Annotated in this window: 52 protein-coding genes (2 of these 52 running past the window's edge); 22 read left to right on the forward strand and 30 right to left on the reverse strand. The window is 48.6% G+C overall.

Features of this window, described 5'->3' with window-relative positions:
- A protein-coding gene (locus QJR74_RS05975; protein WP_304373640.1) for a glycoside hydrolase family 43 protein crosses the window boundary here: on the forward strand, positions 1-808 show its 3' portion. The gene continues 140 nt to the left of window position 1, outside the view; the window shows 808 of its 948 coding nt (coding positions 141-948); the start codon falls outside the window, past its left edge; it ends in the stop codon at positions 806-808.
- Positions 809-1,561: 753 nt separating this feature from the next.
- Here the strand turns inward: QJR74_RS05975 and QJR74_RS05980 are convergent.
- From QJR74_RS05980 to QJR74_RS06005, 6 genes are all read right to left on the reverse strand, one after another.
- On the reverse strand, positions 1,562-3,169 hold the full coding sequence (locus QJR74_RS05980) for a purine-cytosine permease family protein (protein WP_304373641.1): 1,608 nt from the start codon (positions 3,167-3,169) through the stop codon (positions 1,562-1,564).
- Between the two features lie 67 nt (positions 3,170-3,236).
- Entirely contained in the window at positions 3,237-3,971 is a 735-nt protein-coding gene (locus QJR74_RS05985; protein WP_304373642.1) for a GntR family transcriptional regulator, read from the reverse strand.
- Entirely contained in the window at positions 3,964-7,599 is a 3,636-nt protein-coding gene (gene uca / locus QJR74_RS05990; protein WP_304373643.1) for an urea carboxylase, read from the reverse strand. The genes QJR74_RS05985 and uca overlap by 8 nt, the downstream gene beginning before the upstream one ends.
- Before the next feature lies 1 nt (position 7,600).
- A complete protein-coding gene (atzF, locus tag QJR74_RS05995) occupies positions 7,601-9,397 on the reverse strand; it encodes an allophanate hydrolase (RefSeq protein WP_304373644.1) in 1,797 nt (598 codons plus the stop codon).
- 226 nt (positions 9,398-9,623) lie between these two features.
- The gene (locus QJR74_RS06000) at positions 9,624-11,603 is read right to left on the reverse strand and encodes a TonB-dependent copper receptor (RefSeq protein WP_369685585.1); all 1,980 of its coding nucleotides are present in this window, start codon (positions 11,601-11,603) and stop codon (positions 9,624-9,626) included.
- 100 nt (positions 11,604-11,703) lie between these two features.
- Entirely contained in the window at positions 11,704-12,108 is a 405-nt protein-coding gene (locus tag QJR74_RS06005) for a DUF2946 domain-containing protein (protein WP_304373645.1), read from the reverse strand.
- A gap of 178 nt (positions 12,109-12,286) precedes the next feature.
- Here QJR74_RS06005 and QJR74_RS06010 point away from each other — a divergent pair, with 178 nt between their 5' ends.
- Positions 12,287-13,177 carry a lysine exporter LysO family protein gene (locus tag QJR74_RS06010; RefSeq protein ID WP_304373646.1) on the forward strand — a complete coding sequence of 297 codons (891 nt, stop codon included), beginning with the start codon at positions 12,287-12,289 and terminating at the stop codon, positions 13,175-13,177.
- Complete coding sequence (locus QJR74_RS06015) at positions 13,174-13,896, forward strand: alpha/beta hydrolase (RefSeq protein ID WP_304373647.1); 723 nt, start codon at positions 13,174-13,176, stop codon at positions 13,894-13,896. The genes QJR74_RS06010 and QJR74_RS06015 overlap by 4 nt, the downstream gene beginning before the upstream one ends.
- Here the strand turns inward: QJR74_RS06015 and QJR74_RS06020 are convergent.
- Positions 13,871-14,056 (reverse strand): hypothetical protein, encoded by a 186-nt coding sequence (locus QJR74_RS06020; RefSeq protein WP_304373648.1) that lies wholly within the window; start codon positions 14,054-14,056, stop codon positions 13,871-13,873. The genes QJR74_RS06015 and QJR74_RS06020 overlap by 26 nt on opposite strands.
- Before the next feature lie 293 nt (positions 14,057-14,349).
- Between QJR74_RS06020 and QJR74_RS06025 the strand changes: the two genes are divergently transcribed.
- The 3 genes from QJR74_RS06025 to QJR74_RS06035 are packed head-to-tail and all read left to right on the forward strand — an operon-like array spanning position 14,350 to position 17,590.
- A complete protein-coding gene (locus QJR74_RS06025; RefSeq protein WP_304373649.1) occupies positions 14,350-15,321 on the forward strand; it encodes an HlyD family secretion protein in 972 nt (323 codons plus the stop codon).
- On the forward strand, positions 15,303-16,457 hold the full coding sequence (locus QJR74_RS06030; RefSeq protein WP_241626205.1) for an ABC transporter permease: 1,155 nt from the start codon (positions 15,303-15,305) through the stop codon (positions 16,455-16,457). The genes QJR74_RS06025 and QJR74_RS06030 overlap by 19 nt, the downstream gene beginning before the upstream one ends.
- On the forward strand, positions 16,454-17,590 hold the full coding sequence (locus QJR74_RS06035) for an ABC transporter permease (RefSeq protein ID WP_304373650.1): 1,137 nt from the start codon (positions 16,454-16,456) through the stop codon (positions 17,588-17,590). The genes QJR74_RS06030 and QJR74_RS06035 overlap by 4 nt, the downstream gene beginning before the upstream one ends.
- Before the next feature lie 5 nt (positions 17,591-17,595).
- On the opposite strand, the gene QJR74_RS06040 is transcribed toward QJR74_RS06035, so the two are convergent.
- The 3 genes from QJR74_RS06040 to QJR74_RS06050 form a co-directional block, all read right to left on the reverse strand.
- Positions 17,596-18,741, reverse strand: coding sequence for an iron-containing alcohol dehydrogenase (locus QJR74_RS06040; RefSeq protein ID WP_304373651.1), 1,146 nt, complete (start codon positions 18,739-18,741; stop codon positions 17,596-17,598).
- Between the two features lie 128 nt (positions 18,742-18,869).
- Complete coding sequence (locus tag QJR74_RS06045; RefSeq protein ID WP_304373652.1) at positions 18,870-20,834, reverse strand: FUSC family protein; 1,965 nt, start codon at positions 20,832-20,834, stop codon at positions 18,870-18,872.
- A gap of 260 nt (positions 20,835-21,094) precedes the next feature.
- The gene (locus tag QJR74_RS06050; protein WP_304373653.1) at positions 21,095-21,595 is read right to left on the reverse strand and encodes a DinB family protein; all 501 of its coding nucleotides are present in this window, start codon (positions 21,593-21,595) and stop codon (positions 21,095-21,097) included.
- A gap of 143 nt (positions 21,596-21,738) precedes the next feature.
- Between QJR74_RS06050 and QJR74_RS06055 the strand changes: the two genes are divergently transcribed.
- Positions 21,739-22,152: a VOC family protein gene (locus QJR74_RS06055; RefSeq protein ID WP_304373654.1), complete on the forward strand. Its 414-nt coding sequence runs from the start codon at positions 21,739-21,741 to the stop codon at positions 22,150-22,152.
- Here QJR74_RS06055 and QJR74_RS06060 read toward each other — a convergent pair.
- Positions 22,149-22,901, reverse strand: a complete 753-nt coding sequence (locus tag QJR74_RS06060) for an aspartate/glutamate racemase family protein (protein WP_304373655.1) — start codon at positions 22,899-22,901, stop codon at positions 22,149-22,151. The genes QJR74_RS06055 and QJR74_RS06060 overlap by 4 nt on opposite strands.
- A 232-nt stretch (positions 22,902-23,133) precedes the next feature.
- On the opposite strand from QJR74_RS06060, the gene QJR74_RS06065 reads away from it, so the two are divergent.
- The 3 genes from QJR74_RS06065 (at position 23,134) to QJR74_RS06075 (ending at position 26,585) form a co-directional block, all read left to right on the forward strand.
- Positions 23,134-24,621 (forward strand): NCS1 family nucleobase:cation symporter-1, encoded by a 1,488-nt coding sequence (locus QJR74_RS06065; protein ID WP_369685586.1) that lies wholly within the window; start codon positions 23,134-23,136, stop codon positions 24,619-24,621.
- A gap of 65 nt (positions 24,622-24,686) precedes the next feature.
- On the forward strand, positions 24,687-25,304 hold the full coding sequence (locus QJR74_RS06070) for a 2OG-Fe(II) oxygenase (RefSeq protein ID WP_304373656.1): 618 nt from the start codon (positions 24,687-24,689) through the stop codon (positions 25,302-25,304).
- Between the two features lie 120 nt (positions 25,305-25,424).
- Positions 25,425-26,585 carry an MFS transporter gene (locus tag QJR74_RS06075; RefSeq protein ID WP_304373657.1) on the forward strand — a complete coding sequence of 387 codons (1,161 nt, stop codon included), beginning with the start codon at positions 25,425-25,427 and terminating at the stop codon, positions 26,583-26,585.
- 46 nt (positions 26,586-26,631) lie between these two features.
- Here the strand turns inward: QJR74_RS06075 and QJR74_RS06080 are convergent, their stop codons facing one another.
- From QJR74_RS06080 to mdoC, 5 genes are all read right to left on the reverse strand, one after another.
- Positions 26,632-28,053, reverse strand: a complete 1,422-nt coding sequence (locus tag QJR74_RS06080; RefSeq protein WP_304373658.1) for a cytochrome c — start codon at positions 28,051-28,053, stop codon at positions 26,632-26,634.
- Positions 28,054-28,055: 2 nt separating this feature from the next.
- Complete coding sequence (locus tag QJR74_RS06085; RefSeq protein ID WP_304373659.1) at positions 28,056-29,711, reverse strand: GMC family oxidoreductase; 1,656 nt, start codon at positions 29,709-29,711, stop codon at positions 28,056-28,058.
- A 40-nt stretch (positions 29,712-29,751) separates the two neighbouring features.
- Positions 29,752-30,315 carry a sugar dehydrogenase complex small subunit gene (locus QJR74_RS06090; RefSeq protein WP_304373660.1) on the reverse strand — a complete coding sequence of 188 codons (564 nt, stop codon included), beginning with the start codon at positions 30,313-30,315 and terminating at the stop codon, positions 29,752-29,754.
- Positions 30,316-30,442: 127 nt separating this feature from the next.
- Positions 30,443-31,927 carry a SulP family inorganic anion transporter gene (locus tag QJR74_RS06095; protein ID WP_304373661.1) on the reverse strand — a complete coding sequence of 495 codons (1,485 nt, stop codon included), beginning with the start codon at positions 31,925-31,927 and terminating at the stop codon, positions 30,443-30,445.
- A 21-nt stretch (positions 31,928-31,948) separates the two neighbouring features.
- Positions 31,949-33,076 (reverse strand): glucans biosynthesis protein MdoC, encoded by a 1,128-nt coding sequence (mdoC, locus tag QJR74_RS06100; protein WP_304373662.1) that lies wholly within the window; start codon positions 33,074-33,076, stop codon positions 31,949-31,951.
- Between the two features lie 225 nt (positions 33,077-33,301).
- Here mdoC and QJR74_RS06105 point away from each other — a divergent pair, with 225 nt between their 5' ends.
- Genes QJR74_RS06105 through QJR74_RS06115 form a run of 3 tightly spaced genes read left to right on the forward strand, consistent with a single transcriptional unit; the run spans position 33,302 to position 37,685 of the window.
- Positions 33,302-34,861, forward strand: a complete 1,560-nt coding sequence (locus QJR74_RS06105; RefSeq protein WP_441007649.1) for a glucan biosynthesis protein G — start codon at positions 33,302-33,304, stop codon at positions 34,859-34,861.
- Positions 34,854-37,409, forward strand: a complete 2,556-nt coding sequence (mdoH, locus tag QJR74_RS06110; RefSeq protein WP_304373664.1) for a glucans biosynthesis glucosyltransferase MdoH — start codon at positions 34,854-34,856, stop codon at positions 37,407-37,409. The genes QJR74_RS06105 and mdoH overlap by 8 nt, the downstream gene beginning before the upstream one ends.
- Before the next feature lie 45 nt (positions 37,410-37,454).
- Positions 37,455-37,685: a YceK/YidQ family lipoprotein gene (locus QJR74_RS06115; protein ID WP_304373665.1), complete on the forward strand. Its 231-nt coding sequence runs from the start codon at positions 37,455-37,457 to the stop codon at positions 37,683-37,685.
- Here QJR74_RS06115 and QJR74_RS06120 read toward each other — a convergent pair whose 3' ends face one another.
- Positions 37,686-38,081 (reverse strand): MysB family protein, encoded by a 396-nt coding sequence (locus QJR74_RS06120; RefSeq protein WP_304373977.1) that lies wholly within the window; start codon positions 38,079-38,081, stop codon positions 37,686-37,688.
- A 187-nt stretch (positions 38,082-38,268) separates the two neighbouring features.
- Between QJR74_RS06120 and trhO the strand changes: the two genes are divergently transcribed.
- The gene (gene trhO / locus QJR74_RS06125) at positions 38,269-39,327 is read left to right on the forward strand and encodes an oxygen-dependent tRNA uridine(34) hydroxylase TrhO (protein WP_304373666.1); all 1,059 of its coding nucleotides are present in this window, start codon (positions 38,269-38,271) and stop codon (positions 39,325-39,327) included.
- Positions 39,328-39,370: 43 nt separating this feature from the next.
- On the opposite strand, the gene acpA is transcribed toward trhO, so the two are convergent.
- The 5 genes from acpA to QJR74_RS06150 form a co-directional block, all read right to left on the reverse strand.
- Positions 39,371-41,059, reverse strand: a complete 1,689-nt coding sequence (gene acpA / locus QJR74_RS06130) for an acid phosphatase (protein ID WP_304373667.1) — start codon at positions 41,057-41,059, stop codon at positions 39,371-39,373.
- Between the two features lie 82 nt (positions 41,060-41,141).
- Complete coding sequence (gene solA / locus QJR74_RS06135) at positions 41,142-42,263, reverse strand: N-methyl-L-tryptophan oxidase (RefSeq protein ID WP_304373668.1); 1,122 nt, start codon at positions 42,261-42,263, stop codon at positions 41,142-41,144.
- A gap of 84 nt (positions 42,264-42,347) precedes the next feature.
- Positions 42,348-42,599 carry a biofilm formation regulator BssS gene (gene bssS, locus QJR74_RS06140; RefSeq protein WP_048911964.1) on the reverse strand — a complete coding sequence of 84 codons (252 nt, stop codon included), beginning with the start codon at positions 42,597-42,599 and terminating at the stop codon, positions 42,348-42,350.
- Between the two features lie 105 nt (positions 42,600-42,704).
- Positions 42,705-43,754 (reverse strand): dihydroorotase, encoded by a 1,050-nt coding sequence (pyrC, locus tag QJR74_RS06145; RefSeq protein ID WP_304373669.1) that lies wholly within the window; start codon positions 43,752-43,754, stop codon positions 42,705-42,707.
- Positions 43,755-43,983: 229 nt separating this feature from the next.
- Positions 43,984-45,033 carry an NAD(P)-dependent alcohol dehydrogenase gene (locus QJR74_RS06150; protein ID WP_304373670.1) on the reverse strand — a complete coding sequence of 350 codons (1,050 nt, stop codon included), beginning with the start codon at positions 45,031-45,033 and terminating at the stop codon, positions 43,984-43,986.
- A gap of 109 nt (positions 45,034-45,142) precedes the next feature.
- Here QJR74_RS06150 and QJR74_RS06155 point away from each other — a divergent pair, with 109 nt between their 5' ends.
- Positions 45,143-45,544, forward strand: a complete 402-nt coding sequence (locus tag QJR74_RS06155) for a winged helix-turn-helix transcriptional regulator (protein ID WP_304373671.1) — start codon at positions 45,143-45,145, stop codon at positions 45,542-45,544.
- A gap of 106 nt (positions 45,545-45,650) precedes the next feature.
- Complete coding sequence (locus QJR74_RS06160; RefSeq protein WP_304373672.1) at positions 45,651-46,322, forward strand: SDR family oxidoreductase; 672 nt, start codon at positions 45,651-45,653, stop codon at positions 46,320-46,322.
- A gap of 66 nt (positions 46,323-46,388) precedes the next feature.
- On the opposite strand, the gene QJR74_RS06165 is transcribed toward QJR74_RS06160, so the two are convergent.
- The 5 genes from QJR74_RS06165 to grxB form a co-directional block, all read right to left on the reverse strand.
- Positions 46,389-47,645 (reverse strand): c-type cytochrome, encoded by a 1,257-nt coding sequence (locus tag QJR74_RS06165; protein WP_304373673.1) that lies wholly within the window; start codon positions 47,643-47,645, stop codon positions 46,389-46,391.
- Positions 47,646-47,649: 4 nt separating this feature from the next.
- A complete protein-coding gene (locus QJR74_RS06170) occupies positions 47,650-49,419 on the reverse strand; it encodes a GMC family oxidoreductase (RefSeq protein ID WP_304373674.1) in 1,770 nt (589 codons plus the stop codon).
- A gap of 17 nt (positions 49,420-49,436) precedes the next feature.
- Entirely contained in the window at positions 49,437-50,168 is a 732-nt protein-coding gene (locus QJR74_RS06175; protein ID WP_304373675.1) for a gluconate 2-dehydrogenase subunit 3 family protein, read from the reverse strand.
- Positions 50,169-50,447: 279 nt separating this feature from the next.
- On the reverse strand, positions 50,448-51,008 hold the full coding sequence (locus QJR74_RS06180) for a lipoprotein (protein ID WP_304373676.1): 561 nt from the start codon (positions 51,006-51,008) through the stop codon (positions 50,448-50,450).
- A gap of 10 nt (positions 51,009-51,018) precedes the next feature.
- Positions 51,019-51,666 (reverse strand): glutaredoxin 2, encoded by a 648-nt coding sequence (grxB, locus tag QJR74_RS06185; protein WP_304373677.1) that lies wholly within the window; start codon positions 51,664-51,666, stop codon positions 51,019-51,021.
- Positions 51,667-51,820: 154 nt separating this feature from the next.
- On the opposite strand from grxB, the gene rimJ reads away from it, so the two are divergent.
- The gene (rimJ, locus tag QJR74_RS06190; protein WP_304373678.1) at positions 51,821-52,393 is read left to right on the forward strand and encodes a ribosomal protein S5-alanine N-acetyltransferase; all 573 of its coding nucleotides are present in this window, start codon (positions 51,821-51,823) and stop codon (positions 52,391-52,393) included.
- Positions 52,394-52,508: 115 nt separating this feature from the next.
- Positions 52,509-54,047: a murein biosynthesis integral membrane protein MurJ gene (gene murJ / locus QJR74_RS06195; RefSeq protein WP_304373679.1), complete on the forward strand. Its 1,539-nt coding sequence runs from the start codon at positions 52,509-52,511 to the stop codon at positions 54,045-54,047.
- A gap of 3 nt (positions 54,048-54,050) precedes the next feature.
- On the opposite strand, the gene QJR74_RS06200 is transcribed toward murJ, so the two are convergent.
- The 3 genes from QJR74_RS06200 to flgA form a co-directional block, all read right to left on the reverse strand.
- Entirely contained in the window at positions 54,051-54,476 is a 426-nt protein-coding gene (locus QJR74_RS06200) for a flagella synthesis protein FlgN (RefSeq protein WP_304373680.1), read from the reverse strand.
- Positions 54,469-54,771 (reverse strand): flagellar biosynthesis anti-sigma factor FlgM, encoded by a 303-nt coding sequence (gene flgM, locus QJR74_RS06205; RefSeq protein ID WP_304373681.1) that lies wholly within the window; start codon positions 54,769-54,771, stop codon positions 54,469-54,471. The genes QJR74_RS06200 and flgM overlap by 8 nt, the downstream gene beginning before the upstream one ends.
- 89 nt (positions 54,772-54,860) lie before the next feature.
- The gene (gene flgA, locus QJR74_RS06210; RefSeq protein WP_304373682.1) at positions 54,861-55,505 is read right to left on the reverse strand and encodes a flagellar basal body P-ring formation chaperone FlgA; all 645 of its coding nucleotides are present in this window, start codon (positions 55,503-55,505) and stop codon (positions 54,861-54,863) included.
- Positions 55,506-55,653: 148 nt separating this feature from the next.
- On the opposite strand from flgA, the gene flgB reads away from it, so the two are divergent.
- The 4 genes in view from flgB to flgE are tightly spaced (at most 15 nt apart) and all read left to right on the forward strand, a layout consistent with a single transcriptional unit that may run on beyond the window.
- On the forward strand, positions 55,654-56,064 hold the full coding sequence (gene flgB / locus QJR74_RS06215; protein WP_304373683.1) for a flagellar basal body rod protein FlgB: 411 nt from the start codon (positions 55,654-55,656) through the stop codon (positions 56,062-56,064).
- Positions 56,065-56,077: 13 nt separating this feature from the next.
- Positions 56,078-56,476, forward strand: a complete 399-nt coding sequence (gene flgC / locus QJR74_RS06220; RefSeq protein WP_304373684.1) for a flagellar basal body rod protein FlgC — start codon at positions 56,078-56,080, stop codon at positions 56,474-56,476.
- Positions 56,477-56,489: 13 nt separating this feature from the next.
- Positions 56,490-57,152 carry a flagellar hook assembly protein FlgD gene (flgD, locus tag QJR74_RS06225; RefSeq protein ID WP_304373685.1) on the forward strand — a complete coding sequence of 221 codons (663 nt, stop codon included), beginning with the start codon at positions 56,490-56,492 and terminating at the stop codon, positions 57,150-57,152.
- A gap of 15 nt (positions 57,153-57,167) precedes the next feature.
- Positions 57,168-57,671, forward strand: the beginning of a protein-coding gene (gene flgE / locus QJR74_RS06230; protein WP_304373686.1) for a flagellar hook protein FlgE. It continues 699 nt past the right edge of the window; only the first 504 of its 1,203 coding nucleotides appear in the window; the start codon lies at positions 57,168-57,170; its stop codon lies off the right edge, out of view.

Consider the following 57,671-nt stretch of genomic DNA (forward strand, 5'->3'; position numbering starts at 1 on the left):
TCTGGCTGAGGCACCGGCAACGGTAATTTGGCACAAGCCGGACAGTGGGCCGATGAGCGCCCTGATTTGGGCTCCTGAGCTACATCGGATCGATAATCAATGGGTGATTTACTATGCCGCAGCTCCCTCATCAGAGATTGTAGACGGACTGTTTCAACATCGGATGTACGCGCTAATCTGTGAGGGCCAGGACCCCCTTCGTGACGCTTGGCAAGAGAAGGGCAGGATCATCACGCCAATCGATAGTTTCTCCTTAGATGCGACCTATTTCCAACATCAGGGTAAGCACTATTATCTTTGGGCGCAGAAAGATCCTGCCATTAAAGGCAATTCAAACTTATACCTGTCTGAACTCGCTAACCCTTGGACATTGAAAACACCGCCAATCATGTTGAGTAAGCCTGAATTTGCTTGGGAAACACGAGGTTTTTCAGTCAATGAAGGACCAGCCTTTATCGCCCATGGCGATCGCGTAATGATTGCTTTTTCAGCCAGCGCGACGGATGAGAATTACTGTATTGGACTCCTTTATGCCGATAAGTCGAGTAACCTCTTAGATCCGTCCAGTTGGCATAAACTCACGCAGCCACTCTTCACCACTCACCGCGGTAATCAACAATTTGGGCCGGGTCATAATAGTTTTACGCGTAACGAACAGGGTGAGGATATTCTGGTCTACCATGCTCGCAGCTATTCAACGATTGAAGGGGATCCCCTCTATGATCCCAATCGACATACACGCATTAAGGTATTTCATTGGGACGACGAGGGGATGCCTTGCTTCGGTGAGCCTACCGCAGAAAGTTAATGATTAAAATTCGTAGCACAGATCAGGGCATCCTAAAGTAGAGTGCCCTTGTCCTGTGTAACCTTAAGCTATCACCCATCCGCTTGCGCTAGGTATACCTAGGGATTGAGGACTGCAAAGGCAGTGCGCAATGGTAAGTAAAATCAATTATATTGAATAGTGATAATTTTAGCATTTTGACTAATATTCTGCGTTGAGACTTTAATAAAAGTATTAGTAGAAGATTCTACTTTGTTCAAACGGATATCCTTTGTTTTCATACATTGTATCGTTACGGCTTGCAGAACTTGTATTTTGCAAGGTACCTCGATAATTCTCCCTTGGAAGCTGACATACCCATCCGAGGCATAACATAATACAGTGTTGGCCAATAAAAAGAGAATGATTGAACTCGTGCGTATAACCAGAGAATTTTTCAAAAGAATTTACTTCCAATAGTCGAATAAGTTCAGAATATCTCAAGGTTTCGTAATTTCCACTGACATCTATCAATAAAATATAATTAAAAAAAATTAATACTTAAAATACGTTGTCACGTTAATTATTTATGTTTCTTGTTACGCTGAGATGAAAATTGAATAGTAAGCATTGCTTAAACCTAATCTTATTCTACGAATTGAACTCCTTAGCGGAAGGTCTGTTTACGATAGCAACATAGTATTCTTTCTCTGTGTAAGTAGATGTCGCTTGTAATGGCCCGTTTTAGTGATAACGCTCTGCGAGGCGCTCTTCCTTGAGCGTCCTTGTGACTCGTTAATGGAGTGTTTTACATAACGAGCAGATCACCCCGTTATGGTGGGCCGAGAACAGCACATCGGGACGCTCGTAGGCTTGTTGGCATGCCACACAATGGTACAGTGTACTCACCGGCGAACCTGCCAGATCGTAACGCGACTCAGCGATACCATCGTCAGTGTGTTTAAGATAATACTTTCCGCCGGTGAGCAGGCCGATGATGGGTGTGAGCACTGCCGCCACGACTAAGGCAATTAAAGGTGAATAGGGCATGAGGAAAGGACCCAGCAAACCAAAGAACGCCGCAATAGATAACCCCGCGGCGGCCAAAAAGGCCACCATCCCGACGGGATTCACACTATAAAGCATCCCTTTTCGATACTCTGGCTGCTTAGGAGAGAGCTTTAACAGATACTTGTTGACGGCGATATCAACGGCGACAACCGTTACCCAAGCGATAGCAAAGTTAGCGTAAAACCCTAAGATATTACCGAGCACTGAGAACATATCGCCTTCCATCAGGGCGAGCGCGATAGCGAGATTGATTAATACAAAGACAATTCTTCCCGGATAGTGGCGGCGTACTCGCGTATAGGCACTTGTCCAAGATAACGAACCGGAGTAGGCATTGGTAACATTAATCTTGATTTGTGAAATAACCACTAAGATCACCGCAAGCGTTAAGGCTAACCAGCCGGGTAGCATTTGGTGAAAAGCGGCATTAAATTGTTGGACCGGTTCAGTACTATTGATGCCTGGTGCGAGTGTCAGTAAATAAAACCCCAGAAACGCGCCAATGGCTTGTTTCAGTGCGCCCAAAATAACCCACCCCGGTCCTGCTGACAGCACTGCAATCCACCATGAACGACTATTTTCGCGCGTTTTCGCTGGCATAAAGCGTAGATAATCAATCTGCTCACCAATCTGCATAATCAATGACAAACAGATCCCCGCTCCCAACATGACTGAAGCGAGATCGGCACCCGTTGTCCCGTTTTTACCTTGGAAGTTGAAAAATTGATCGGTGAGGGTCGGCTGCTGCCAGACTAAATAGAGCACAGGTCCGATCATTAATACTAACCAGATGGGCGTGGTCCAAATTTGTAATTGGCTCAATGCTTTCATCCCATAGATAACGAGTGGGATTACCATCAAGGTGGAGACCAAATAGCCTAACCATAGGGGAATATGCAGGCCCAGTTGTAAGCCTTGCGCCATAATCGAGCCTTCTAGCGCAAAAAAGATAAAGGTAAAACTGGCAAAGATAATACTGGTCACTACCGAGCCATAATAGCCAAAGCCAGCCCCACGAGTGATTAAGTCGAGATCGATATTATAGCGCGCCGCGTAATAGGCGAGGGGAATACCAGTTAAGAAAATAATGATCGCTGCGAAGAGAATCGCGAGTAAGGCATTGGTGGTTCCATAAGTCATGCCAATACTGGCACCGATCGAGAAATCGGCCAGATAGGCGATCCCCCCTAAAGCCGTAATAGCGACCGTCGCAGTGCCCCAACGTCGAAAGCTATAAGGAGCATAGCGTAATGTATAATCTTCTAATGTTTCGTTAACCGAGGGCGCTTTTTTCACCGGAGGTTTCCCCTCAACTAAACTGTATTCACTCATTATTGACCTCTTTAGTTTGCATAGGGCGCCAAGCGCCGTGGAGGAATGGCAGTAAAGAACTTTTGTACTAACCTGAAGTGGCTCGCAGTCCCTCCTTGTTATCTTCACAAGCCTGTAAGGTGAGCCGCGCTTGATGCAGACGATGCAAGGTAATTTCGCGAACGGCGGCTTTACTCTCTGAAATATGCAGGGTGAGCAGACGCAGAGCGGTTTCGCAGCGTTGCGCGAAGATAGCTTGCAAAATAGCCTGATGTTGTTGGTAGGTGGCGAGAATACGGTCATCACGGGTAAAGTCGAGACGACGAATAATGCTTAACTTTTCAGTTAATTCAGTATGTAACAGTAAAAACTGACGATTATTGGTCGCGGCGACCAAAGCGCGATGAAAAGCCTCGTCTTCCAAGGCGACCGCTTTACCTTGGGTTAATGGCGCGCTTTCAGACCAAAAATGATGCACGGCTGCGAGTGCGGTGCGACTCTCTGCACAAGACATGGCACACAATCGACGTACCGCTTCACATTCCAAAACGATTCGTAAATCATAAAGCTCTTCAAAATAGTCAAAATCGAAGGCTTTCACCTGCCAGCCACTGCGAAACAGGACTTCTACGTAACCTTCACGCTCTAAATTGAAAAGGGCCTGCCGTACCGGAGTACGGCTCACCTGTAACTGTTGGGCAAGCTCGTTCTCGCTAAAGCGCTCACCGGGTAATAGCTGAAAATCAAAAATAGATTGTTTAACCGCGTGATAGACCTTTGCCGCAAGGGCTTCACGCCCGGCCGTCGGAGGGGAATTAGGCATGGGTAATATCCCCTTCGGTTAATCGTAATAATAGTTGTCCAGGGGTCACTTGCTGGCCGGGTTGCGCACTAATATGAGTAATGGTTCCCGAAAGCGTTGCCGTGATGGATAGCTCCATTTTCATTGCTTCAACGATAATTAAAGGCTGGCCAATCTCGACAACATCACCGTTTTTCACCAATACTTTCCAAACATTACCGCTTAATTCGGCGCAAATAGGCGTATCGGTTGAGGGTGTCTCTTCTTCAAGCGCTGCCGTTTGAACGATAGGACTCTGTTGCTCCTGTGCCGCCCAGAGACTCACCTCTTCGGAAAAAGCCTGAGATTGACGAGAGCGAAAATCCGCAATGGATTGAGCATTCTCACTGAGAAACTGTTGGTATTCTGCAAAATCAAACACGCTTTCTTCGATACGAATGGTACTGCGGCCTTCACGAAAAGCTTCCCGTTCAACGGTCAATTCCGCTTCGGTCACAGGATAAAAGCGAACTTGATCGAAGAAATGCAGCAGCCAAGGTTGGTTGTCGCTAAATTGGCTATTTTTTAAAAATTTATTCCAGATGGGTAATGTTCTACCAACGAGTTGATAGCCGCCCGGTGAGTCCATTCCGTAGATACACATATACATCCCGCCAATGCCAACAGTCCCCTCGGCGGTAAAGGTTCGAGCAGGATTATACTTGGAGCTCAGTAAACGGTGACGTGGATCGAGGGGGACGGCACAGGGGGCACCGAGATAGACATCGCCTAATCCAAGAACAAGATAGCTGGCAGAAAATAGCGTCTCGCGGACCGTCTCGCGATCGGCGAGACCATTAATCCGTTGGATAAAATCGACGTTATTAGGTAGCCAAGGGGCTTGGGTACAGACGGTTTCTTGGTATCGCTCGACTGCGGCAAGGGTGGCGCTATCCTCAAAGGCCATGGGTAACCAAATGATCCGTGAGGGAACTTTTAATTGCGTTACGTCGCCAAGTCCTTCTTCAATCTCGAGCAATCGAGTCATCAACGCTTGTTGAGTCAGGCGTAAGCTGTCGTAACGAATTTGTAATGAACGGACACCGGGAGAAAGCTCTTCAATCCCCTCAATGGCGGCATCGTCCAGGGCTTCCATCAATAGATGGACGCGCAAGCGTAACGCGAGGTCGAGAATATTATCGCCATACTCAATTAAGATGTAGTGATCACCCGCCTGCCGGTAATAGGCATCTGGCGTCACTGATGTCGCGGGACGTACAGCGAGTAGGGTTGCTGAACCAAGTGCCGTTTCAGTGAGTTCAGGGGCAGGTAGCCGAGGGACAGAAGGCGGAACCCATTGCGAGATAGCCTGCTGTTGAGCCGTTTCACGGGCTACGGCCTCTTGGTGACTTATCGGATAAAAACGGATGCTATCCCCGGGCTTTAGTTGGCCCACTTTCCACAATTCCGCCCGGGCAATGGTCACTGGACAGACAAAGCCTCCTAAGCTTGGTCCGTCGTGGGTCAGGATAACCGGAAAATCGCCAGTAAAGTTAATCGCCCCCACGGCATATTCGCAATCATGGACATTCGAGGGGTGTAAACCGGCTTCGCCGCCATCGGGGCGACTCCAGCTTGGGGCGGGTCCCATTAATCGTACACCAAGGCGGTTAGAGTTATAATGTACCTGCCACTCGCTGGCAAAAAAGCGTTCAATACTTTCCTCGGTAAAAAAGTCGGGGGCGCCGTGTGGGCCGTATAAAACGCCAATTTCCCACGTCGCACTGTACTGAGGGATCATCGCTGGATTGAGCGCAATAGGTTCACTGATCGGGGCAGGCGTAGTGTAAGCAGCAAGGGTAGGCTGAGAGATTGCCAGCATATCGGCCACACGCAACGTTCGACCGGCATGACCACCAAATTGACCCAGTACGAAGGTCGACCGGCTACCCAAATACTCGGGCACATCAAAACCATTGCGCAAGGCTAAGTAAGTGCGACATCCCTGTTGCGCCCGGCCCAAGGTCAGTGTTTGACCTGCTTTGACCTGAATAGGCTGCCAATACTTTACCGGTTGGTCATCAAGCCTCGCCGGGCAGTCAGCACCCGTTAAACTTATTACCGTATCGCAATGAAAGCGCAACGTCGGCCCTTGTAGGGTAAATTCCAGACCTGCGGCAGCGGGATGATTGCCCACAATACGATTCGCTAAGCGAAAGGCGTAATCATCCATCGGACCCGAAGGGGGTACACCGATATGCCAATAGCCTAACCGTCCAGGGTAATCCTGTATGCTACTAAAGGTACCGGGTTGTAGCACTTCGACGACAGAGGCCTGCGGGATAAACGTGTCGAGAAAACGAGTCGATACCTCACCCTCACGAAATACTTCCGTGGCGATCACTTGACGTAAATAATCTAAATTAGTGGTGATGCCTTGTAACTGAGTCGCGGCCAAGGCTTGTTGTAATGCCTCGAGGGCGGCCTGACGAGTCTCTGCCTTGACGATTAATTTAGCGATCATCGGATCATAGAAAGCCGAGACCTCACTGCCTTGTTCAATGCCACTGTCTATCCGTGCGCCGGGGGGAAATTGAACAGCCGTTAAGATGCCTGGGCAGGGCTGGAAATTCTTTAAGGGATCTTCAGCGTAAAGGCGGACTTCGATAGCGGCCCCTTGTGGAGGCTGTTCTAAGCGCTGCCAGTCAAGGGGATCGTCTGCTGCGACACGTAACATGCATTCAACTAAATCGACGCCTGTCACCGCTTCAGTAATAGGATGCTCGACTTGCAGTCGAGTGTTGACTTCTAGGAAATAAAAAGCTTGTTTTAGCGGGTCGTAAATATACTCTACGGTGCCAGCGCTGCGATAGTTGACCCGTTCCCCCAGACGAACGGCTGAATCTAATAAAGCTTCGCGCAGTGTAGGAGGAAGATGGGGAGCAGGGGTTTCTTCCACCACTTTCTGGTTGCGGCGCTGTAACGAACAGTCTCTTTCGCCCAAGGCGATAACTTTTCCTTTTCCATCACCAAAAATTTGCACTTCAATATGGCGAGCATGATCGATATAGCGCTCAAGAAAGACCCCAGCATCGCTAAAAAATTGTTCCCCGAGACGTCGCACACTTTCCCATGCCTCACGCAGCGCGGGAGCATCTTCACAGCGTGTCAGCCCGATTCCCCCTCCACCTGCCGTGCTTTTTAGCATGATGGGATAGCCGATCGCCTCGGCGGCCTTTAGAGCCTCTTCTAACGAAGTGAGCAGTGCGGTACCAGGTGTCATCGGGACGCCGGCTTCTGCCGCGAGTTCTCGCGCACGATGCTTTAACCCGAATTCCGCAATCTGGTGTGCCGTAGGGCCGATAAAGATAATGCCTTGTTCTTCACAGGCGGTAGCAAACGAGACACTTTCAGAGAGAAAGCCGTAACCGGGCCAAATAGCCTGTGCACCGCTCTGTTTAGCGGCGGCCAGTATTTTATCGCTGCGAAGATAGCTCTCGCTGGCTTTATCTCCGCCCAGCGCAATGGCGATATCCGCCTCTTTAACATGTCGTGCATTGCGATCGGCATCAGAAAAGACGGCAACGCTGGTGATCCCTAGACGTTTTAAGGTGTTGATTGCGCGGCAAGCAATCTCACCACGGTTAGCAATCAGTACTGTGGTAAACATATTAATGTTCCTCTTGAGCAGTGAGCCAATTACGCCAGCCACCGAATTCAGTTATGTCTAAGGCGGTGTGGAGCGCGGCTGGTTCGCAGATAAAGCCTTTGACGATCCGGCCATCACCTAAAGTCAGGCTACCGATTCCTAGGGGAGCAGGGATTTCTGCGACAAATTCGCCAAAACGCGCGAGCGGGATATCCCACAGTTCAACGGTAATCGCTTGCCCCTTGTCATCACGTAATAAACCGGGTTTTTTGATTGGGCCATCAAGTAAGGCGAAAAGACGATAATGATCAGCGGTTTGTGTCTCTTCAATCAGTACCGCGTCGCGGGTAGTGAGCTGAAAATTCAGGGGCATACCGGTCAGATGGGCACCGACGACCGCCACACGTACATGGGTAGGCGAGGCGGGAATACTTAGCGGCGTACTGGGAAGTTCTCGACCGGTCGCGCCTAAAGGGAGCTGGAGTAAAGACTGCCAACGACAACCGAACTCGGCGAGGGCGCGATCGTGCCAAGCGGGGGCTAATAAGGTAATCCCTGCAGGCAGTCCATCTGCCCGAAATGGAGCAGGAAGGGCCAGAGCGCTTAAATCCGCCAGATTGGTGAAATTGGTATAGATGCCTAACTGCGAATTTAACGTCAGCGGATCGTTCGCCAGCGCAGTAAGGGGATGAATCGTCGGGGTGGTGGGGACCAGCAGGGCATCCACGCTGGCTAAGGTTGCGTGGATCCTACGGCTCAATTCGGCACGTAGGTACTCCGCTTGATAGGCATCAACCGCACTGTAGGCTTTTCCTTGGTGAATCACTTGATAAACGGTAGGGTCCATCTCTTCAGGATGGTCGAGTAATGTGCCCACCGCGGCAGTTCGCTCGGCGACCCAAGGGCCGGCATAAAGTTGCTCGGCTAATTGCTGAAAGGGAGCGAAATCGATCGGCTTAAGTGTTACGCCACTGTTTTCGAGTGCGTTAAGCGCTTGCTGCCAAGCCGCTTCAGCTTGTTGGTCACCGCAAAAGGTCAGGGTATCAGGAATGGCAAAGCACGGACGCGCGGGAAGCTGGGCCGGTGCTGTTGCGGGATGCTGGCGTGAATAGGCCTCGTTTTCATCATAGCCACCGGCTAAGGATGCGACGAGGTAGGCATCCGCTACCGTTAAGGCAAAAATTGACGGGGTGTCATTCAAGCGACAAGCCGGAACGATACCGCGTGCCGAGATCCAGCCTTTGGTGGGTTTTAGCCCAACAATATTATTAAAGCCAGCAGGCACGCGACCTGACCCTGCGGTGTCGGTACCTAAACTAAAGGCGACATGTCCGCGTGCGAGCACGGAAGCTGAACCTGAACTCGAGCCGCCACTAATATAGTCAGGATTAAACGTGTTGCTGACCGCGCCAAAGGGCGAACGACACCCGACTAAGCCTGTCGCAAACTGGTCTAAATTGGTTTTCCCTATCACTATAGCCCCCGCCGCTTTAAGATGGGCAACGATGTGCGCATCCTGCTCTGCAATATAGCGGGCGGCAGGGCAGGCAGCGGTAGTTGGCCATCCCGCGACATCGATATTATCTTTCACCGCAAAGGGCACCCCCAATAACGGCAGCGCGTTGAGCGAAGTGAGGTCTTGGGAAAGTAGCGCATCAATTTGCGCGTGGAGTTGTTCGAGACTGCAAAGCGTGATCCACGCGTTATCCTCTGGGTCGAGTGCTTGAAGGTGTGTGGTTAATAATGATTTTAAGCAATGCGGCGCTTGCTTGGCATGTTGTAGCCAATCTTGAAGCGTGTAGCCAAAGGTCGCTGACATAGTTGAATCCCAAGTGGTATACAAGATGGGAAGATAGGGAGCAATAACTATGCCAATAGGGTATCTATCTGTTTTGTAATGATTTTTTTAATTTTGAGAGAATAGGGATCTATTGAGTGAGACGGGGGCCAGTGCAATCACGCACTGCGATGACGCACCTTGGCCCCGCCGCGTTAAGAATAAGAGGAGGCGATACGCCAATGTCGCCTCTTCGGTGGAAAGAAGCTTAGAAGGTTAGGCTCAGTTTCGCCCAATAGCTACGGCCCGGTTCATTAATAGGCACATTACTGGAATAACCAAAGCTGCCATTTCCGGCTAAGTTCAGATGTTCGCTATAGGTTTTATTAAGTAAGTTATCAATACCTAGCGTCAGCGCGAGTGTGTCGGTAAATTGATAACGGCTATTAGCGGAAAGTATTAGGAAACTGGCACTTGGCCCGAAATCCTTACCCACGACATTGCCTTCATTTCGGGCAATACGATGTTGGGGTGCGACCCAGCGGATCAATCCTGTGGTACGCCATTGGCCACTATGCCACGTTGCCCCAACGCGTGTTTCCAGCGGTGGAATTTGGGGCAATGGTCGATGTTCTTGACAATTATTGGCCTGAGCATAGCTGAGACTGCTCTCAATCTGCCAATGATCCGACAGCTGATAGCTGGCCCCTATCTCTCCGCCAAAAATCAGCGCGTCGACATTATCGACTTGGCTTATCCGTTTTTGTGTGGGTTGATAGCGGAATAGGATAAAATCATCTATCCATCCGACGTAGGCAGATAGCCAAGCATCAAGGCGTTTGTCTTGGTATTTTGCACCAACATCCACTTGCGTGGTCTTTTCCGTTTTCAATGAGTGAAAAGCGGTGTACCTCTTATCAGGACCGTAGGTCGGTGAGAAGAGCTCCCAGTAATCCGGGAAGCGTTCGGTATAGCCTAACCCTGCATACAGTAGTACAGGCGAATGCTCGGGTTGGTGCTCGAGCCGGAGAAATCCTGCAGGAAGGAGGTGCTGACGATGGTGATGATTCGGCGTGCGTTTATCGGTGGCTTGGCTACTATCTCCCCTGACGCCACTGATCAGATGGTCACCTTGTTTAAGCCTATAGCGCAGCTCACTGAATAGCCCATAATCACTAAAGCTGGCATCGTCTCGCCAAGCGCCGGCAATTTTACGTCTATGACTATTTTGCTGCATATCAATACCGCTACGTAATTCGGTCGCTTCCCCTTGCCAGGTCCCCATCACCCTCCCGCCTAAGGTTTTCCGGCCCACTTCTGAACGCATTGGCATCATCATCCCGGCCATGGGATGGCGTAACGAAACGTTATCCATAATATGATCGGCATTGTTGTAATACAGATGGCCAGTGAGTTCAGTCCATGTCTCGCTGATATTCTCTTTTTTAAAGGTTAGCCCCAGACTTTGCCGTTTAAATTGCGCGCCATCCATACCTCGACCCGCATAGCGGGCGTTACCGTTACCTTGTCCAGCGGTAAGCTCCAGTAAAGTATCCTCGTCAGGCGTCCAGCCAATCGCGATATCACTGTTCCATTTTTTCCATTGCGACGGTACGCGATGCCCATCGCCATCTTGGTAATCGTTGGACTGAGCGTGGTTACCGGTTAATCGTAAATAGCCTTGTGAGTTGCCGAAGCTGATATCGGCATTCTGATCACGACGTTGGTTCGAACCTGTTACCAAGCTGGCTTCTCCTTTGATTCCAGGGGTTGAGAAAGAGGGGGGCAATCGGTCAAAGCGGAGGGTACCCGCCGAGTTCCCGGGTCCCCATAATACGGTTTGTGGTCCCTTAGTTAAGGTCATCACATCGAAATTCTCTGGGGAAAGATAAGAGGAAGGCGCATCCATTCGGCTGCCACAGGCCCCCAACATCTCACTGTCGTTCATCAACATGCGAAGTCGGGAACCAAACATGCCACGAAAAACGGGATCACCATTAGTTCCGCCATTACGGATCTGAGCAAAACCAGGGATAGTTTTGAGATAGTCGGCACCATCGCTGGCGGGGAGAGGTTGGCGAGGTGTTTTGGGTGAACTTATCACCTCTAGTGGTGAGCCGATTGGCGCACTCACAATAAGGGTGGAGTGAGTCTCCAGGTGTTCGGTCGGTAATGCGGCGGCGACGTGCTGACTATAAGCTAGGAGAAGCATCAGCATGATGGGGGATAACTGGGTGCGAAATGACATTATTATTTCCTTATTACGCAGGCGTGACAGTGCCTAGCGCAAAAAACGCTAAATCGGTCTCGATAACGATGTATCGGGCAGTAAATAAGATAAGGCGTTGTTAGAAGGAAGGTGGTGCGCGTGCTTGGCTTGACGACCAAAAGCCAATTAAGGGGCGGATAATACGTGGAGGGAGCGCCAAGGTTTGGAGCGGGCAATAGACGATGACCAGAGCCAGTAGAACTATCCACTGTAGAAAAGGAAAGTGCGCCAATAGTTGGCAATAACCGCAGGCCATATCGTCGAGCATTTTTCTATCGAAAACCGAAGCGTGTGATGAGGGCATCGGTGACATCATTGCACAGTCGTCCTGTATCGAAGACATGCCTTCCATCGCTGGCATGGCAGCGGCGGTGTGCGATGAGCTGTGGAGATTTTTCGAGATGATGGGGGCGATAAAGAGCATAGCAATTGAAAAAATCGCTAACTGCGCGGCAAGTCGGTAACATTTTACAAAGTGGTTCAAAACGCACAATCCCTCATCCTGAGTGCGGCGCTATCTTACCCTAAAAGTGCTTAATGACCAAAAGAAACCCTCATTAGGATAAGGTTTTATCATCGACTTTTTATTCCCCGCGTATTGCAAATTAATGGTAGGGTAATGACCTCTAATTCGCTGACCTAACTTGAAGATATTATTGATTATGCAACATGCATTATTGGCCATTATCACCCTCTTTGCGACATTGGGCTTGGGGTGGCTGGTGGGAACACGATGTTCGTTAACCTTCCGGCAAGCAGTAGTGAAATCCGTAAGTACTATTGTCCTGCTGTTATTATTCAGTATGGGAATGGATTTTGCGCAAGTGCTTACGCAAGGTCAGTTAGGCAGTCGTATCGTCTTGCAGGCTTTATTGCTATCAGGGTTAATCACAATTTTCACCGCGATCTTACTCCTCCGTAAACCGGCAGCGATTACCCGTGAGGGTTCTTTACCCTCTTTTTATTCAGCGTTTGGAGGCTGTTTAAAAGCGATTAGTGCCTTTATTGCTGGGGTCGCCCTCGGCTATTTCACGCATTTCAGTCTTGAACACATTGGTCTTTCCAGTAATAGCGTGCTCTATGTGATGTTGTTCTGTGTGGGCGTGGACCTAGTGGGTTTTCGTTTTGGTCGCGTGACCCGTCAATGTGCGAGTGTACCGATGGCGGCGCTGGTAGGTTATATCCTAGCTACCGGACTATTCAGCGTCTTCACGCCCTTTAGCTGGCAGCAATCACTGATGTTGGGCAGTGGCTTAGGGTGGTTCTCGTTATCAGGCCCGATGGTTCATCAACTCGCTGGTGCGCAAATGGGGGCTATTGCCTTTATGACCGATTTTATACGCGAGCTGCTCAGCATCGTTTTTCTATACTTCTTTGGCCGTCGCCAGCCTCTTGCTGCAGTGGGGCTAAGCGGGGCGGCGGCGATGGATTCAGCGTTACCTTTTATCAAGCAAAATTGTGACACTTATTATATCCCTTACGCCATCTTCAGCGGACTACTGTTGACACTGGCCGCACCCTTTCTTATATCTCTGTCGGCGGCCCTACTATGAAAAAGACTCGCTTAGCTAGGTTTTCTTACATACTTCTAGCCGCGTTATGCTGTCTGGTTATTCAATCGGCGCAGGCGGCTTTGGATGGAATATTACTTGATCCACCGTCAGGGAAACCCCCGCAACGATTACTGGTGTTACTGCATGGCTACGGCAGTAATGAGCAAGATTTATTACCGTTGGCCGATTACGTTACGCCAGACTATGCCGTAATGAGCTTACAAGCGCCGATACCGCTGGGGAGCAATCGGTTTGCTTGGTATCGAAGCGGGGCAAGTGCTCAGGCGGATATCAACAACGCGCGCCAACAGATACTGACTCGCGTTGCTCAGGTACAGCAGCAGCTCAATATCGCGCCAAATAAAACGTTACTGGCGGGATTTAGTCAGGGGGCGGTAATGAGTTGGAGCATTGCGTTCAATGCCCCTCAGTCAATTGGCGCCGCAGCGATTTTTAGCGGAAGGTTACCCGAATCTGTCGGCAACACACCGAGCCAACAAGCGGGACGTTCTCTACCCCAACTGTTTGTGGGGCATGGTGAGCAGGATCAGCGTATTGCACTCGCGTTGGATGAGCAAGCCGCTGCCTTGGCCAAAAAGCGGGGTTATTTGCTAAGCTTTCATCGTTACGCGGATCTCGGACATGGCATTAATTCGCGTGAGCTTAATGACTTTAAGCAGTGGGCCACTCGACTTAGCTCTCAAACACCATTGAGGTAGAAGGGTGATTGCTGTTACGCGGCGCTTTCAGTAACCGTGCAAATTCGACTTCAAGTTTTTCGACCTCATTCAAAAACTGTGCGGGAGTAAAAGGGCGTTGTTGTTGGGACGCATAAGCGATAGCCAATTCTTTAGCCGTAAAACGCTGTGTTGAAAACATAAGTTAACTCCTCTCGTTGATAAAGTAAGTGTAAGAGGGTCGAGCAACAAAATAAAATTGGTTTAATTGATTAGTGTGATGGGTGAAACTTTGCGCAGAACCACACTTCTCTAGTGCCTACGCCTAGAGTAAAACCCTTTCTTAATCAAAATTAATCCTTTGAACATCGACTATACTTCGCCGTCAGGTAAGATTTCGTGGCTTGCGCAGTGCTTTTTCTCAATCAGTACATTACGCTTATAACAACATAAGAGGGAAATCAGTGTCCGGCTGATTAATTCTGGAGTAGGTTAATGAGTAAAAAAATAATTTTTACTGTTTTAGTGATGATAGCGATTATTTCACTAGCCATTTTTTTTAGAGTACAAAACCAAGATTTGTTATTACAGGGTGAGGTGGATGCCCCAGAAGTGATCGTCGCGTCCAAAGCGAAAGGCCGTGTCGTGGAACGTTTAATTGAACGTGGTGATGATGTTAAAGCAGGCCAAGTTATTATTCGTCTCGATGCGCCGGAATTGATCGCTCAACTCAAAGCGGCGGAAGCGGCACGTGACCAAGCGAAATTTACCTTAGAGATGTCGCAAAACGGCACGCGTGAAGAGAGTATTCGTCAGTTAACGGCTACCTTAGCAGGGGCAAAAGCAGACTACCAAACTGCCGAAGCGACCTATCGTCGAAATCAAAGCGTCGCAGCGAAAGGCTATATTTCTGCTCAAGACCTAGATAATGCCCGTAACTCCCGCGATACTGCCCTACATTCGATGCAAAGTGCGCAAGCCAATTTAGATGAAGCGAAACATGGTGACCGTTGGGAGCAACGCGATGTTTACAGCGCGCAGCTACAACAAGCAGAGGAACAGTTAGCGGAAATTAAAGTTCAGACGGATGACCTTAACGTTAAAGCACCTGTCGATGGCGAGGTTGGCCCTATTCCTGCTGAAGTGGGGGATTTATTAAGTGCCTCCAGTCCGCTTGTAACCTTAGTACGCTTACCTCAAGCTTATTTCGTGTTTAATTTACGTGAAGATATTCTTGCTCATGTCCGCAAGGGCGATGTGATTCATTTGCGCGTCCCGGCGCTGAATAATCAAATGATCGAAGCCCGTGTTCACTACATTGCACCCTTAGGCGATTTTTCAACCAAGAGTGCGACGCGCGCGACCGGTGATTTCGATCTAAAAACCTTTGAAGTGCGCCTATGGCCCACCAAACCCGTTAATGGTCTACGTCAGGGAATGAGCGCGCTATGGCAGTGGAAACGATAAAAAAAGGCTTTAAAGCCTTTCGTCGGGCCTTTAACAAAGAGATCCGCACCAGTTCACGTAAATTTGCTATTCACTGGTTAACCTGGTGTTTCCCGTTACTGCTCTTTTGGTTATTGAGCAGTAACTTTTCGGAAGGGACTCTGATGAATCTCCCTGTCGCTGTGGTCGATAACGACCATAGTGAACTCTCTCGTGAATTGATCCGCAAATTGGATGCTAGCCCTCATGCCAAGCTAACCGAGTGGGAAGGGGGATTAAATGAAGCCTTACATAAGATGCGTACGGCGCAAGATTACGGTTTAGTCTATATTCCGCCAGATTTCGAAAAGCATTTGCTTTCTGCGAAACAGCCTAAGGTTGCCTTTTACTATAATGCACTCTATTACGGTGCGGGGCTTTACTCTACTCAGGACTTTTCTGGATTGGTCACCGCGCTAAATAGTGAGTATCGCAGTGCCGTCGAGGCTAAAATTGGCAAGACAGCCCCAACCCTGCCTTCGGTATCGTTGGTTTATCGTAGTCTGTTTAATGCCAGTGGCAGTTATATCTATTACCAACAATTTGCGGCCACCATTCACCTCATACAGCTGTTCGTGGTGACCAGTATGATCTACGTCCTTTCCCGCAGCAAACCCCTTATCTATGCGGATCGTTTTGGCTGGGCGCTATTGGGCAAACTTGCACCTTATACCCTGGTGTATACCACGATATTAATGGGTGAGATTGCCTTATTGGTATGGGTGTTCTCAGCACGATTTGTCGGGGACCCCTACTATATGTTTTTCGTTGCCTTCTTCTATATTATGGCCGCGCAGAGTTTAGGGCTGATGTTGTTCACCTTTACCCGTACGGCAATTAGTGCATACACCTTGATGGCGATTTTTGTGACCATTGCCTTAGCCTTTTCTGGGCTGGGTATGCCTGAGTTATCGATGCCGTTACCGGCGCAGATCATTGCCAATATGGAACCGCTGACTCACGCCTTGTATGCCATGTTTGATCTGTTCATTCGTAAAGTTCCTGCTGAGCCGGTGATTGGCGTATGCGCGCTATTGGCTGTCTATCCAGTGATAGTGGGGCTTTTAGTATTCCGTCGTCTACCTAAGCGCTTACGAGACCAAGAGGCGATGGTATGAGTACCTACTGGGCTACCTTTAAAAAAGTGCTGGCAGGGATGTTAGAAAAGCCCATGTGGGCGATGCTGCTGCTGTCACTCTGTATTATCAGCATGGTTTATGCCAAAGGGACGGTGTGGGAAATGCCGGTTGGTGTGGTCGACCTTGACCATAGCTCAGCCAGCCATTTGTTAAGCCGTAATCTTGATGCGAGCCCCAAATTGAACGTGAAGTCTTACGATCAACTGGGGCAAGCTGAACGTGATATGGGCTACCGTAAGCTCTATGCTGTGATTGAAATTCCTGTCGATTTTGAAAAGAAGATGTTATCGGGTAAGAGTGTGTCAATTCCGGTATTTGGTGATGCGACCAACCGTTTACCCAACGGCCAAATTCAACAGAATGTGTTAGCAGCCTACCAACAGATGCTTAACCAATACGAAGTTGAATTGATGATGAAAAGTCAATTTACGCAGTCTGAAGCGAACGTTGTGTTAACACCGATGACGGGCCTAACCTTACCCTTGTTTAACCCAGGTATCAGTTTTGCGGCGATCATTTTTCCAGGCTTATTAGTGATGCTATTACAGCACTCATTATTGATCGCCAGTGTTAGGGTCTGTTTAATGATGAGCACAGAAGGGCGACCTAAACTCCCGGTTGTGCTAGGGGCGCTTTCGGCATTAATCCCGATTTGGTTATTCTTATCGATAGTGTTGTTCGCCCTATGGCCATGGGTACTGGGCTATAAGCAGGCAGCCTCAATCCCCGAAATTTTATTGTTAACCTTTCCTTTCCTGTTAGCGGTATTAGGGCTGGGTCGTTTATTAACAGAATGTATCCGTCGTGTTGAGATCATTTATTTGACCCTCTCCTTCATCACCACGCCGGTCTTCTACATCTCTGGCACCATCTGGCCGCTACAAGCTATGCCGAGTCCGGTCAGGTTCATTTCCAGTATGTTTCCCTCGACTTGGGCGATTAAAGCCATTGCAGGGGTGAATCAGATGGGATTATCGTTACGTGAGGCGATGCCCGATATCTGCATGCTATTATTACTTTTTGCACTCTACAGTATAGCTAGCTTTGTACTGACCTTCCTCCGCGATAGACGGTTAATTAGTCGATTTATCCACCGCGGAAGTCAGCATTAAAAGCGTTATTTAGCGGGCCATGCTTGGGTAATCAGCGTGGCTCGCTGGTCAGCACTATAATCGACCAGTGAATTCTTATTCGTTGACCGCTGGGCAAGCTCAGTGACTTCGCTAACCGCAATAGCCTCCTCACTTTCCCAAAATGGACTGCATGCATTATCCATTATCCATAATTTAAGATGCTGAGCGGGAAACTGCTGCGGCGCCAATGGAAAAAGCTGATGGTTGAGTTTTTCCAATAACTGCTGCTGGCGGTCATTTTCGCTTTTTGCAAGCAGATCCAAAAAGGGCAGCAGTAGTTGCCCGCAGACTTTACCATGGTGCCAGGTTTTAGAGGCGCCTATCTCCCCCGCGATACCATGAATGACTCCCAGCCCGGCGCTTGCTAAGCAGAGCCCCCCTAACCAAGAGGCAATTAACATTTTCTCCCGTGACGCTTCGCCGCATTCATCATTCAAGGCAAGCGTTGGCCAAGCTTCAACAAATAACGTTAAACCAGTGGTACTCAAGGCATGAATTAAAGGGGTGGCGGTACGTGAGAGATAGGCCTCGAACAGATGGGTAAAAGCATCGATGCCACAATTGGCGAGTACGGTTGAGGGCGATCCTTCCATCAATCTTGCATCTAAGATGGCATAATCGGGGACAAGATGAGGGTGGCGCAGTGAGGCTTTCGTTTTTAACACTTGTGTATCGGTCACCACCGCGTTTTGAGTGACTTCGCTGCCTGTCCCGGCAGTCGTTGGGATAGCAATCAAAGGTAAACGTTCACCGCTTAGGGGCGTGTCGCCGATTTTTTCGAGATAACGTTCAGTGGTCAGCGGATGGCAGGCAAGCGTGCTGAACGCTTTGCCGGCATCGAGAGTACTTCCGCCACCGATAGCGATCACGGTACGACATTGGCCCCGCCAGGTTGCTACCCATTCATCAAGTTGTTGGGGCGAAGCTTCGTGGCTGACTTCTACAATGCCGACTAAGTGTGGGGCAAGGCTCGCTGATAGCGTCGTCCAGTGCCTCCCTTTTAAAAAAGAGGGTGAAGCAAACAGTAGTGCGTCTCCAGGAGTTTGACGTAAAAGAGTGGGTAACTCCTGTAGCGATCCGCTGCCGCTGAGTGTCTGCTGGTTACTGCATAGTGCGGTAATGAATGACATCGCAAGTCTCCTTTTTTGCTTAACGCTAGCGTTTAGTTGACGCAAGGGTGTAGGTAATGATGCTACACCCTTATTCTGTTATCTCGCTAGGGGAAGGATTCTCAGAGTCTGTCTATCGCCAATCCAGGCTAGCCGGCGATTAACGGGGCTTTATGCTGTTCGAGAAGATGCTGTAAATCTTCAACCACTAAGCTTAACTTTTCTGGTGTCGGTAAATGGCGGATCTGCTCTCGATACCGGCTTAATAAACTCTGTAATTGATCAAAGGCTCGCTCTCGCTGTAACGCCAGTTTACTGGTGGAAAGTAATGTGGCGCAGTCACGGATCTCTTGGTGGAATTCGGCCAAACCAGCAAAGTTGTAGATAGTTATTGCATTAATCCGCCGATAAATAATGATCAAATTTATTGCTAATTGATAGCGGTGTAATGATCGGCTATCCAAGGTGATTAACGACAAGAGTTGATCGTAAAGAGCACTTAATCGATTCTTCTTCCGCCGCTGAGGATTTGTCGTGAGGGTTTGTAAGGCAGTCACCAAAATATTACGGATCAAGGCATTGGCGAGATGCGTTTTATGCAGATCAGGGATAACCGCAATGATCACCATAGAGATTATTGCGCCAAGAATTTGCCCCAAACCACTGTCGAAGGTATGGCTGAAATTGAAGGTCTCTGGGTTAGTAATCGGGATTAAGTTAAAAATAAACATTAACGAGGCGCCACTGCCCACTATTTTGTATTGCACTGCCACAGAGAGAACAAAAACCAGAATTCCTAACGCAATAAGTAGCAGGGCAAAACTTTGTTGCGTGGCCGGTATAATGAGTAAATAAAACAGCATGCTGATTGGAATGATATAAATCATGCCATAAATAAAATCGAGGCCTAACGCTTTAGGACTCTCTGCCCGCATAGCAAGGGTGGTGACAATACTCGCGATAATCAAGAAGCCACTGATAGCGGTGGGATCCATGACTAACCATAACGCACACCCAATCGCGGTAGTGACAAAGGTTCTAATCCCGTTGATCAGCGCATGTCTACGTTGTGCGGTGCGTGCCGTCGTTAAGGTATAACGGGCAATAATCTCTTTCTCAATTTGGTGCAGCGGTTGGTGTGAATGCAAACCACGTAATAAAATCCGTAACTCTTTCATCGCTTTAAGCCAAGCACTTAACGAATAAGGGGTTTGCGTGGCCGGTAACTGATGGATAAGGTAAGTGAACTGGTGAAGTTTTTGATTTAACTGCTCGGGTGTCTGGCAGTCGTCTTGAAATAAAAAATACCAATGGCTATTCCGTTTATCGGGGCGTTGCTGAAAATAGTGTTGCGTCTCGTAGGTCAAGGTTAAGAGATGGAAGAGGATCCCATTAATACCCTTTAGGCGGCGATGCATCATTACCGAATAATGTGAAGATTCCATACGCAGGGTTTGGCGCATGGCTTGGAGCGCCTTAGCCTGTGTCAGTCGGTCACGGAAGATTTCCTCAAATTGCTGAGTATCATCACTGGTGAAACAGTAGGCTAAGAGTTGGTAGCATTGCTGAGGCAATTCGGCGATCCGCTGATCGATAGTACGTTTAACCGAACGAGGTAAAAAGAGTAAGTCAGAAAATATCAGACAAAGCAGGCCTAACGTAATTTCAAAGAAACGGTAGAGGGCTATCTGCAGTACGTCCTGTGGGGTCTGCCAAGCTGTGACTAAGATGATGAATACAGAGTAACCTGCCAAGCCGAAAGCATAACTAATCTCTTGTTTAACGACGGTAAATAACCAAGAGAAAAATCCCGCCCATGCACAGCAGGCTAGGAGCAATAATATTGGTACCCGACTGAAGAGCGACATGATTACTACGCCGCCGATACAGCCGACAGCAGTGCCAATCAAGCGTAGAAATCCTCGAAAGCGCAGTACGCCACTCATCGGCTCGCCACCACTGGCAAAAGCAGGGGAGGCGGCGATGATAGCGACCGTCATCATTGACCATTTCGGAGTATCGAGTTCCAGTATAAAACTTAATGCCAGTGCTAGGAGCAGCGCACAGGTGGTCTTACAGGCAAAACGTAGCCGGTAAAAAAGAGAGTTATGCATTGTTTTTATAATCTAAAAATAAAATTTAGAAAAAGGGGTTATGCCTCTGGGCAAGGCTAAATTAGGGACAAACTAGACGGTTGAAAACATGGTGGCGTTTCCACAAATTGGCGTGAAAGTTATCTTACGCCTTTCCTTAAAAAGTGAAAGTATGATCAGCATCAAAAATGAGGTTTTTTTTGTGGCGATTTATTTTCTTTATCGTGGGAACGCCACTTTCGATAGGTCAATGCCCCCGTAAAAGTGGCGTATAGTGGTAATTACAGAGCGGGTATCTCGGACAGTGCGGGCTGCTCACGAAGAAAAACGCCAATGACATCTTTAGGGGGGATCCCGCCCGCTTGACCAATCAACCATCCCACGGCACCACGATGATAGCTGCTGTGATGCAGGACATGCTCAAGCATTTCGCAGGCTTTCATCGACCCCTGACTTCCATCGACGTAGGTAAAGGCAATAGGTTGAGTCGACGAAGCCTGATGGTTGGCATAGGAGAGATACCAATCACTACAGCGTGCCATTGCGTGTGAAAGTTCGGAAATCGTTGGTGTCTCGAGGGTATTTAATGCTCGATACCCGTGGTCGATTCCCTGCAAATTGCCTTTAAAAATCTCATCAACAACATAAATATGATTCATCAATCTAATCATTATTTTTTTCTGCTCGGCATACAGCGCATCATCAATGGTGGCGATAGCCTTTAAGGTCAGCTGGTCAGCCCAACGCTTAAAAGAGAGTAAAGTAGTTATATCCAGGGTCATCGTGGCGAACTCCACATTGTGGGATGAAGTGCTGATTATTGAACGCTGGGTCATAAATAGCGAGAGCTATTTTGTCCAGCAGTGCGCACTCTCTTGCAAGCCATGATGTCCTGCGGCAAGGTAAGGTTTTTAGGGGGTGGACAATGATTGATGCGTTAGACCATGTACATGTGTATGTAGAGGATGTTCCCCTCGCGGCGGAATGGTATCGACGCATGCTAGGCTTTGAATTCGATCCTGCTTTCGCGCAGTGGTACGTGCAGGGTGGACCTTATGTGATTCGCTGTGCAGCCGCCGCGCTATCTCTTTTCCAACGCACCTCGCCCAAGCCAGGCAATACTATCGCCTTCGCGATACAAGCCACAAAGTTGAAGGAATTGCTGGAGAGATTAGCACAGCATGAGTTTGCCTTTACTATTGTCGATCATCAATTAACCTGGTCAGTCTATTTTACTGATTGCTGTGCAAATCCCATTGAAGTCACCTGTAATGATTACGAAGCAGCGACGCCCATTATGGTTGCTGCCAGCACATCATTACCGCCCTTAACCCGTTAATTATGGAGCGTAGATAAACAAGCCGCGTAGGGGCCAGTGATACCTTTATGACGGGGATAATCGAGATCGCCCCATTTACTGGTGGTAATGCCTAAATTTAACAATGATTCTAATAAGGTGACTGCTGCACCCACGCCATCAATCACCGGCATTTGTAATTCTTCACTTAACTCCGCAGCCAGATCAGCCATGCCCCCACATCCCAAAATAATCGCCCCGACATTATCTTGGTGTTTGGCATTAAGGCAGTATTCGCGTACTTTTTCTTGTGCCACTCCACTTCCATCTTCAAGACTTAAAACGGGTAGATCAATAGCGTGTACCGCGGCACACTGCTCGTGAAACCCATAGCGATGCAGCAGATGGCGCGCAATAATTACGGTGCGGGGTAGGGTGGTGACAATCGAAAACCGGGTCGCGACTAAGCTGGCGACATGCATAGCCGCTTCAGCAATCCCTAAAACCGGGCCTTTAGCCAGTTCACGAGCGGCCAATAGCCCTGGATCGCCAAAACAAGCAATAATATGACCCTGAACACCACGTTCCTCGCCCTCTTTAATCTGCTGTAAAATTCCTAGTGTCGCCACCGCCTCATCGAAATGCCCTTCAATAGACGGAACCCCCTCTTCAGGGCATACGGCATCAATCTCAATGCGAGAGCTGGCTATATTACGAGCCGTCTGTGCCATAGTGTCGGTCATGGCCTGACTGGTATTTGGGTTAATCAATTGAATCCGATGGCGGCGCATAAAATCTCCATAAAAAGTAGCTGCACACAAGTTGTGCAAGGTAGGGGTTATTGCACTCTAATGAATCTCTTATCATTTCTGCAAGGGGTAATTCATAACGTTTTCATATCAGGGCTGAGGCTGTACTAGGCGCCAACTGACGTTTGGAATTATTGTTTCAATAAAAAAATATTTGGTATGTTATTTGCAAAGTTACTGTCATCAGTTCGATTTCGTTTACGAGGATGGCATTATGGCACAGCAAGATTCGACCACTTCACACCCTTACCCGGCGAGTTACAGCCCAAAACTGACCAACGATGATTTGGCGCCCGTTACCCATCAGCATTGGTCTTGGTACAATATTTTTTCGTTCTGGATGTCGGATATTCACAGTATGGGCGGTTATGTGGTCGCTGCCAGCTTCTTCGCGCTAGGCTTGGCCGGTTGGCAGGTTCTACTCTGTTTACTGGTAGGAATCTGTATCGTACAGGTCGCAGCCAACCTGATCGCTCGTCCTAGCCAGCTCACCGGTGTGCCTTACGCTGTGGTCTGTCGTCAAGCATTCGGAGTTTTTGGCGCAAACATTCCAGCCGTTATCCGTGGACTGATTGCTTTCGCATGGTACGGTATTCAAACTTGGCTCGCCTCCAATGCGCTGCTATTAGTGTTATTAAAATTTTGGCCAAGCCTGACCCCGTTGACCGTCCCACACTTTGTTGGGCTTTCAGCATTGGGTTGGATCTGTTTTGCGGTGATGTGGTGCCTGCAAGCGATGGTATTTTGGCGGGGCATGCGCACTATCCAAGCCTTTATCGACATTGCAGGACCTGCGGTATATATCGTGATGTTAGCCTTAGCCGTATGGATTATTTCACAAACAGGCTGGCAGGGGATTTCGCTGACCTTGTCCGACAAAACCTTGAGTACCTCGCAACAAACCTGGCAGATGATTACTGCCGTATCGCTAGTGGTCTCCTATTTTTCAGGACCACTACTGAATTTTGGTGACTTTGCCCGTTACGGTAAGTCAATGAAAGAGGTACGTCGTGGTAACCGTTGGGGCTTGCCTTTTAACTTTTTACTCTTCTCTGTGATTACTGTCGTGATTGTCTCTGGTACCAAAAGCTTATATGGTCAGATGATCACTGACCCAATTGAAACCGTCGCGCATACTGGTAACGGAATGGTGATGGCATTAGCACTATTAACGATGATTACCGCTACCGTGGGAATTAATATTGTTGCCAATTTTGTCTCGCCCGCCTTCGACTTTTCAAACTGTGCACCTCAAAAAATCAGTTTTCGACTGGGAGGGATGATTGCAGCAGTGGGGTCAGTGCTTCTAACGCCTTGGAACTTATTCCAATCGCCAGAACTCATTCATTATAGTTTAGATATTTTAGGTGCCTTTATCGGGCCGCTGTTCGGGATCTTATTATGCGATTTTTATTTGATTAAACGCGGTAAGATTGATGTCGATGATCTGTTTAATGCGTCAAAACAGGGGCGTTATTGGTATCAAGGTGGTGTGAACCTGCGTGCCATTGCAGCCTTAGTCCCTGCGGTCGTCATCGGTCTTGTGATCAGTTTCATTCCTAGCCTCCATGCAGTGGCAAATTTTAGTTGGTTTATTGGCGTAGGCATTGCCGGGGTGGCGCATTTTCTCTTACACCCGCGTGAAGCGATCGCTGCTCAATCAACCCCCTTATCAACATTGGTGACAACGAAAGAGATATGATTTTTTTGTCACCCGATAGTGCCTAATCAAAACTGAAGGTATACTGCGCATCCCTTAGGTTGTGGATGTCGCAGTCGATTATGGTTAACTCAAATAATCTTATTGAGCAGTTAAGTGAGAAAGGTTGGTATTACCAACAAAATGTTATTCCGGGCGAACGGGTGACGGCTTTAGCTGACCTCTGTCATAAACGAACCTTCTTACAAGCGGGCATTGGTCAAGGGATCAAAAATATCATTAACGAAGCGATCCGCTCAGACAGTATTAGCTGGATTGATCCGCAAGAAAATGACCCTTCAGTGGTCTATTATTTGACGTTAGTTGACGAGATTAAACAGCTCCTTAACCGAGAATTTTATTTAGGGTTGAATGGTTTTGAAGGACACTTTTCTCGTTACCCACAAGGGGCATTTTATAAGCCGCACTACGACTGCTTCGCCCAAGACAAACGCCGTGCGGTGACCCTGATATTTTATATTAATCAGAACTGGCAACCGGAAAATGGCGGGCAGCTCTGTTTGCATTTACCGGAAGGTAAGAAGGTGATTGAGCCGGTGGCAGGCAGTATGATTTGTTTCCTTTCCGAACAAATATTGCACGAAGTCTTACCCACACAGGTCGAACGGATGGCGTTAACCGGATGGTTCGTCCGTCATCAAGGACAAGATTACTTTTACAGCTAACTGTAGAAAAATTTTCCCGCTTAATTTTCAGAAATGTGATCAGCATGCCATACTAATGGCTTGCTTTTTTTTTATGTGGCGAATCTGCCCATTTTTCACACAGTAATGTAAGAGGTCGTTGTGTCACAAACGAAAACTGAACATCTAGGATTGGCCCAATTAGCCCTTGCGCTTGGCGGTTTCGCTATCGGTACCGGCGAATTTGTTATTATGGGATTGCTGCCAGATGTGGCGCATGGCTTGAATAGTTCGATTACTCGGGCAGGGGATGCCATCAGTAGCTATGCGCTGGGCGTAGTGGTGGGTGCGCCGCTGATTGCCGTACTCTTTTCGCGGGTTTCGCGCCAACGTTTACTCATTGCCCTAATGGGGCTCTTTGCATTAGGTAATGCGGCGAGTGCGTTAGCGCCTGGCTATCTCTCTTTTGTATTAATGCGTTTTATTACCGGTCTACCGCACGGTGCCTTCTTTGGGGTAGCGTCGTTAGTCGCCGCCTCGATGGTGCCCGCACATCAGCGTGGCAAGGCGATTGGACGAATGATGCTGGGCTTGACCGTGGCAACATTACTTGGCGTGCCTGTTGTATCCTGGATTGGCCATCACCTAAGTTGGCAGTTAGCTTTTTGGTTTGTCGGGGCCTGTGCTTTGATATCGCTGCTGATGATCATTCGCTATGTGCCTTTCAGTCATGGAGATCGCTCCGCACACCCACTGCGCGAGCTGACTGCCTTAAAGAAGCCCCAAGTCTTATTGACATTACTGACTGGCGCAACCGGCTTTGGCGGGATGTTTGCGGTCTTTAGCTACATTACCCCGACGATGATCCACTATGCAGGGATGAGTGAAGCTCAAATTCCTTGGGTAATGGCTGCGTTTGGTCTCGGGATGATTGTCGGCAGTACCTTGGGTGGAAAGTTTGCCGATTGGAGTGTACGTAAGACAATTGGTTTATCGTTACTTTGGAATATCGCCATTATGGTGCTGTTCTGTTTCCTCTCGAAGTATGTCGTGACGGGATTCTTGGCGGCCTTCTTGATCGGTACGGCGGGGCTTTTAATTCCTTCCCTACAAATCCGTTTGATGGATGTTGCGGGCGACGCGCAAACTTTAGCGGCCGCGATGAATCACTCGGCGCTGAATATGGCTAATGCGTTAGGTGCTTTCTTGGGCGGCGTTGTAATTGATGCGGGCTTGGGTTGGGTATCCACCGCTTGGGTAGGAACGGTATTGGCAGTAATGGGGCTAATTATTTTCTTACTCTCATTACGGGTGAAACGCTAATTTGTCTCTCTAGTCTTCCCGGCCCCTTAGGGGCCGGGAAGGATTATCATGATTTATGCTTTTGACGACTACGACGTAATCGAAGTCCAATCAGCAATAAGATTACTACGACAATACCTACCGCAATGCCTGGCACCATATAAGGTTGTGCTGCAGCCAAGAAAGGTAAATGTCCCCCTTTACGCATCCATGCTACATCGCCCGCTTTCACCGTGACCGACGGATTCCCATAATTATGCAGAACATAATTGCTGATATCGGCTATTTGTTGATCGGTCAGCTGATCCACATAGGTCGGTGAACTGAAGGCGGGCATGAGTACGTCGTGATCTTTAGTCGTCCTTCTTACGCCGAATAAAATGGCTGAGACCAGATTATCAGGACGGATCATACCGGTCGCCGTATTATGGAATAGTGAAGGATAGGCTTGGTTTTGACTTCCCGAACCGTCCGGTTGGTGACAGCTCGCACAGTTACCACTGAATAACTTCGCTCCTGAATCGAGGGCATTATAGGCATTATTCGGTGCATCACCGCGAATCTCCGTTTCCACACTTACAGGTTTGCCATAAGTGTAGGCAGCAGCAGTTTCTCCTTCGCTACGGATAGGCGAGGTCTGTTTAAGGTAAACAGCAATCGCTTTAAGGTCGCTATCTGGAAGGTATTGCAAGCTGTGTTCTATCGCTTCCGCCATGCCGCCGGCCGCTTGGTTTTTCCCTATCGCACGGCCAGTTTTCAAGTAGCTTACTAGCTCATCTTCACGCCATCCACCAATACCACTGATAGGGTCAGAGGTAATATTGGGCGCATACCAACTGCCTAGCGGGGCACCAGCCAGAGGTTGATCGTGTTTCTCTGCCATCATAAAGTTACGAGGAGTGTGACAGGTATCGCAGTGCGCAAGTCCATTTACCAGATAATTCCCGCGGTTCCACTCCGCGCTTTTGCTCTGATCCACTTTATAGCTGTCAGTGTTGCCGAAAATCGCGTTCCACATACCCATGCTAAAACGTAGATTGAAGGGGAAGGGAAGCTTGGTCGGCGTATTAGCTTGGTCTACCGGTTTTACCCCGTGCATAAAGTAGGCATAGAGTGCATGCACATCTTCGTCTGTCATAAGATGATACGAGGTGTAAGGCATTGCCGGATAAAGATGGGCGCCATCAGGGCGAATACCTTCGCGAATCGCTTTAGCAAACTGCGCTTCACTGTATCCCCCAATCCCTTGCGGCGATGGGGTGATGTTAGTGGCATAAATCGCGCCCATCGGGGAAGCAATAGCATAGCCACCCGAAAAAGCCGTTTTACTTCCGGGTGCAGTGTGACAGGCTTGACAGTCGGAGGCGATCGCCACTTTCTCACCTTGGGCAATGAGTGCCGCGCCGTTATCTTGCTCTGCTTGAGCATAGGCCAGGGGGCTACAAGCCGTAAGGGTGAGTAGCAATGCTAAGGTTTTATTTAGCCGCATGGTCAAATTCCCCCTTTTAAACGTTGAGCCATATCGTGCGCCGCTTTCAACCCTAACGCTGCCATGGTGAGGGTACTATTGACCACGCTTGCCGAGGGGATAGCACCGCCGCCCGGTAACCATAGGTTTTCGTGATCGAAGGTGCGGCAGTTACTATCTACCACTGCATTCTTCGCAGAATCGCCCATGATGGTGCCACCCATAATATGGTTATTGGCATTGAGGCTAGTGGTGATGTTGAACTCTTTTGCGTTAAACAGCGAACCGATGTGGCGAAGCTGATCGTGGGCGGCCTCTGCACCTTTGCGCACATAATCCCCGACATCGTAGTGAATATCCGGACAGGCTAGGCCATGGGCATCTTTACGATCTGCACTGAGTGTCAGGCGGTTATCAGGGTCCGGTAAAGGCTCCAAGCTTATCGATAAGTCAACGCCGTGTGTCGAGCGATAACGGATCTCTTCATCCAATGCTTTCCCCACCAAGCCTTTCGCGAGTGCCTGTTTAGTCGCAGGCACGACACGTGAAATATTGTTGAGGATTATTTTATTCGCTGAATAATCCCGACGGAAGTCGCCGTCACGCGGGCCGACCATGCAGCTACTCTGCGCTGGACCGCGACCCAACCACATTGGCTCTTCAGTTAAGAAGCTGCAGTGGAAGCCAGAGTGGTCCATCATATTGCGGCCGACCATGTCAGAACTGTTAGCAATACCGGTCGGGTTAGCTTTATTCGCGGCTAGCAGAAGTAGACGTGGCGTTTCAATACCATTACAGGCGAGGGCAAACATCTTGGCTGAGGCTTTGTGTGAAGCCTTTTGATTATCAAGCCAGTGTACGGCAGTGATGCGGTTTTGACTATCGGTATCAATTTTATAGACTACGGACTCTGACAGTACGACCGCGCCTTGGCGTTCGGCACGTTCGACATGATGAATACCATTATACATTGCGCCAATTGGGCAAATAGGTTGGCAGTTGTTGTTACCGCAGCAGACTGGGCGTCCTTCCCAAGGGCGAGTACTCCGTCCTTGCGGAATAGGGACTAAGTTGTAGCCGTGTGGGTTGACCACGCTAGCAAAATAGTTATCACCATGGGCGAAAGGCACCATATCCATCGGATAAGGTCGGCTACGTTCGGCGGGCGATTGCATTGCGGGATCTTGCGGGCCGGCAACACCAATTTCATATTCGGCTTCACAGTACCACGGCTCGAACTCTTGATAGGAGATTGGCCAGTCACGTCCGACATTGTATTTGCGTTGCATCTCGAAGTCGCTTGGGTGATGACGCCAGCAAGAGGCTGCCCAGTGCCATGTCGTACCCCCGACTGTCCGTAAATAGCCTTGTTGGAAACTGCCTGCGCTCGGGCCAGTCACATTGACGTAGTTATTCGGTGGAAAGTAGAGCGGGGCAGGGGCCAGAGGGGATTGTGGATACAATCCTTGGAAATCGGACCCCGCGCGATTGGCAAACGGCATATTACGCCAGTTTTCGACCGCTTGCGCACGAGTGATCCGTAGACCAGCTTCCAGCACTAAAACAGAGTAACCCTGCGCGACCAGTCGGTCCGCCATCATTCCGCCGACAATTCCGGATCCAACGATCACAACATCGGCGCTCACATCGCCACTTGCAGTAAATTCTGGTTTTTTCATGATGATTAATTTTTTTGTTATTTATTTTATGTATGAGTTATTACAGCGCATCGATAACGGCCGTGCTGTTTGCATCGGGGACTGGGACAGTCCACCAAAGCGGACCATTGCCACAATAAGTTGGGACAACTAACCCATCACTGACTGTGCGATACATCCACGCTTGCTGATAGCTAACTAAAATACCGTGGTAATCATCCCCGACAGTGCCGGTATACCAAGCTGTTACGATTTGTTGTAACAGTGTCTGCAGACCTGTCCCTTGAGCCTTCTCAGCAAAACTGGCAGCACTCATTCCCTCTTGAATCAATTGGACTAAGGGGGTGATCTGTTGGGCAAAAGATGGGGACTTTTTAACAAAAGCATTAAAGAAATGTGCCGCCAGTTCAGCGTTCACGTGTTTATGCTCGGTTATCGTCTGCGTAACCTTTATGAAAGCGCGTAAGGTGTCACTTGAGGAAGAGACATTTTGCGCAAGCCCACTTAAAGGGACTGAGGTGATCAAACACCCTGCGCTAATCACTAGCGAGTTTTTCAAAAAACGACGGCGACTGGTATCGGTACCAGTTGTGTCACAATCTGATTGAGGGAGGTTAGGAGTCATGGGCGTCAAACTGGAATGTGATAAAGTTCACGTAATATAGTGAAATGAGTCTTAAATGTAAAAACATTATAATGTTTAGGGACAAGAAAAAGACAGCGGTAAGCCAGTCGCTTACCGCTTGAGGAGATTACTGACGATGGGTCGATACGCGTTGATGGATAGCTTCACTGCGTCCTGCGAGTCCGACTAAAGTGATCTCGCAACCATGACGATGATAACGTTGTTCGATCGAATCAAGCACACTCACACTTGAGGCATCCCATACCTGAGCATCAGACAGATCGATAATGACCTGTTTGGGATCATTGGCGTAATCAAAATGTTCATAAAGGTCGTTACTGCTGGCGAAGAAAAGAGGCCCTTGGACATGATAGGTAACACGTTGTCCGTCTTGCGAGAGTGAACGCTGCGCAACAATAATATGACTAATACGTCTGGCAAACAGTAGGGTCGCAAAGACGGCACCCACCACCACGCCAAGCGCTAAATTACTGGTCCACACGGTTACAATGACGGTAAAGAGCATAATTAAGGTTTCGCTTACCGGTAATCTGCGCAGAGTCTTAGGCTGCAAACTGTGCCAATTGACCGTTTTAATCGCAACAATCACCATAATGGCCGCGAGAACTACCATCGGTATTTTCGCCATAATCTGACTTAGTACACTGACTAACAGGAGCAATACACAGGCGGCGACAAGGGTAGAGACCCGACTGCGCGCTTTACCCAGCTCAACGTTAACAATCGTTTGACCGATCATGGCACAGCCCGCGACGCCACCGTAAAAGGCGGCTAGGATATTTGCGATGCCTAATCCCCAAGATTCACGATGCTTATTTGATGGGGTATCCGTTAATTCATCAACCAGTTTTGCCGTTAGCAGCGACTCCATTAACCCGACCAGTGCCACACTGATGGCAGCAGGCCAGATAATTTGTAGCGTATGCCAATTTAAGGGGACTTGTAGAGAATTAAAGCCCGGTAAGCCTGGAGACATACTGCCTTCATCCCCGACATTGGGTAACTGCAGGCCAGTATAGGCAACGATAGCAGTAAGTAACACAATGGCGATAAGTGGAGCCGGAATAGCGGTAAACAGGCGGGGTAAGCCCAATACAATGATTAAGGTTATCGCGAAAAATAGCCAGACCATGGGGCCATGCCCAATAATGTGCGGGACCTGTGCCATAAAGATAAGAATACCTAACGCATTCACAAACCCCGTCATCACGGATTGCGGGATGTAACGCATCATTCTTGCTAATCCCAACCAACCAAAGAGAATTTGTAAGGTGCCGGCCATTACCACGGTGGGCAATATGTACTCCACTCCCTGCGCGGCGACCATCGGTCCAATCACCAAGGCGACGGACCCGGCTGCGGCACTCACCATCGCCGGACGACCACCAATTAGAGAAAGTGTTAAACAGATGACAAAGGAGGCGATCAAACTGACTTTGGGGTCGACCCCCGAAATCACTGAAAACGAAATGACCTCAGGAATTAGCGCGAGGGCCGTCACAATCCCCGCTAAGCTCTCGGTGATCAGTTTCCCGGGGGAGGTGAGTACCGTTTTTACTTGCCCAGCTTTTGCTGAAGAACAGGGTTTCATTCACTTTACCTTGTTAAAAACTTATTTTTTATTATTGCTCTTGCCTGAAAAGAGAAATCTCAACACAGGAATGCGTAGATGAATCTCGTAAAGCATAAATGATACGCCAAAAACCATGGCTAATCCTGCAAAAAAACCAAGGTAATTATTATGGATCATGGGACTCAAGTATAAGCCATACACAAGAGTGAGTGGGTGGTGAACTAAGTAGATAAATAATGATGCGTTAACTAAATAGCTGACCGCAGGAGAGTGGATATTTAATAATCGGTAGCCACTGCTAAAGCAGATATTAAGCATACAAACTCCCATGACCATTGAAATCAAGGCATCAAGCTCATAGAGCCAGCCATCACCCGAACTGTAATGCTGGTTATAGTGATACGCACAGAAGGCCACAATAGTACCCATCCACAATAATGGATGAGGCTTAATAAATAGGGCTTTGAGAGAGGTTATCTGCCACGCTAATGCTCCCAGCATAAAAAAGGGTAGATAGAATAATACCTGCATCACCACGATATTCATTAATGCATCTTTCATGACCAAGGGCAGGCTCAGTAACAACACTCTGCGTAGCAAGCACCACACTAGAATACAGAGTGTTAGCCCCCCCAGCACGTGCCACCAGCCAAGCTGTTTATGCTGCCATTGCTCAGTATGCCGTTTCAGCCAATGAAATAACTGATAACCGATCACCGTTAACAGACAAAGAATTAATAAAAACCATAAGTGGGAAATAAGCTCCCAACACAGCGTGTTATATTTTTCATACAGCGTGAATTGAGACCAATGTGGAAATTTATCCGAAACATTTTTTAAAAGTAAAAACTGCGGCAACGTTATCAGCGGTATAGCGGCTAAAAAAGGAATCCCCACGCGCTCTAGTCGAATTTTTAACCAACGATGAGGCGAGTAACGTAAGAAAAGCATATAGGAAAAGTAGCCGGAAATAACAAAGAATACTTGCATCCGAAATGAGTGAATAAATTCATTAAAAAGGGTCAATCCAAATGATGGTGTTGGGCTATTGACGGTCCAATGCTGGGAAGAATAAATCAGTGATACATGGAAGGGCACACCGAGCAACATCAGAATTGCACGGATTGAATCAAGGAAATACTCACGTTGTTGAGGTTGAGCGGACATCTTCTATACTCATCGTCTAGGGTGCATGTTGCATGATTACGGCTAAGATTAGGATAAGTATATCAGACAACATTCCACGAATAGGGGTTTCGTAAAACTATCCGAAAAATCCTGCTTTTTTAATAAAAATAAACTATCACTCTAAGATGACTGTCAGAATGCCCGTGAATCAATTATTATAAGCTTAGTTAGTTTGGAACCTATTTTTAAGGGGGCGATGTGCTCATCAAGAAAGATACTACATATAAAGGAAGACAACTCAAATGGGTTGGCGCAGCGGTACTTGTCGCACTCTACACGAGCAATAGCTGGGCATTTAGTATCGACGATGTCGCTAAGCAAGCTAAATCCTTAGCGAGTAAAAACTATCAAGCTCCAAACAGTAATTTGCCTTCGCAACTTCGCGAATTAAAATATGCCGATTATCAACAAATCCAATTCAAGCGCGATAAAGCTTATTGGTCAAAACTTCACACGCCTTTTAAACTCGAGTTTTATCATGAAGGGATGTATTTTGATCAAGCCGTCAAAATAAATGAAGTTACTGCCTCCACCGTTCATGAAATTAAATACGACCCGGACTATTTTGATTTTGGTAACGTCCCACATGACGCCAATACCCTCAAAAATCTAGGCTTTGCCGGCTTCAAAGTACTTTACCCACTGAACAGCCGTAAGAAAGAAGATGAAATCAGTAGCTTCTTAGGCGCGAGCTATTTCCGGGTTATCGGCGCTGGTCAAACTTATGGTTTATCTGCGCGGGGCTTGGCTATCGATACTGCTGTGCCTGCAGGCGAAGAGTTCCCTCGCTTCAAAGAGTTTTGGATAGAACGACCAACCTCTAATGCAAAACAGTTAACCATCTACGCGTTACTGGATTCTCCTCGCGCAACAGGCGCTTACCGCTTTATTATCCATCCAGGAAAAGAGAGTACGGTAGATGTTCAATCCCGCGTCTATTTACGTGACACTGTCACTAAGTTGGGGATTGCACCGCTCACCAGTATGTATCTTTTCGGCGCGAACCAACCTTCACCGGTGATTAATTATCGTAATGAATTACACGATTCGGATGGTCTTTCAATCCACAACGGTAATGGCGAATGGATTTGGCGTCCGATTAATAACCCACGTCGTTTAGGGGTGAGTACCTACCAAGTAGAGAATTTAAAAGGTTTCGGTTTACTGCAACGTAATCGTGACTTTAGTCACTACCAAGACTTAGACGATCGTTATGACCAACGTCCAAGTGGTTGGGTGGAACCTATCGGTGATTGGGGCAAAGGGCATATCGAGTTGGTTGAAATTCCTACCAATGATGAAACCAACGATAATATCGTTGCCTTCTGGAGCCCAGAACAATTGCCTGAAGCGGGCAAAGAGATGAAGTTTAATTACCGTTTGCACTTCACGCGTGACGAATCTGCTTTGCACGATAATAACCTCGGCTGGGTACAAGATACTTTACGCTCAACCGGTGATGTCAAACAGTCGAATCTGGTACGTCAACCTGATGGCAGCATTGCTTTCATCGTCGACTTTGTCGGTAAGAACCTGAGCAAAATGTCGAGCGATGCGAAAATTGCGCCAGCAGTGAGCATTGGTAAAAATGGCGAAATCGTTGAACAAAACGTTCGTTACAATCCAGTGACTAAAGGCTGGCGTTTGACCTTACGTTTACGTGTGAAAGATCCAAAACAAGTGACCGAGATGCGTGCTGCGTTAACCAGCAACGATAAACCATTGACCGAAACGTGGAGCTATCAGTTACCTGCCAATGAATAAATCAACGTTTAACTCTAAACACTACATTGACACTCTGCCGCTTGATGCGGCAGAGCAGTCTTCGCTGCTTAGTACTGAGGTGACTGAGGAAAGTTTTGCTCAGTTCCACCACAAGCTAGGCCATGATCATACCGCTAGCGAGCGTGATGAAGATGCGGCGCTTGCTTCGGTCTCTTCACGTGTGAAAATGGCGTGGTCAGGGGCAACACATGACGATGCACAATTTGCCGAAGATGATCTTAACCGTACCACCTTAAAGGCAATGCCTCCGGTGCGTCGTGCATTGATGTCCCCTGACGTCTGGGAAACTAACCCTATTACGCGGGCATGGCGTTCGCTGCGCGGTAAGTCACGCAAGCAGCGTGAGCGTCTGCAGGATGCGCCGACCCGTAATTCAGAAGAGAAATGGCGTGTGGTGGGAACGATCCGTCGTTACATTCTATTGCTTCTGACTTTAGCGCAGACTGTCGTGGCCACTTGGTACATGAAGACTATCTTGCCTTATCAAGGTTGGGCGTTAATCGATCCCACACAACTCTTCACTCCAGATTGGAAGCAAGCAGTACTTCAAATTCTACCCTATGTCCTGCAGACGGGGATTTTATTCCTCTTTGCGATTCTTTTCTGCTGGGTTTCTGCCGGTTTTTGGACCGCATTGATGGGCTTTCTACAACTGCTGATCGGTAAAGATAAATACAGTATCTCTTATGGCACGGTGGGCGATGAACCACTGAATCCGGAGAATCGTACTGCGCTTATCATGCCTATCTGTAATGAAGATGTGCAGCGTGTATTTGCCGGGTTAAGAGCAACGTGGGAATCTGTCGTCCGCAGTGGTAACAGTGAGCACTTCGACGTCTATATCCTAAGTGATAGCTACGATGCGGATATTGCTATCGCCGAGCAGAAAGCATGGATGGAGCTGGTTCGCGACGTGGGCGGAGCGGGGCAGATTTTCTACCGTCGTCGTCGTCGTCGCGTTAAACGTAAAAGCGGTAACATCGACGATTTTTGTCGCCGTTGGGGCCAAAACTACGCTTATATGGTGGTCTTGGATGCCGATAGCGTAATGAGCGGTGAATGTTTATCTGGACTAGTACGGATGATGGAAGCCAATCCTAATGCAGGGATTATTCAATCCTCACCGAAAGCTTCTGGAATGGATACGCTCTACGCGCGTTGTCAGCAATTTGCTACCCGTGTCTACGGACCGCTCTTTACTGCGGGACTGCACTTTTGGCAACTAGGTGAATCTCACTACTGGGGACATAACGCCATTATTCGGGTTAAACCCTTTATTGAGCACTGCGCCTTAGCCCCGCTACCGGGTGAAGGCTCTTTCGCCGGTTCCATCATGTCGCACGACTTTGTTGAAGCCGCATTAATGCGTCGTGCGGGTTGGGGAGTCTGGATTGCCTACGACTTGCCTGGTTCTTATGAAGAGCTACCGCCGAACCTGTTAGACGAACTAAAGCGTGATCGCCGCTGGTGTCATGGTAACTTGATGAACTTCCGCCTGTTTATGGTAAAAGGGATGCACCCGGTTCACCGTGCGGTCTTCCTAACGGGCGTCATGTCATACCTGTCTGCACCGCTATGGTTTATGTTCTTGGCCTTGTCTACGGCGTTACAGGTGGTCCACTCCTTGGTGGAGCCGACATACTTCTTGCAACCTCGTCAGCTTTATCCAGTCTGGCCACACTGGCGTCCTGAGTTAGCCATTGCGCTATTCTCGACAACCTTAGTGCTCCTTTTCCTGCCGAAGATGCTGAGTGTATTGCTGATTTGGTGTAAGGGTGCGAAACCTTATGGCGGCTTTATTCGGGTCTTTATCTCGTTAATTCTAGAAATGCTGTTCTCGGTCCTTTTAGCACCAGTCAGAATGCTGTTCCACACCTTGTTTGTGGTGAGTGCGTTCTTGGGTCTAAAAGCCGTTTGGGATTCTCCACAGCGTGATGATGATTCCACCCCATGGAGTGAGGCGTTCCGCCGTCATGGGTCTCAGATGCTATTAGGGATCGTCTGGGCAGCCGGAATGGGCTATCTGGATCTTAACTTCCTGTGGTGGTTAGCCCCAATTGTCGGCTCTTTGATTCTCTCACCGATTGTGTCGGTTATTTCAAGCCGCGCTACTGTTGGGATGGCGTCACGTCGTGCGAAACTCTTCTTAATTCCTGAAGAGTACGATACGCCGCAAGAGTTGATTGATACGGATAACTATGTGCTGCTTAATCGCGAACGTGTTTTAGAGAATGGCTTTATGCATGCTCTGTTCCACCCGTCATTCAATGCGTTAGCGACCGCCCTGGCCACAGCACGTCACTTACAAAGCGATCTGCTGGAGCATGCGCGCGAGCGTCAGATCGATCAACTGTTAAGTGAATCGCCGGAAAAAAGCAGTGCGAATCAGCGCCTAATGGCCATCAGTGATCCAGTGGTCTTAGCGCGGTTACACAGCCGCTTGTGGCAGCAGCAGGATAAATATCGACAATGGCACGAGAGTTATGCCAAACTCGAAGTTAATCCCAACGCTTTACAAGTTAACTGATAAAGAGGCGGCGTAAGCCGCCTTTTTTAATGGGTTTATGCCGTTATGATAAAAAAACTCTGTATTGTGCTGTCGATTGTGATGCTTACCGGCTGTGGCAGTATTATCAGTCGAAGTGTTGCGGGGCAGGGACAGGGGCACCAGTATTATCCGGGAGTGCAGTGGGATCTGCGCCAAGGCTATTGGCGCTTTTTAACGATCCTTGATCTCCCGCTCTCATTGATTGTTGACACCTTTATGTTACCCATCGATGCCAAGCATGGAGATTACCCGTAATTACCAGCGTTCAGAGTCACTGTTGTCGTCATTCCACTCGTCAGCAGCGGCTCGACCCTCTTCGGTATCGGTTGGTGGTGCAAGCTGAAATTCACCCTCGTCCCATTCGTGCAGCGTATTCTCTGGTTGCCATTCGGCGAGAATCTCGTCTTCATCAAACTCATTATCCCAAATCGCCTGTGCTGCCTCATCGAAATAGAGTGGAAGGCATTCGCTAGGGGCTTCTTCTTGATCCGCAAACTCGGCTTGCCACATGATATCTCCGTCTTGCATCACATATTTTTGTAATGAAAACTGGCTAACGGAGGCGCTTAATTCGTCGACTTCAGGGTGATCGGCTAAGAAAGCCTCTTTGGCAACGCTTATTGCTTCGTCTAAAGTGGTAAATAAATCCATTGTCGTAACCTCAATCACTGTGGGAATAGAAGAAGCATAGAACATATTTTTCGCCCCGCAGGATCCGCGACAGATTTTTATTACTTTTCAGTTTTTCCTGAATGAAGTGCGGGTAGGGCCTTGGGATGCATGCCGCTATCGGGTATGATAGGCGCCCTTAAATTTCCCTCTATACAGGACGAACACCATGCCAGTGTTACATAACCTTGTTTCGAATAAAGAGTTAAAACAACGCTTAATGGAGGAGACTGAACCCCGTACTACGGTCTCATTCTATAAATATTTTAACATCAGTGACCCGCAGGCTTTCCGCGACCGTCTGTATCAGACCTTCTTGAATCTCAAGGTGTTTGGCCGCGTCTATATTGCTGCTGAAGGGATTAATGCGCAAATCAGTGTGCCTGCTAGCGATTTTGAAGCGATGAAGCAGCAAATTTTTGATTTTGACCCTGCGTTAAACGGATTACGAATGAATATCGCCCTGGATGATGACGGTAAGTCTTTCTGGGTACTGCGGATGAAGGTCCGTGAGCGCATCGTAGCGGACGGTATTGATGATCCAAGTTTTGATGCCAGTGATGTCGGTGCTTACCTCAAAGCCGATGAAGTTAACGCCATGCTCGACGACCCTGATGCTGTCTTTGTGGATATGCGTAATCACTATGAGTATGAGGTGGGGCATTTCGACAATGCGATGGAAATCCCCGCTGATACGTTCCGCGATCAATTGCCGATGGCCGTTGAGATGTTGGCAGAGCAAAAAGAGAAGAAAATCGTGATGTATTGCACCGGTGGGATCCGTTGCGAGAAAGCGAGTGCGTTCATGAAACATCAAGGCTTCAATAATATTTATCATATCGAGGGTGGGATAATTGAATATACCCGCAAAGCGCGTGAGCAAGGATTACCGGTACGCTTCAAAGGCAAAAACTTCGTCTTTGATGAGCGGATGGGTGAGCGTATCTCCGACGATGTCTTAGCCCATTGTCATCAGTGTGGGACTTCTTGCGATACACACGTCAATTGCCTGAATGATGGTTGTCATCTGCTATTTATCCAGTGTGATGAATGTGCAGTGAAATACCGTGGTTGCTGTAGCCCAGAATGCTTGGAAGAGTCAGCCTTGACCCCCGAAGAGCAACGTCAGCGTCGCGCCGGCCGTGAAACCAGTAATAAAATCTTCAATAAGTCGAGAGGGTTATTACGCATGACACTCCCGACGCCGATTACTAAAGACGACGCCTAATTCTAGCCCCTGCTGAGCAGGGGCTTTTTACATCAGGGACTCGCTAAAATTGCAGGGCCGCCGTGAGGTCGCCCATCTTTTGGTGACCCTGTGCCGTGAGGGCTTGATCACGTGAGGTTAAGCCATTTAGTAAGGGTAAGTCGTGTACGCGACTGATAAAACGCAAGATCGATCCGGTGTCATATTGCGTATTATCGACATGGCCACGTCGGGCAAAAGGTGAAATCACTAAGGCTGGAATACGCGAGCCTGGTCCCCATCTATCCCCTTTCGGTGGTGCAACGGGATCCCACCAGCCACCATTTTCATCAAAGGTAATCACCACTACCGTATGTTGCCACTGTGGGCTACGCTGCAATTGGTCAATAATGTGCGCAATATGGCGGTCTCCGGCTTCGACATCCGAGTAACCGGCATGCATATTTAAGTTACCTTGCGGTTTATAGAAGGCCACTGGCGGTAATTTCCCCGCTTGCACATCGGCCAGAAAATGGTTGGTCGCCGGGGAATCACCTAATCCGCCATCGCGTAAGTGTTGCTTTCTGGCTTGCGGATGGGTTGGGCCAAGGTTCTCAAAATAGTTGAACGGCTGATGATGTAACTGGAAATCTGGACGAGGGGGAAAATCCGTACTGTCTTTCTGATCGTCAATCGCAAATTGCCAGCCCCCAGCATACCATGCCCAGTCAATCCCTTTCTCCGTCAGCTTATCGCCAATATGGGCGTGCTTCTGCGCTGGGAGTACGTTGGCTTTACTCGCATCAGCATAGTCGGGACGCTGAGGATCGCGGCTGGCAGAGGGCCAGAATGGCGGTTGCATAGTATTTACCGCGTAGCCATCAGGGGTAATTTGGCTTGGCCCAAATTTTGGAATACCGGTTAAGGCACTGGCTGGTGAGTCTGCTAGTGGTTTTAAGCGGGTATCCTTAGGGTCATCGCTCATCAGTTCTGCGATCAATCCCTTAGCCGGTGAGGTCTTAACATCAGGGTAGAAAGGCGCTTGTGCGCAGGCCAGATATTGGTGATTGAGGAATGAACCACCGAAAGCACCTTGGAAAAAATTATCACAGAGCGTGTATTCGCGAGCGAGCTGCCATAAGCGCATATTGTAGGCGCTGTCGGCGTAGTAGCCCATGGTGAGTGCTCCGGAGTCGGCCCAGGCGACGAAACGGTCATTTTTACCGCCATTAATTTGCATCTGATTCTGGTAGAACACATGCCATAAATCGCGGGTAATAACCCCTTGTGGTAGGGCTTCGTGATCATCCCCCTGCAAAGCAAATGGTTTATTAGGCAAATCAGTGAGATAGTCTGCCTCTTGGCCAATTTGGTAACGTTTATGGTTGACCACTTGTGGGTCCGGAACCATCCCTTTCCAAATTGGCGGTAAATGTGGGAGTGGCGATCCGTCCCGATCAACTTGACGCGTAGCCTGATCACTCAGTTGATTAAGGGGTTGTTGACTGCCAGGAAAGTTGGCAAACAGGTTATTAAAGCTGCGGTTTTCCGCGTAAATGACGACAATATTTTTAACATGCTCGCGCAGCAGTTCCGTCTGTTTTGTAGCAGAATAATCATGCAGCGGACGTGCGGACGCCCCTTGCGTTTGGCTAGCCGTGGCGCTACCCAGAGGGAGGAGGGTAGAGCTGACCCCCAGCGCAGAGGCCCCCGCCAGTAGGCGGCGACGTTGTGGATTTTCAGGAGTGGAGGCGCCTTTATTCTTCGACTTCATGTAATGCCCTTGTTTTAACAAGAAAAGTTAGCGTCACGATACGGCTTAATCGTGACGCTTTTATGACAAAAACAAGGTGGAATTAGCTTTTTGCGAAACGTGCTAGGCGGAAGGGGGAAATAATCGTCTCTACATCGTTACCCATTGCGAACTGACTCGCGATTTCGCCGAGTGCCGGCGCACATTTGAAACCATGACCGCTTAAGCCGCTGATCACTAGTCCTGTCTTAGCCTCATCGAGGTAGTCGATAATAAAGTGACCATCAGGGGAGTTATCATAACTGCAAGCTTGGCCGAATAGGCAGGCGCTCTGGCCCGGTAAAAATTGTTTTAGGAAGCTAAAACACTCGCTACCATCTGAGGGGAATTGCCCGAAGGGTAGACACTCGGTTGCATCGTTAAGGGGTTGGCCACCATCATGCCGGGCAACTTTTAGTTGATCATCCTCAGCAGGAAAACCGTAATATTGGCTCCCATCGGTTAACTGAGCCGTGAACGCTGGAAAATGGGTATGGTGACTAAAACGACCATCGGATTGAAACCAAGCCATCACCTTACGCACTGGAGCAATCGGTAACTCGGGGAGTAGCTTTTTTGCCCAACTTCCGGCAGTGACGATAATTTTACGTGCGGTATAGTCTCCATCAGCGGTTTTTACGCGGTAAAGATCATCATAATGGCTAATCGATTCTACTGGACAATTAAACAGCTGTGCACAGCCCTGCTCTTGGGCTAAACGGATCCATTGTTCAACCGCTTTTTCGCTATAAAGATACCCAGCCTCTTTGTCGAGCACGCCATGATAGTCCGCTGGAATCACAAAGGTTTCCCAGCGCTGCATAATCTCTTCGGCGCTGAGCGCTTCGACATCGATTGACCAGGTCTTAGCACTGTCAAGTAATTGTGGAATGAGCGGGCTATCGATGGGGGCGAGTGAAAGTACGCCACTGCGTCGAAAAAGTGTCGTGGCGGCGGTTTTTTCTAACGCCTCCCACAGTACCTTACTGCGTTGAAGGAGCGGTACATATTGGTCACCTTCGGCATAGGCATAACGGATTAAACGCGTCTTGCCATGGTGTGAGCCTTGCTGATGGGGAGGGTGGTGGGCATCGATCATTAAGACATTGAGGTTGTTAATGGTTGCGTAGCAGCCTGCTGCAGCGCCGACTGACCCGCTCCCGACAATAATGACATCGTAAATCATTGCATTGCTCCGCTATTTTCTTTGCAGCATAGCAGAGTGGAGTGGGAGGAGACAAAAAAAGGCACCAGAAGGTGCCTTGGGATACTAATGCTTTGCCCTGATTGGTTGGCTTTCTGACTCTTCAATACGGGCGATACCCGCTTCGAGTAGAGAAATAAACTGCCTGGCCACATCCGTGGTGATCCAATAAGCTGGACCGATGTCGGCATTTTCTTCTGTTTGTTGGTCCGAAGAGACGGAATGCAGACGAATCATCATCGCATCATAATCTTCTACGGTACTGATATCCCAACCGACTAACGGATGTGTTTGGATCACATTATTTTCTTTATCCATCTTAACCTCCATAATCGTCAAACGTAAGTGAAGACTGAGGTCACAAGTTTCCTGTTTCGTTACACAGGAAGGATAAAGTATAGCATGGTTTTATCGCCTTGCTGATTATTTGTCCACCACCTGCCACTGCAGAGTTTCGCCCGCCAAGAAGGGGATAAGCTGTTCATTGCCCATCGCGATCTGTTCAGGCACCGTCCACGCTTGACGCTGTAAAGTGATGGTTTGCTCGTTGACCGGTAGTTGATAGAAAGCCGGACCATTGAGTGAACAGAAAGCTTCAAGATGCTCCAGGGCACCAAGCTCATCGAAGACACTGGTATAAGCCGCTAAGGCGGTTGGCGCATTGAAAACGCCGGCACAACCACAACTTGATTCTTTACGCGACTGGATATGAGGTGCGGTATCAGTGCCAAGGAAAAAGCGGCTATGCCCGGTTGAGACCACATCACGTAGTGCTTGCTGATGAATATTACGTTTCAGAATCGGTAAACAGTACAGATGCGGACGAATTCCCCCGCTTAGCATATGGTTTCGATTAAACATCAAGTGCTGTGGAGTGACGGTCGCGGCCAAAAGTTCATTACCTTCTTGCACATACTGTGCCGCATCACGGGTAGTGATATGTTCCATTACCACACGCAGCGCAGGGTAGCGTTGGCGTAGAGGAATTAATACCTGGTCGATGAATTTCGCTTCACGATCAAAAATATCAACATGGGCGTCGGTAACTTCACCGTGGATCAGTAATGGCATGCCGATGGCTTCCATACGCTCAAGCACCGCGGCGATGTGGTCAATACTGGTCACTCCATGGCTGGAGTTGGTGGTTGCATGGGCCGGATAAAGTTTTGCTGCAGTAAAAACGTTCTGAGTAAAGCCCCGTTCGATTTCGTCGGCCGACAAACTATCCGTCAGATAACAGGTCATTAACGGCGTAAACTGATGCTCAGCAGGCAGTGCGGTTAAAATTCGTTGGCGGTACTGTTCTGCAGCGTGAACGGTGGTCACGGGCGGAACCAGATTCGGCATGACAATAGCTCGACCAAAATGCGCACTGGTGTAGGGCAGGACAGTGTTTAGCATCTCATCATCACGCAGATGAATATGCCAATCATCAGGACGACGAAGGGTAAGCGTGTTTACAGGGGATTTCATCAGCAAGGCTCCGGCTAAAGTATCAACGATTAGGGCGTTCAGGCCGGGAACCAAGGATAATGGGCACTGCCGCAGATTGCACTCTTTTTTTTCAAATGATTCCGGTTTGGAACGTCCCGATGGGTTGTTAACCTCTTCCCTTCATCAGTTGATGAAGGAGTCAAGGCGGTGAAGGTTGTTAGCCATCTTGCTGAAACCCTCGGGTTGAGGCCAAGGGTTTACAATACAGTTACCAGTGAGTGGCGTGCATATCGATCACGAAGCGGTATTTAACGTCGCCTTTCAGCATACGTTGGAAAGCATTTTCGATATCCTCGCCTAATAGGAGTTCGATATCTGAAGTGATCGAATGTTGGCCACAAAAGTCGAGCATCTCTTGGGTCTCTTTGATGCTGCCAATCGATGATCCGCTAATACTTAACCGTCTAAATACCATCGGGGTAATTTGTGGCGAAGGGTGAGATGTCTCTGGAATCCCCACCAGAACTAAGCGGCCGTTGGTTTTCAATGCTGCTAAGTATGGGTCCAAGTCATGGGGTGCCGCGACACAGTCGATGATAATATCGAGCGAGGTCTGACATGCCGCCATCTGTTCCTTATCCGTAGAGACGACAACTCGCTTTGCCCCTAAGCGGTAAGCGTCCGCGCCTTTTTGTGGCGAGGTAGTAAACAAAGTGACTTCGGCACCCATTGCGCTGGCTAATTTTACCGCCATATGGCCCAAGCCACCAAGACCGACAATTCCTACGCGATCACCGGCTTTGACACTAAAGTGGCGCAGCGGCGACCAAACGGTGACGCCGGCGCATAATAACGGGGCGACACCAGCTAGTGGCAGGTTATCGGGGACGGAGACCACAAAGTTTTGATCGACGATGATACCCTGGGCATAACCACCAAAGGTACTTTGTCCGGTGTAGCGGTCAATGCCATTATAAGTCGGCGTAAAACCTTGCTCACAATACTGTTCTTCCTCAGCCTGACAAAATTGGCACTCACGGCATGAATCGACCATAACCCCTACGCCGACGATCTGACCCTTGCTAAAGCGAGTGACCCCGGTGCCCACTTCGATCACTTTACCAACGATTTCATGGCCAGGCACTAAGGGATAGTGACTCACTGTCCACTCATTACGTGCCATATGTAGGTCAGAATGGCAGACCCCGCAGTACAGGACTTCAATTTTGACATCCTGTTGCTGTAACGCCCGCAACGTAATAGGTGCTGAGGCGAGTGGTGCACTGGCATTATTAGCCACTAAGGCATTAATTTTCATAGTTCCTCACGGAGATGACTTGGTCCTGATACGGGGGAGGACTATAGTAAATAAGGATGTAGTTGGATAGTAGTTACCATTTGGTAACCATGAAGATAAGGATGAGGTTATGCCTGATTGGGTAGAAGGAAAACTCTATTTTTATGCAGAGTCGCCGGCGCGGAGGATCATGGATCTCTTTTCAGTAAAATGGAGTTCCATGGTGTTGCATGCCCTCTATCATTGGCCCGAGGGACGGGCTCGTACCGGCGAGTTACAACGTAGCTTACAGGGCATCTCAAAAAAGATGTTGTTTCAAACCTTAAAAGAGTTGGAGTTGCGCGGGCTTATTGCACGACATGTCTATGATGTGGTGCCACCCAAAGTCGATTATCGCCTCACGACATTGGGAAGAACCTTCGCTGAACCCATCGAAGCGATGTACCAATGGGGACTGGATCATCAAGCTGCGTTAGACGAAATGGAATCATGCTATCAAGGGGCGTTAAGTGGGAAAGCGCAATCCAGTTGATAAGACGCTGATAACTGTTAACACACCAGCATGTTTTGCACTCTCGATAACAAGAGTGCGGCGTTCTCGACTAGAATTGAGTGAATCATTAACTTAAGGAGGTCGTATGGAAGGCGATAACACAATCTTAATTATCGGTGCCTCACGTGGAATCGGACTTGGCTTAGTTGAACAGTTTTCTGCGCAAGGCTGGCAGGTGACCGCTACCTATCGTGGTTCACCCGTACAACATAGCTCGGCACACTGGTTGGCTTTAGACATCGCTGAACCGGCCAGCCAGCAACATTTTATTGAACAGCTAGCCGACCAACGTTTCGCGGCCGTTATTATTAATGCAGGAGTCTTTGGCCCGGCAGAACAACGCATTGATAAGGCCAGTGATGAGGAACTGAATCAACTCTTTCTAACCAATAGCTTTGCTCCGGTCCGTCTAGCACAAGCGCTTATCCCCAATCATGTTACGCAGCACGCCGTTGTGGCGTTCACCAGCTCTCAAATGGCCAGTTTGACGGAAAATCCAACGGCTGAAATGCCGCTCTATGCTGCCAGCAAGGCTGCTCTTAACATGCTGGTCCGCGGTTTAGTACCGATGGCGGAGCAAAGCGGTGTGACCCTGCTATCGTTACACCCTGGCTGGGTTCAAACCGACATGGGGGGGGGAAAAGCGCCTGTTACGGTTGCGCAGAGCAGTTCGGGGCTTAAATCGGTCATTATTGCTGCGGCGGGCAGAGGTGGGCATCACTATCTCGACTATCAAGGTCAGGCACTTGAGTGGTAATAAAAAGTTAGTGAGGCGACGAATTAGCCTTAACCCCTAGCTGGGGTCAAGGCTAGTTTAACGACCCTAAGGTTTTGCTAGCTGCTCACGCACCGTCTTAACTTGTGCGGCGGTTACCGCGCCAGCCTGATTACTCCAACCTTGTCGGATAAAGGTGGCCAGTTCGGCGACCTGTGGATCCGTCAGCCGATGGGCAAACCCTGGCATTTTGAGAGCCGAAGCCGATTTTGCCGTGGAAGGCAACTGTGCGCCTGCAAGGATGATGTGAATCAACCCAGTAGGATTCTCAGCGTTAACTATCGATGCTTGGTCCAACGCAGGGAAGGCATGGGGAGCACCCTTACCATTAACAAAGTGACAGGCATTGCAGTTATCAAGGTACAAGGTTTCACCTGCGGTTAAATTTTTCGCCGTGGTTAACTTCTCTGCCGTCTGCTTCACTGACTGAGGATTACCGGTTTCGAGCGGAGGGTTACCGCCCAATGCTTTAAGGTAAGCGGCAATGGCTCGCGCATCCTCATCGGTTAAATAAGCCGTACTATGCGCTACCACAGAGGTCATTTCGCCCGCGACGCCGGCCTGACGATTACGACCGGTTTGTAGGTAGTCTACGATATCTTGTTCCGACCAGCGGGCGATACCACGTAATGAGGGAACGGCCCACCCCTTTAACTCTCCCCCTGCAATAAAGCTCTTTTCACTGCTTTTCAGGCTTTTCTCGTTCATGGCGAGGCCGCGAGGAGAGTGGCAACTGCCGCAGTGGCCTAAACTCTCTACGATATAGGCCCCGCGATTAACCTGTTGCGTCGCCCCAGGTAAGGGAGTGAAAGGCTGCTCCTCAACAAAAGCCCAATTCCACAGCGCAAGCCCCCAGCGTTGATTAAAGGGAAAACGTAACGCAGTGTCAGGCGGCTGTTGCCCGCTCGGTTTCACCCCTTGCATAAAATAGTGATAGAGGGCGCTGATATCTTCATCACTAATTTTAGCGTAGTCGGGATATGGCATAGCCGGATAGAGGTGCCGGCCATCTGGTAAGACACCTTTACGTACAGCATCGGCAAATTGTTGCTCAGTAAAGTTACCGATACCATGCTGTTTATCGGGAGTAATATTGGTGGAATAGATCGTGCCTAGAGGAGAGCTTATTGCTAATCCCCCGGCATAATCATCCTTTCCTGCCACGGTATGGCAGGCCATACAGTCGCCCAGCCGTGCTAAATATTCACCCTGCTGAAGTATTGTCGGTGAAGCAGACTGCCCCGAGGCAGAGAAATTCGTCAAGACGCTAGAACAGAATGCTAAGGCAATTAAAGAATATTTCATTCGCTTACGCCTCTACCAATGGGCCAGGATTTTTTAAATAGTGATCTTTGATGGCTTGTGCCGCCATCAGGGTGATCGCGCCAATCGTATCAGTGGGGTTAGCTTGGAAATTTTGTGGGAAAGCGTTGCCCCCGGGGACAAACACGTTATGCACATCCCAACTTTGTAAGTAACGATTTAATGCTGAGGTGTTAGGGTTATCGCCCATCACTGCACCCCCCACGTTATGGGTTGAGACATACTTGGTGAGATCAAAATTTGCGTCCATGGGGAGGAAACTCATGCTAAAGCTATCTGGATTTAACTCTTGGACGATATCTCCGACAATTCCTTTAAGGTATTGCTGTAACAATAATTCGTTACGTTTCCAATTAAAGGTCATACGCAACAAAGGTTGCCCATATTTATCGGTATAAGTTGGATCGAGATCCAGATAACTGTCGCGGTACGCCATACAAGTGGTGGTGATGCTGACTTTCATCGAGTGGCCGTACCAGGTTTCTAATCCTTCTTTCCAGCCAGTGCCCCATTTTGGCGTATCTTTAGGTAGCGCTGCGCTAATTGGCGTACCGGTCGCTTGTGAGCTATGAATTTTTGCTCCACCGATAAACCCTAGGCTAGGGCCATCAACATTACCGGGTGAGATATCGTTAAACATCTGACCAGTCGGTCCAGCAGCGACGAAAGGATTAAAGTTCTTGTCTTTGAAAAAGAGTGTTGCCCCACCGTTACTGAGAAACGCATAGTTACGTCCTACCACACCTTCTTCAGTCATCGGGTTATAGGGCTTGCCTATCCCTGAAAGCAACATTAAGCGAACGTTGTAATATTGAAAACTACTGAGAATGACAATTGAGGCAGGCTGAAAGCACTCATTACCTTCAGCATCATAGTAGGTGACTCCCTTCGCACTCTTTTTATCGTCATGTAAGACGACGCGTGTGACTTCGGCATTGACCTCATAGGAAAAATTTTCCATGCGCTTCAAGGCATCCATCACTGCCGTTTGCGGCGACGCTTTGGAGTAGTTTAAGCAAGGGTATTTCGAGCAATATCCGCAATAATTACAAGGCGTGATAGTATTGCCATAAGGATTTGTCCAAGCACGTGACGCTGCGGCGGAAGGGTTAGGGAAAGGGTGGTAACCAAGCTTTTTGGCGGCAGTGGAGAACATCACGTTATTCAAGGTGTCTTCCAATGCAGGCAAAGGATAAGGCTGGGAACGAGGCCCTTCAAAGGGATCACCACCTGGCTGAATGATACCTCTCAGGTTGCCCGTATTGCCCGATAGACCGCAAATGCGTTCAAATTTATCGTAGTAAGGCTCGATCTCTTGCCAACTAAAAGGGAAATCCATAATCCGCATATCTTCTTGCAGAATACCGGGTTTATAGGCTTGATCGGCATAGGTCTTTAGTTTTAAGTCGGTAGGTGTCGGACGGATCAAGACGCCGGTCCAGTGCATACCCGAGCCACCCACACCGCCACCGGGTACAAAGGCTCCCCATTTACGCGTCGGAACGGCGGTGTCTTGCAGCCCATACCGGACGGTAACCGCAGATTCCGCCGGAGTCGTCATGACTTTATTGCGTACCGCATAAGCATACTCATCGGCGGGTTTAGGGTAAGCGAACTCGTCGTAGTCGCGATCGGGTCCTTTCTCCAATGCACGCACGCTGAGTCCAGCTTGCGCGAGTTCAATACTCATCAGGGAGCCTGCCCAGCCAAGCCCACATACCACGACATCCACCGCGGGTTTCGTTATTTTTGCCATCTGTTAACACTCCCTAATTATACTTGCACGCTTTGGATACTGACGGGACCTAATGGGTAGTGCACATTATGTTGCTTGACCCACTCAAGATAACTGGCGCGCGCACCGGGAAAGCCAATGGCAATCCAGGCTTTCATACCTTTATTCCCGCCATACATCGGATCGGCGAGATAGCCATGCTTGGTATCATTAAGTAATTGGCTAAAGAACTGAGAGGCGGTGAGTGAGGCGTGCTCTGGGTGCTGCACGAAAGGTATCGTTCCTTTCTCTGCGCTGGAGAGTACCTGCTGTTGATCGCTGTGAGTCAGCTGAACAAAGCTTTTACCCTGCTGCTGGTGGCACCATTGATCGACAGCCGCAATCCCTAGTTGATAGATTTGCTGAGGGTAACAGGGGATTTGATAACCCAAAGTGGCGGGGAGATTAGCGGGAAAGGGGCCTTGCATGTAAATCTCTTTTCCAAAATTGACGTCATGCAGTTGTTGATCGATAAAAATAGGCACGTTGGTTTCTAAGGCACCTGGGGCTTTACCCTCACCCCCGGCAGGGATCAGCCGATCCGTCGCCGCAAGAATAAATTGCCATTCATTAGCAGAAAAGAAATGCGGTTGGTAAGTGTTCAGGTCGGGGGCTGCTAACTCAGCAGCCTCCGCGGCGGTTAATCCCTTAAGCACTAACTCGGTTAAGGGCAATGCCATTAAAGAGGCTAATAGGAACTTTCTCCTACTGGTGTTTTTTTGCAACAACATCGTTATCACGCTCACAGTACGTTATGAAATTATATTTTTTGTATCGACATTGTAATCCATATGTTTAATAAGGTCATTAGTTTAACTTTTCTTATACATTTTGAGTGAGGTGATTAATGGCTAAAGGGGAAGTGGCGTTACTTGAAGGCAAACAGAGGGTAAAAGGTGTGATTTACTGAACCTGAATAAATAGGGTGGAAAATTTTTATCAGAAAAAACTAACGGAAATTGTGGGGAAATAGAGAGATGCCTACCCAGCAGGGTAGGTATCTCGCGGGATCAAGGTGCTAGGGGAATAACTAACTCACCCGGTTTTACCTCTAGACCGGTGGCATATTTTTTGGCTAAGGATTCCGCTTTCGAGCGGTCATTACTCAACACCCATGCCGGTTGCTGGTTAAAGTATTCGCGTAAGGATGTCGCGAGCACAGGTTTAAGTCCATCAACAATCCCTTGTACTTTTTGCGGTTGTGCTTGGGCATCCAAGATAGTGATATCACGCAGGTAGACCGCACCTTGCTCACGATTAAAAACCGGAACGGCGCTCATTTTTAAATTGAGGTCGGCTTTTTGTTGTCCAAAGAGTGAAGCAAAATCGATATTGGCATGACCCGATAACACCACTTGGTTAGCCACGGCACGGCCGATTTCAGCATGTAATGTATCCAGTGTAATGTGCGCATTGGCCAGTCCACTGATACCGATATCTTTGTCGAATGCAGCATGCTTGCTCAGACTCTGGTTGATTTCCTGCTCGCTGAGCGTATAAGACGCGAGGTGATCGCAACCGGCCAATAGTACCGTGCAACAGAGCAGGATAAGAGAAAAACACTTACGCATGAAAAAACCTCTACTGAGCTAAATCGAACAACAAGGGAACACCGGATTGAGTTGACAGTGAATCCCGCAAGTCGGCGACGGGCGCAGGCCAAACGATCTCTTTCACTAACGTGAGATTACGCAATAAGGGAAAGAGGTGTATATCGTCATAAGAGAGCGTACCATTTACCGCATGGGGAGATTGAATAAGCGCGACCAAGCGGGTGAGATCATGGTTAATTTTATCCACTAGCGAAGCGCGTTGTTCACGTAACGGCCCAAAATCGCCAATATAAGCTTGTTTTTTTGCCGTGTAATAGTCGCGAGCAGCAGTGGTGGAGAACTCCGCAAAATCTGTCGTTGGCATAATAGGTAATAATAGTTTATTGATATAACTGCCGACATCGGAGAGCCACTGAGCCAGTGGCTCAGAAACGTCACTGGATAGACGAGGCGTAGACGAGAGGGATTCAACATAGTGTACAATGTCTAAGCTTTCGCCCATCGCACTGTTATCGTCCTTCACCAAAATAGGTAACATCTTTTTCCCAATCAGCTTATTAGGCGTCTCTTCATCGTCATTGAGGAGGAAAGAGACCTCAACGGGTTGCTGATCTAAACCGAAAATCATTCGTGCTTTGACGCAGAACGGGCAGTGGTCATAAACATAAAGATGCATAGTCATTCCTTTTGTTAGGGGAAGCTCTCTTCGCTAAGGCTTAATTGTACGCCAGGCTGGGGGTTCTGCCAAACCTCGACGTTCATAGCGTTACTTTACTCATTGAACTAATTAGCAAATAATCACTCCCTTAACTGCTATCGCTGGAGACATTATGTTTGGCTATCGTTCATCTAGCCCAAGAATATCACTGAAATCTGAATCAATGCATATCAGAACCGTCGCAGAACGCGATAGTTGGTTATTGACTGATTATTATCAGGAAAATAGAGATTTTTTGATGCCGTGGGAGCCGTTACGCGATGAAAGCTATTTCCAACATCATGGCTGGGAAGCGCGATTACAGCTCATGAGTTTGCAGCAAAAACAGGGCGACGCTTTTTATTTTCTATTACTGGATCCTACCGAGCAACAGCTGTGGGGGGTTGCCAATTTTAGCCAAGTAATCCGGGGATGTTTTCAAGCCTGTTATTTAGGCTATTCCCTCGCAGCGTCGCAGCAAGGCAAGGGACTGATGTTTGAAGGCTTATCGGTGATTATTCCTTATCTACAAAAACAGCAGCATCTCCATCGGATCATGGCGAATTACATGCCACGCAATCAGCGCAGCGGGGCACTGTTAGATCGCCTCGGATTTGAAAAGGAAGGCTATGCTAGGGATTATTTGAAGATAAATGGACAGTGGGAAGACCATGTGCTCACGGCATTAGTCACCCCTAGGGGTTAAGTCGTCATTACTTGTAACAATCAGAACTGATTATTTCGAAGAATGAAAGTACACTAGCCAGCATTATTTGTTTGGCAGCCTCTATTTTGTCGATTATGCAGGATGTTTTTCTTTTATGAATTTACTTAAATCATTAGCGGCCGTGAGTTCCATGACGCTGTTCTCGCGGGTGCTAGGTTTTGCCCGTGATGCGATTGTGGCGCGTGTCTTTGGTGCAGGAATCGCGACAGATGCTTTCTTTGTCGCCTTCAAATTACCGAATTTATTGCGTCGTATATTTGCTGAGGGGGCCTTTTCGCAAGCCTTTGTCCCGATTCTTGCCGAGTACAAGAGCAAAGAAGGTGAAGAGGCTACCCGTATTTTTGTCTCTTATGTGGCAGGCTTACTCACCCTAGTCTTAGCACTGGTGACGGTAGCTGGCATCATCGCAGCGCCTTGGGTCATTTATGTAACCGCGCCAGGCTTTGCTGATACGGCAGATAAATTTGCCCTGACCACGGCATTATTACGGGTCACTTTTCCCTATATTCTGCTCATTTCCATTGCTTCCTTGCTCGGTGCCATCCTGAATACCTGGAATCGATTTTCGGTGCCAGCGTTTGCGCCAACCTTACTGAATATCAGTATGATTGGCTTTGCGCTCATCGGCTCGCGCTATTTTCACCCGCCTGTGATGGCCCTGGCTTGGGCCGTTGTGGTGGGGGGGATTCTACAATTAGGCTATCAGCTTCCTCACCTGAAGAAGATCGGCATGCTAGTGCTGCCACGGATTAATCTTAAAGATGCTGGCGTCTGGCGGGTATTACGTCAAATGGGTCCGGCGATTTTAGGTGTATCGGTTAGCCAAATCTCGCTAATTATTAATACCATCTTCGCTTCATTCTTAGTCTCTGGCTCCGTGTCGTGGATGTATTACGCTGACCGTTTGATGGAGTTTCCGTCAGGGGTGTTAGGAGTGGCCTTAGGGACAATCTTATTGCCTTCACTCTCACGCAGTTTTTCGAGCGGTAACTTTGATGAATATTCGCGTCTGATGGATTGGGGGCTACGACTCTGCCTGCTACTCGCACTGCCTAGTGCGGTTGCACTCGGTATTTTAGCCGGACCTTTGACATCAGCCTTATTTCAATATGGGAAATTTTCTGCTTTTGACGCAGCAATGACCCAGCGCGCCTTAGTCGCGTACTCTATTGGCCTGGTAGGGCTGATCGTGGTGAAGGTACTCGCGCCAGGGTTCTACTCGCGCCAGGATATTAAAACACCGGTTAAAATCGCTATCATGACCCTAATTATGACCCAGGTCATGAACTTGGCCTTTATCGGGCCGCTGAAACATGCGGGCTTGTCACTTTCGATTGGACTCGCCGCCTGTTTAAATGCAGCGTTACTCTATTGGCAACTTCGCAAGAAAAAATTCTTTATCCCACAGGCAGGCTGGGGGATCTTTTTAGTCCGCTTGATCGTGGCGGTGATAGTAATGGCTGCGGTGCTTTATGGCGTATTACACATGATGCCAGCATGGGGTCAAGGCATGATGGTTGAACGTTTACTTCGGCTTACCGCAGTGTGTGCTGCCGGGGGGATAAGTTTCTTTGCCACCTTATTGCTACTTGGTTTTCGAGTGAAGGATTTTTCCCGTCGTAGTGTTGTTTAACCCTTAACGATTGTGGACCGGATGACCATCCGGTCCATAAAAGCGTTGAGCTTGCAGGGGATGGAGTACGTTCAATACTTGCTCTGTCCAAGCCAGTTGCTGATTGAGCATTAAGGCCGTGTGCTGATTTTGCTCGGCGAGTTGCCGGGCTAACGGCGCTATCTGCTGCCATCGTGCTGCTAATGAAGGATGTTCTGCATAAGGGGGCGCTATCCCCAAGGCGTGTTCTGCTTCGCTCCGCTGTTGCTCCACGAAGGTGAGGGTGACCAATAATGCCTGTTTATCTTCACTGAGACTGATTAAGCGGCGACTATCTGGTGACGCCGCCATCAGCTGTCGCTGCTCTTCATTAATGATGTGACCAAGAGAGGCCAAGACTTGATACAGGCTCTCGAGGATAGTTCCGGCATTACGATGAAGATCAGGCATTATTATCCTCCTTAGAGAGCGCGAGCAAGGTGTCTGCAATTTTCCCTGCATCAATATGATAATTTCCCTCAGCGATGGCTTGGCGCAGCCTTTCGACTTTTTCATTATCAATATCACTACTACTGAGCGATGAGAGACGTGAAAGCGAGTGACTTAACGCCACAGGAGCAGACTGGTTTTCCAGAGTCATGGCAGAGTGTGATCGCTGGCCGGAAGGCAAGGGGCGCGAGCGGGATTGCCCTTGAACCAATTCGTTCCCCGCTCCAGTAAACCCTGGTATTTTTTCGATTGTCATACTCTGTCCTTATAAAAAAAGCGTATTAATGGTGATTCACATTGTCTATCGGCAAGATAACGAAAAACTTTATCAGTTTTATGCAGTGATTATTTCACGATAACTTCTTTCTGTTCGTTCAGGGTTGCGGTTAGCCATTGACCATTCTCTAATCGGATCCGCAGAGACTGATTAATCATGGCATTATCTAAAGCGGTACCGCGCCCTGCAATGTGAAACCCCTTACCCTGAAAAGTGATCGGCACGGTTTCACCTTGCTTGATTACCCATGGTTGGCGGAATTGCTGCTTTGTTAATACCTTACCTGCAGGGATCTTTTGTAAGGCGATCAAGGGTAAAGGTAGGGGCACTAACCAGCTGTTGGGGGGGAGTTCATCAAGACGGCCCATAACGCTGCGAATATCCTCTGCACGAACGACCGCGCCTTGTGCCAGGGTTCGCTTACTAAGGTAAAATCGTCCCGTAACTTTCACTCGAACCTGTATAACAGCGACTTGCTTGTCACACTGAGCGGTCAGTGTCAGCGGCCCCCATCGGCGGCTATGACTGGGCAGTTGAAAATGAGGCGATGAACACGTCATCTTGGTCTTAGGGGCACGTAACACTTCCACCTGCAATGTCGTCGCATAGTCAGGTTCTCGCTGGGAAAAAAAGGCCACAAGCTGCTCGTCCAATGACGCCGCATAGCTGGGCATAACCATTAGCCAACTTGCTACCATCCACAATGCTTTCATAAATTGCCCCCATCCAAATAGGATCAGTCTACGGACTGACTTGGGGCATCAAGCGCAGAATTACTCTGTGTTTTATCGGCTTTTCAAACGATTTGTCCTGAAATGATTAACGTATTCTGCGTAATATTCAGTCAGTAAGGATAACGTTATGATGGACCGCCTCGAACACAATCTTGATTTTGCGAGCCAAGCGCTCGCATTACGGACTCAACGACAACAAGTCTTAGCTGCTAACATTGCGAACGCCGATACGCCTGGCTACCAAGCACGTGATATGCCCTTTGCCGCCTCGCTTAAACGTGCGATATCTGGCAATGCGGTGCCCGTTGAGGGGATAGCATTACGCTTAACTTCATCGGGCCATATAGCCGGAAAACCCCAATCTTCTCAGTCAATTCCCCTGATGTATCGCATCCCTGATCAGCCTTCTGCAGATGGTAACACTGTGGATATGGATCGAGAGCGGGTGGCCTTTTCAGAGAACAGTGTCAACTACCAAACCGATCTGACCTATCTTTCCAACCAATTTAAATGGCTGACTAGCGCCATCCAAGGATAAGGAACCTCAGGATATGCTTTCAATCTTCGATATTTCAGGCTCAGCCTTACGGGCTCAGTCACAACGCCTCAATGTTAGTGCTAGTAATTTGGCGAATGCCGACAGTGTCACCGGTCCAGATGGCCAGCCCTATGTCGCAAAACAGGTTATTTTCAAGGCCGAACCGACGAATACCACTGGTATTGGCGGCGTGAAGGTATCTGGAATCATCGACGACCCTACGCCCTTCAAGCTGGTTTATCAGCCAGAAAATCCCCTCGCAGATGATAAAGGTTACGTCAAAATGCCTAATGTTAACGTTGTGGCAGAAACGGTGAACAGTATTTCTGCTTCACGCAGTTATCAAGCCAATGTTGAGGTGTTGAATACTGTCAAAAGCTTGATATTGAAGACCCTAACGCTAGGTCAATAAGGAGAGTTGACCCATGTTATCTGAACTTAGCAGCGCCAATCGACTGAGCACTCGCGCAACGTCCAGCACATCAGGCAATTCCAGCGCTGATCTTCAAGACCAGTTTCTGACACTATTAATTGCACAATTAAAAAATCAAGACCCTACCAATCCGATGGATAACAGTCAGTTAACCACCCAGCTGGCGCAGATCAATACCTTGGCAGGGATTGAGAACCTAAACACCACGCTCTCCTCAATTTCTGGACAAATCAATACCAATCAATCGGTACAAAACACGTTACTCATTGGTCACGGCGTCATGGTGCCAGGCGATGCCATTCTGGTTGGCGAAGAGGCCACCACGCCATTCGGATTCGAAACGGATTCTGCCGCGACTTCGGTGACAGCCACCATCAAAGACAGCAGCGGTAATGTTGTGGCACAACTCGATCTGGGTGCGATGGGAGCGGGGACTCATACTTTCCAATGGGACGGCACCCTGGATGATGAGAGTTCCGCCCCTGCAGGAAAATATAGTGTCAGTATCGACGCTACCAACGATACGGGGGCGATCCATACCTCATCATTAACCTATGCCATGGTTTATGGCGTGACGCCCTCTGCCACCGGCGCAGTACTGAATTTGGGTACTTACGGTACCGCGAGTCTCGATCAAATTAAGCAAATTCTTTAACAGTAGGAGATAAGTATGTCTTTTTCGCAAGCAGTCAGTGGATTGAATGCTGCCTCAAGTAACTTAGATGTGATAGGGAATAATATTGCTAACTCTGCAACGAGTGGATTTAAGAGTTCAACGGCCGCCTTCGCCGATATGTTTGCGGGTAGCCAAACTGGGCTCGGAACTAAAGTGTCTGCCGTGATCCAAAATTTTGGTGATGGTGCAATTAATGCAACGGGACGTAATCTCGACGTCGCCTTATCGGGGAATGGTTTTTTCCGATTAGAAGATAGCAATGGGTCGATTTATTACTCGCGCAATGGCCAGTTACAACGTAATGCCGACGGGGTCCTCGTCAATACTGAAGGTCTACAAGTCACCGGTTACCCAGTAACAGGTTCTCCCGCCACCGTTCAAACCGGCGCAGATCCAGTGCCAATTATGATCCCAACGACTCAGCTGCCTGCCCGAGCGACCACCCAAGGATCGCTTCAAGTCAATTTGAACTCCTCAGACGCGTTACCCTCAATAACG

This window comes from Tatumella ptyseos, from assembly GCF_030552895.1.
Lineage (GTDB): Bacteria > Pseudomonadota > Gammaproteobacteria > Enterobacterales > Enterobacteriaceae > Rosenbergiella > Rosenbergiella ptyseos_A.

Bases quoted from the DNA above. Each gene is read 5' to 3' on its own strand.
- QJR74_RS05980 (WP_304373641.1), bottom strand. From the start codon at position 3,169: ATGAGTGAATACAGTTTAGTTGAGGGGAAACCTCCGGTGAAAAAAGCG.
- QJR74_RS05985 (WP_304373642.1), bottom strand. From the start codon at position 3,971: ATGCCTAATTCCCCTCCGACGGCCGGGCGTGAAGCCCTTGCGGCAAAG.
- uca (WP_304373643.1), bottom strand. From the start codon at position 7,599: ATGTTTACCACAGTACTGATTGCTAACCGTGGTGAGATTGCTTGCCGC.
- atzF (WP_304373644.1), bottom strand. From the start codon at position 9,397: ATGTCAGCGACCTTTGGCTACACGCTTCAAGATTGGCTACAACATGCC.
- QJR74_RS06000 (WP_369685585.1), bottom strand. From the start codon at position 11,603: ATGTCATTTCGCACCCAGTTATCCCCCATCATGCTGATGCTTCTCCTA.
- QJR74_RS06010 (WP_304373646.1), top strand. From the start codon at position 12,287: ATGCAACATGCATTATTGGCCATTATCACCCTCTTTGCGACATTGGGC.
- QJR74_RS06015 (WP_304373647.1), top strand. From the start codon at position 13,174: ATGAAAAAGACTCGCTTAGCTAGGTTTTCTTACATACTTCTAGCCGCG.
- QJR74_RS06020 (WP_304373648.1), bottom strand. From the start codon at position 14,056: ATGTTTTCAACACAGCGTTTTACGGCTAAAGAATTGGCTATCGCTTAT.
- QJR74_RS06025 (WP_304373649.1), top strand. From the start codon at position 14,350: ATGAGTAAAAAAATAATTTTTACTGTTTTAGTGATGATAGCGATTATT.
- QJR74_RS06030 (WP_241626205.1), top strand. From the start codon at position 15,303: ATGGCAGTGGAAACGATAAAAAAAGGCTTTAAAGCCTTTCGTCGGGCC.
- QJR74_RS06035 (WP_304373650.1), top strand. From the start codon at position 16,454: ATGAGTACCTACTGGGCTACCTTTAAAAAAGTGCTGGCAGGGATGTTA.
- QJR74_RS06040 (WP_304373651.1), bottom strand. From the start codon at position 18,741: ATGTCATTCATTACCGCACTATGCAGTAACCAGCAGACACTCAGCGGC.
- QJR74_RS06045 (WP_304373652.1), bottom strand. From the start codon at position 20,834: ATGCATAACTCTCTTTTTTACCGGCTACGTTTTGCCTGTAAGACCACC.
- QJR74_RS06050 (WP_304373653.1), bottom strand. From the start codon at position 21,595: ATGACCCTGGATATAACTACTTTACTCTCTTTTAAGCGTTGGGCTGAC.
- QJR74_RS06055 (WP_304373654.1), top strand. From the start codon at position 21,739: ATGATTGATGCGTTAGACCATGTACATGTGTATGTAGAGGATGTTCCC.
- QJR74_RS06060 (WP_304373655.1), bottom strand. From the start codon at position 22,901: ATGCGCCGCCATCGGATTCAATTGATTAACCCAAATACCAGTCAGGCC.
- QJR74_RS06065 (WP_369685586.1), top strand. From the start codon at position 23,134: ATGGCACAGCAAGATTCGACCACTTCACACCCTTACCCGGCGAGTTAC.
- QJR74_RS06070 (WP_304373656.1), top strand. From the start codon at position 24,687: ATGTCGCAGTCGATTATGGTTAACTCAAATAATCTTATTGAGCAGTTA.
- QJR74_RS06080 (WP_304373658.1), bottom strand. From the start codon at position 28,053: ATGCGGCTAAATAAAACCTTAGCATTGCTACTCACCCTTACGGCTTGT.
- QJR74_RS06085 (WP_304373659.1), bottom strand. From the start codon at position 29,711: ATGAAAAAACCAGAATTTACTGCAAGTGGCGATGTGAGCGCCGATGTT.
- QJR74_RS06090 (WP_304373660.1), bottom strand. From the start codon at position 30,315: ATGACTCCTAACCTCCCTCAATCAGATTGTGACACAACTGGTACCGAT.
- QJR74_RS06095 (WP_304373661.1), bottom strand. From the start codon at position 31,927: ATGAAACCCTGTTCTTCAGCAAAAGCTGGGCAAGTAAAAACGGTACTC.
- mdoC (WP_304373662.1), bottom strand. From the start codon at position 33,076: ATGTCCGCTCAACCTCAACAACGTGAGTATTTCCTTGATTCAATCCGT.
- mdoH (WP_304373664.1), top strand. From the start codon at position 34,854: ATGAATAAATCAACGTTTAACTCTAAACACTACATTGACACTCTGCCG.
- QJR74_RS06115 (WP_304373665.1), top strand. From the start codon at position 37,455: ATGATAAAAAAACTCTGTATTGTGCTGTCGATTGTGATGCTTACCGGC.
- QJR74_RS06120 (WP_304373977.1), bottom strand. From the start codon at position 38,081: ATGGATTTATTTACCACTTTAGACGAAGCAATAAGCGTTGCCAAAGAG.
- trhO (WP_304373666.1), top strand. From the start codon at position 38,269: ATGCCAGTGTTACATAACCTTGTTTCGAATAAAGAGTTAAAACAACGC.
- acpA (WP_304373667.1), bottom strand. From the start codon at position 41,059: ATGAAGTCGAAGAATAAAGGCGCCTCCACTCCTGAAAATCCACAACGT.
- solA (WP_304373668.1), bottom strand. From the start codon at position 42,263: ATGATTTACGATGTCATTATTGTCGGGAGCGGGTCAGTCGGCGCTGCA.
- bssS (WP_048911964.1), bottom strand. From the start codon at position 42,599: ATGGATAAAGAAAATAATGTGATCCAAACACATCCGTTAGTCGGTTGG.
- pyrC (WP_304373669.1), bottom strand. From the start codon at position 43,754: ATGAAATCCCCTGTAAACACGCTTACCCTTCGTCGTCCTGATGATTGG.
- QJR74_RS06150 (WP_304373670.1), bottom strand. From the start codon at position 45,033: ATGAAAATTAATGCCTTAGTGGCTAATAATGCCAGTGCACCACTCGCC.
- QJR74_RS06155 (WP_304373671.1), top strand. From the start codon at position 45,143: ATGCCTGATTGGGTAGAAGGAAAACTCTATTTTTATGCAGAGTCGCCG.
- QJR74_RS06160 (WP_304373672.1), top strand. From the start codon at position 45,651: ATGGAAGGCGATAACACAATCTTAATTATCGGTGCCTCACGTGGAATC.
- QJR74_RS06165 (WP_304373673.1), bottom strand. From the start codon at position 47,645: ATGAAATATTCTTTAATTGCCTTAGCATTCTGTTCTAGCGTCTTGACG.
- QJR74_RS06170 (WP_304373674.1), bottom strand. From the start codon at position 49,419: ATGGCAAAAATAACGAAACCCGCGGTGGATGTCGTGGTATGTGGGCTT.
- QJR74_RS06175 (WP_304373675.1), bottom strand. From the start codon at position 50,168: ATGTTGTTGCAAAAAAACACCAGTAGGAGAAAGTTCCTATTAGCCTCT.
- QJR74_RS06180 (WP_304373676.1), bottom strand. From the start codon at position 51,008: ATGCGTAAGTGTTTTTCTCTTATCCTGCTCTGTTGCACGGTACTATTG.
- grxB (WP_304373677.1), bottom strand. From the start codon at position 51,666: ATGCATCTTTATGTTTATGACCACTGCCCGTTCTGCGTCAAAGCACGA.
- rimJ (WP_304373678.1), top strand. From the start codon at position 51,821: ATGTTTGGCTATCGTTCATCTAGCCCAAGAATATCACTGAAATCTGAA.
- murJ (WP_304373679.1), top strand. From the start codon at position 52,509: ATGAATTTACTTAAATCATTAGCGGCCGTGAGTTCCATGACGCTGTTC.
- QJR74_RS06200 (WP_304373680.1), bottom strand. From the start codon at position 54,476: ATGCCTGATCTTCATCGTAATGCCGGAACTATCCTCGAGAGCCTGTAT.
- flgM (WP_304373681.1), bottom strand. From the start codon at position 54,771: ATGACAATCGAAAAAATACCAGGGTTTACTGGAGCGGGGAACGAATTG.
- flgA (WP_304373682.1), bottom strand. From the start codon at position 55,505: ATGAAAGCATTGTGGATGGTAGCAAGTTGGCTAATGGTTATGCCCAGC.
- flgB (WP_304373683.1), top strand. From the start codon at position 55,654: ATGATGGACCGCCTCGAACACAATCTTGATTTTGCGAGCCAAGCGCTC.
- flgC (WP_304373684.1), top strand. From the start codon at position 56,078: ATGCTTTCAATCTTCGATATTTCAGGCTCAGCCTTACGGGCTCAGTCA.
- flgD (WP_304373685.1), top strand. From the start codon at position 56,490: ATGTTATCTGAACTTAGCAGCGCCAATCGACTGAGCACTCGCGCAACG.